This is a genomic window from Janthinobacterium sp. ROICE36 (assembly GCF_002869965.1).
In the GTDB taxonomy this organism is placed as follows: Bacteria; Pseudomonadota; Gammaproteobacteria; order Burkholderiales; family Burkholderiaceae_D; genus Janthinobacterium.
Map to the genome: position 1 here is coordinate 1 of NZ_PEBS01000050.1, position 42,767 is coordinate 42,767.

Genomic DNA, 42,767 nt, shown 5'->3' on the forward strand with positions numbered 1-42,767 from the left:
AATACAGCGCCTGGAAATCATCGTTCATGTTGGCCAGGATGGCATCGACCAGTACTCGCAATTTGCGCAAGGGATGCGCATCCGGGATGCGTTCCTCCAACGAGCGGTAACTGTACAGAGAGTGCTGTGTGACGTCGGTCTTGCGCATGATGGCGGTGGGAAAGTGGGGCTGATGAAACAACGTTTACCGGCCCGTGATGGTTGACGGGCACGGCGATTAATTCAACACCCTGTTAGCGCTTGCCACTGTGCTGCTGGAATGCGGGACAGTCGACTTGCAGCAGCGAGCGGTCTTGCAGGCACACGGCGGACAGCTTCCCCCCCCAGACGCAGCCACTATCGAGGCCGATCAGGTGGGGTTGCAACTGCAGTCCCAGCGCCGACCAGTGTCCGAAGACGATGGTGTCGCCGGCGCTGCGCCGGCCCGGTACGTCGAACCAGGGCAGCAGGCCGGAGCCCGGCGGCGCGCTGCCGCTCTCCTTCATCTTGAAGTCCATCACGCCGCCCGGCGTGCAAAAGCGCAGCCGCGTCATGGCGTTGACGATGCAGCGCAGCCGGTCGGCGCCCTGCAGGTCGTCGTGCCAGGCGGCCGGCTCGTTGCCGTACATGTTGCGCAGGAACGCTACCCAGGCGTCGCTGCGTAGCATGGTGGACACTTCCTCGCCCAGGGACAGGGCCTGTGCCGCGCTCCATTGCGGCAGCAAGCCCGCATGCACGAGCACATGGCCCTGCTGCTGCAAGGCGAGCGGACGGTGGCGCAGCCAGGTGATCAACTCATCGCGATCAGGCGCGTCGAGGATCTCGGTCAGCGTATCGGACGCATGCTCCGGGCGGATGCCGTTGGCCACAGCCAGCAAGTGCAAGTCATGGTTGCCCAGGACGCTGTCGGCCAGTCCCTGCTGCGCCAGCGCATGCACATGGCGCAGGGTGGCCAGCGATGCCGGGCCACGATTGATCAGGTCGCCCGCGAACAGGAGCCGGTACGGGCCTTCTGCCGCCGTCTGGATCCGTTCGATCAGTTCGACGGTTTGTGCATGGCAGCCTTGCAGATCGCCGATAAAGTAAGTTTTCATAGGTGCCGAGGTGAAGTGAACTACGCGCTTGCATTATAAGCGTGGCTGCCCTTAATCGTCGGGTGCATTCCCGGCTGGTGCCTGATTGTGCGAATGGCCGGCTGGAAGGAAAAAACCGGGCGCGGCTTATTCTGTGTCGACATTTATTTTTTTCCAAATGTCCCGCTGTCTTATATCGATAATCATTTTCTGCTGCGCCGCTGGCATGGGCGGCTACACCAGGCAGTCTTTGCGAGCAAGATGCTCACCCATGCCGGAAGGCCAATCATCCATGTTTATTTATTTTCCACGCGCGGCTACGACATATTCTTCATTGAATCTTAATATTGAACAGGTAAATAAATTCAGGTCCGTGATTCCAGCGACGAGGGATTATGCACGGTGCGCAAATATTTATGCAATGTAGTATATTCCACGTGATTATATTAATTAACAATGCAAAGGATATACGGGATGGATCTGTCAACGATGAAGATGCTGGAATTGCGCAAGCTGGAAGATAATGTGAAGCTGGAATTGAACAGCCGCGAGCGTGAAGACTTGAACAAGGCGCGCGAACAAATCATGGCCATCGCGCAGCAAGCGGGCATTCCGCTGAAACAGCTGATACTCGACGGCTTGCATCCGCGCACGGGCAAAGTTGCGGTACGTTACCGCCATCCTGACAATGCCACTCTACAATGGACAGGCCGTGGCCGCCAGCCGCTGTGGGTCAAACAATGGGTGGAATCGGGCAAGTCCATCGATCTGCTGCGCGTATAATTCGGTATACTCTTGGCGCAGTGGCAAGCTGCCAGCCGCGCGCTGCACCTTGCCAGGCTCCCTATTGATACCCTTACTTATAGCGCCCATACCATGCTTCCATTGTCCAGAACGATCTTCAAAGCCTACGATATTCGCGGCATCATCGCTAAAACCCTCGATGCCAGCGTGGCCTATAAGATCGGTCAGGCATTTGGCCAGGCAGCCCTGGCCAAGGGTGATCAGCGGGTCGTGATCGGCCGCGATGGCCGCCTCTCGGGGCCTGAACTGACGGCGGCGCTGGCGCAGGGCTTGCAGGCCGCAGGCGTCGACGTGATCGACCTGGGCGTGGTTGCCACTCCGATGGTTTATTTCGGCACGAATGTGCTCGACACGCGCTCCGGCATCATGGTCACGGGCAGCCACAATCCACCCGATTACAACGGTTTCAAGATGGTGCTGGCGGGCGAAGCGATCCATGGTGTAGCGATCCAGGCTCTGTACCACAGCATCGTCGCCCACGACGGCAGCGCCAGCGCTAAGCCGGGAGCATATGCCACGCACGATATTCGTGCCGCCTACCTGGAGCGCATCCTGGGCGACGTCAAGCTGGCGCGCCCGATCAAGATTGCCGTCGACTGCGGCAATGGCGTGGCCGGCGCATTTGCCGGCGACCTGTTCCGCGGCATGGGCTGCGAGGTCATCGAATTGTTCTGCGACGTCGATGGCAATTTCCCTAACCACCATCCGGACCCGGCGCATCCGGAAAACCTGCAAGACCTGATCCGCTGCCTGGCCGAGACGGATGCGGAAATCGGCATCGCCTTCGACGGTGACGGCGACCGCCTGGGCGTGGTCACCAAGGATGGCCAGATCATCTACCCTGACCGCCAGATGATGTTGTTTGCTGCCGACGTGCTGACCCGCCATCCGGGCGCGCAGATTTTGTATGACGTCAAATGCACGCGCCACCTGGCACCGTGGATCAGCAAGCATGGCGGCGTGCCGCTGATGTACAAGACGGGCCACTCGCTGGTGAAAGCCAAGCTGCGTGAAACGGGTGCGCCGCTGGGCGGCGAAATGAGCGGCCATATCTTCTTCAAGGACCGCTGGTACGGTTTCGACGACGGCCTGTATTCGGCCGCGCGCCTGCTGGAAATCCTCACCCGCGAAGCCGATCCTTCGGCCCTGTTGAACTCTCTGCCGCAGTCCGACAGCACGCCGGAACTGCATCTGGAACTGAAGGAAGGCGAGAATGTCGCGTTGATGGACATGCTGCGCCGCGATGCCGTCTTCCCCGGCAATGAACAGATCATCACCATCGACGGCTTGCGCGTGGAATACGCGGACGGCTTTGGCCTGGCCCGCTCGTCGAACACCACGCCGGTGATCGTCATGCGCTTCGAAGCGGAAACGCCGCAAGCCCTGGCGCGCATCCAGGGACAGTTCAAGAGCGTGATATTGGCCGCCAAGCCTGACGCCGTTCTGCCCTTCTGACAGCATGGCCGGTCAATCTGGCGCACAGGCGCCCTTGAAAATCCTGCTGGTGCGGGTATCTTCGCTGGGCGACGTGCTGCATAACCTGCCGATGGTGGCAGACATCGCCCGCTATTATCCGGATGCGACCATCGACTGGGTGGTCGAGGAAGGCTACACCAGCCTGGTGCGCCTGAACCCCCGTGTGAATACCATCTTCCCGTTTGCACTGCGGCGCTGGCGCAAAAGCCTGGGCAAGAAGGAGACGCGCGCGGAAATCGCCGCCTTCTTCCGCAGCCTGCGCCAGACGCGCTACGATTATGTGTTCGATACCCAAGGCTTGCTCAAGACGGGCATCATCATGGGCGCAGCGCGCCTGGCGCCTGGCGGACAGAAGGTCGGCCTGGCGAACGGCAGCGAAGGTTCCGGCTACGAGGGCATTTCGCGCCTGTTTCATACCAAAAGCATTCCGCTCGACCCGCGTACGCATGCGGTAGCGCGTGGCCGCCTGGTGGCCGCCGCCGCACTCGGCTACACGGTCGATACGCCGGCCGATTTCGGCTTGCCGTCAGTGTCAGGCAGCGAGCCGCGCCCGGACTGGATGGGCGCTGCGCCGTTTTGCGTGTATTTCCACGGCACCGCGCGCGACGCCAAGAAATGGGCGCCGCAGAACTGGATCGCCCTCGGACACGCGCTCGCGCCCATGCCGATTTTGCTGCCCTGGGGTTCGTCCAAGGAAAAGGCGGAAGCCGAACAATTGGCGGCCAGCCTGCCGAACGCGCGCGTGCTGCCGAAACTGTCGATGGGCGACGCCACCTTGCTGGCACGCCATGCGGCGCTGGTGATCGGCGTCGATACGGGCCTGACGCATATCGCCGCCGCCTTCCTGCGTCCGACGGTGGAAATCTATGCCGATTCGCCGCTGTGGAAAACGGAAGGAAACTGGTCGCCGAACATCATCAACCTGGGCGACAAAGGCGCGCCGCCCGGCGTGCCGGAAGTGCTGGCCGCGGCGCAGCGCCTGCTGGCCGAGCATCCTCCCGCCTGACGTCAACGTTAAACAATCATGCGACTTCTTTATACACTTGCCTGGTGGCTGGCCTTGCCCCTGGTGCTGGCGCGGCTGTGGCTGCGCGGACGCCGGGAGCCCGGCTACCGCCAGCACTGGGGCGAGCGCCTGGGCTGCTACGGCCGCCAGGCAAAACCACTGATTCCCACGCTCTGGCTGCATGCCGTGTCCGTCGGCGAGACGCGCGCGGCCGAGCCGCTGATCGATGCGCTGCTGGCCGCATGGCCCGCATGCCGCATCGTCCTCACGCACATGACGCCGACGGGACGTGCGACCGGTAAAACCCTGTTCGCCAAGCACGGTGCGCGCCTGGTACAAAGCTACCTGCCATACGACACGGGCGCCATGCCGGCCAGTTTCATCCGCCATTTCGCGCCGCGCATCTGCATCCTGATGGAGACGGAAGTGTGGCCGAATTTGATCTACCAATGCAATCGCCACGGCGTGCCCGTGGTGCTGGCCAATGCGCGATTGTCGCAGCGTTCGCTGGGCAAGGCGCAGCGGCTGGGCAAGCTCATTACCGATGCGGCGCGCGGCATCACTCTGGTGGCGGCGCAGACGCAGGACGACGCCGATCGCGTGCGCCAGCTGGGCGTGCAGGACGTGGTCGTCACGGGCAGCATCAAGTTCGACGTCGTCGTGCCCGAGGCGGCCCTGGCGACGGGCGCCTGGCTGCTCGGTGCGATAGGTGCACGCGCCGTGCTGCTGTGCGCCAGCACGCGTGAAGGCGAAGAGCCATTGATTCTTGATGCCTTTGCCCGCGCCAGCCTGCCCGCCAACGTGCTGCTGCTGATCGTGCCGCGCCATCCGCAGCGCTTCGATGAGGTGGAAAAACTGGTGCTGGCGCACGGCCTGGCCGTGCAGCGCAGGTCCGCCCTGGCGCAGGATGATTTTGTGGCGGCGGACACGCAGGTGCTGCTGGGTGACTCGATGGGCGAGATGTTTGCGTATTACGCGGCCTGCGATTGCGCTTTTGTGGGCGGCAGCCTGCTGCCGCTGGGCGGGCAAAACCTGATCGAGCCGGCGGCCCTAGGCAAACCTGTGCTGATCGGCCCCCACACCTTCAATTTTGCGCTGGTGACCGAGCAAGCGATTGCCGCTGGCGGCGCCGCCCGGGTGGCCGATACCGACGCGTTGATGGCGCAGGCGTCAGTCTTGCTGCAAAACCCCGCGCAGCTGGCGTCGATGGGACAAAAGGCGCTGGCCTTCGCGGCGCAGCATCGGGGCGCCACGCCGCGCACGATTGCGGCCATCAAGACCCTGCTGCCCGTTTAATTGAACAAAACGGGGAGTTCCTGCGAGCGTTTTCTCAGCGCCTGCTTGGCGCCATCGTAATCGGGATAGATCGATTCCACGGTGGCCCAGAAGCGGGCGCTGTGGTTCATTTCCAGCAAGTGCGACAGTTCGTGCGCCACCACGTAGTCGATCAGCGGCAGGGCGAAGTGGATCAGGCGCCAGTTCAGGCGGATCTTGCGCTCGATGGTGCAGCTGCCCCAGCGCGTGCCGGCCGAGGATAGCGATAATGCATCGTAGCGCACGCCCAGCTTGTCCGCATACAGGTCCAGGCGCGCTTCGAACAGCTGGCGCGCTTCATGCTGGAACCAGCCCTTCACTTTTTCCTTCAACTGCTGTTCGCTGCCCGTGGGCGTGACCCATACGTGCAATTCATTCGTCTCGCGCTGGAAGCTGGCGCGGTGGCGCGGTGCCTGATGCAATCGCAAGGTGATTTCGCCACCGAGGTAGGGCAGCACGGCACCATCGACCCATGCCACGGGCGGGCGCTGCTGGCGCTGCACCTTGCGCTCTCCCCGTTCCAGCAGCTTCGAGACGATCCAGCCTTGCTTGGCGCGGATAGCATTGTCGATTTCGGCCAGGGTGACGCGCTTGGGTGCGGTCACGCGCAAGCCGTTATCGTCGATCATGAAGCCGATGGAACGGCGCGTTGAGCGGCGCAGGGCGAATTCGACCAGGTGGCTGCCCAGCTGCAACTGACGCAGTGGTGGGCCATCGGCAGGGCGTGGCGGGGAAGGCAGGGGAGGGGATGAAGGAAGAGCGACGGGTGGCACGGGCGCTACCGGCCACGCTGGAACGTGAAGCGGCGGCGCCACGGGCGGCGCTGGCGGTGCCGTGGGGCGCACCGCCGGGGGCGTGCTGGTCGAGACGTCGTGCGCGAACAGGTCCAGTTGCTGGTCGCCGACCTTGATGGTCTTCATCTGCTGGCGCAGGGTCGGCTCCTGGATGACCGCGCTGATGCCGTCTAGCCAGCGTTGTAGGCGTGAGGCGAAATGACGCGCATTTCTGATTCTATCCAATTTTCCACCTGTTGCATCATGCTGTCCGGGGTTTGCCCTTCCGGCGAAATCGGTTTGCCTATCGAGACGGTGATCAGTCCCGGGCGTTTGAGGAATGATTGCTTGGGCCAGCACTCGCCTGAATTATGCGCAATCGGCACCACCACGGCGCCCGTGGCGATTGCCAGGCGCGTGCCGCCGCTCTTGTACTTGCCCGCCTGGCCCACCGGAATGCGGGTGCCTTCGGGGAACATGATAATCCATTGGCCGTCGGCCAGGCGGCGTTTGCCATGCGCGACCACGCTTTTGAACGCATGCTTGCCCTGTTTGCGGTCAATGGGGATCATGCGCAGCAGCGCCATGGCCCAGCCGAAGAAGGGGATGTACAGGATCTCCTTCTTGAACACATACACCAGCGGACGGGGCAGGCTGGGCAGCAAGAAGATGGTTTCCCATGCCGACTGGTGCTTTGACAGCACGATGGCCGGCGCATCCGGGAAGTTCTCGGCACCCTTGACTTCATAGCGGATGCCGCAAATGACCTTGGCGCACCACAGGATAAACACGTTCCAGCGAGAAGTGACCCAATAGCGCTTGTTGTAGCTCAATGGCGCGGCAAAAAAGCACACGCAGGCCCAGACGATGGTGGCCACGATCATGATGGTCATGAACAGCAGGGATCGCAGGAACAGGGAAATATTACGCAATGCGGTTCTCCGAAAATTAGATACTGAATGCCACGGTGGGCGCTGGCGCCGCTGGCGCCTTGAGCAGGTGGCTGACCACGGCGGCCAGGTCGGGGAAGACTTGGGTGCCAGGCGGCAGGCCACCCGTTTCGCTGGTTTTTTCGCCCTTGCCCGTCAGGACCAGGTAGGGCACGCAGCCGCTGATGAAACCTGCCTGCAGGTCGCGCAGCGAATCGCCAACGGTGGGCACGCCTTTCAGGCTGGTGTTGTAGCGCTTCGAGATTTCATGGAACATGCCCGGTTTCGGCTTGCGGCAGTCGCAATTGTCCGCCCCCGCGTGCGGGCAAAAGAAGATGGCGTCGATATCGGCGCCCACTTGCTGCGCCAGAGTGTGCATCTTCTGGTGGATCGCGTTCAGCACCGTCATGTCGAAGTATTCGCGCGCGATCCCCGACTGGTTCGAGGCGACGATGACGCGATAACCAGCCTGGTTCAGGCGGGCGATCGCTTCGAGCGAACCGGGAATCGGCAGCCATTCGGCCGGCGACTTGATGAAGTCCGGCGAGTCATGATTAATGACGCCGTCGCGGTCGAGAATAATCAGTTTCAGCGCCGGAGTGCCCATTATGCCGCCAGCTTGGAAATGTCGGCCACGCGGTTCATCATGCCGTGCAGCGACGACAGCAAGGCCAGGCGGTTGTTGCGCAGGGCGACCTCCTCGGCCATTACCATCACGTCGTTGAAGAAGCCATCGACGTCGTCGCGCAGCTGCGCCAGCGTTTGCAGGGTGCTGGTGAAGTCGCCCTTGGCGAAGGCCGCGTCGACTTCCGGCTGCACGCGCGAGACGGCGGCGGCGAGTTTTTTCTCCGCTTCGTCCTGCAGCAGCGCCACGTTCACGCCACCGGCGGCGACCTGGTTGACGGCTTCCTCGTTCTTTTTCAGGATGTTCGTGATGCGCTTGTTGGCTGCCGCCAGCGAGGCGCTTTCCGGCAGGGCGGCAAACGCCTGCACGGCTTCCAGGCGCTGCACGATGTCGTCCAGGCGGTCCGGATTTTGCGCCACGACGGCTTCGATTTCATTCGGCGAGAAACCGCGTTCGCGCAGGATGCCGCGCAGGCGGTCCAGCATGAAGGTGGTGACGTCCGCCACCGGGTCCTTGAAGCCGGGGATGGCGGCAAATTGCGCAGCCGCGTCGCCCAGCAAGCTCTGGATCGACAGGGGCAAACGCTTTTCCAGCAGCATGCGCAGCACGCCCAGCGCATGGCGGCGCAGCGCGAACGGGTCCTTGTCGCCCGTCGGCGCCAGGCCGATAGCCCAGATGCCGACCAGGGTTTCCAGCTTGTCGGCCAGGGCCACGGCGGTGCCGGTGGCGGTGGACGGCAGGGCGTCGCCGGCAAAGCGCGGCTGGTAGTGTTCGGAAGCGGCCAACGCCACTTCTTCCGGCTCGCCGTCATGGCGCGCGTAATACGTGCCCATGATGCCTTGCAGTTCGGGGAATTCGCCCACCATGTCGGTCAGCAAATCGGCCTTGGCCAGCAGGGCACCGCGTTCGGCCAGGGCCACGTCGTATTTCAGCTTGGCGGCGATGGCGCCGGCCAGTGACTTGACGCGCTCTGTGCGGGCCGCTTGCGTGCCCAGCTTGTTGTGGTAGACCACGTTGGCCAGCAGCGGCAAACGCGATGCCAATGTTTTTTTCTTGTCTTGCTCGAAGAAGAACTTGGCGTCGGACAGGCGCGGGCGCACGACGCGCTCGTTGCCGCCGATGATGTGCTCCGGCGTGCTGGTTTCGATGTTGGAGACGATCAGGAAGCGCGAGCGCAGCTTGCCTTCGCTGTCGGTCAGCGCAAAATACTTCTGGTTCGTCTGCATGGTGAGGATCAGGCATTCCTGCGGCACGGCCAGGAACTCTTCCTCGAAGTGGCATTCATATACGACTGGCCATTCGACCAGGGCCGTCACTTCGTCGAGCAGCGCTTCGGGCATCAGCACCTGGTCGGCCCCGGCCTTGTCCAGCAACTGGGCGCGGATGCGCTCCTTGCGCTCCTCGTTGCTGGCGATGACGCTGGCGTTGAGGATCAGGGAGGCCGCATAGTTTTCCGCGTGCGCGATGGTGATCGGCGCGCCGTCGGTCAGGAAGCGGTGGCCCAGGGTCGTGCGGCCGGCGGTGAGTCCCAGCAAAGTCAAAGGCAGGATATTGATGCCATGCAGGGCGATCAGGCTGTGGGCCGGGCGCACGAATTGCACGGTCGTGCCGTCCGGACGCTGATAGCTCATCAGTTTTGGAATCGGCAGCTTGGCGGCCGATTCGCTCAGGGCAGCCTGCGCGCCGGTGGTGAGCTGGCTGCCTGGCGCCGTGTAGGTGTAGAAGAAGCTTTCGGCCTTGCCGTCGACGGCGCGTTCCAGCTCGGCCACCGTCAGTTCGGGGAAGCCCAGCGCGGCCAGTTTCTTGGCCAGCGGCGGCGTGCCGTTGCCGTTCGCGTCCAGCGCCACGGAGACGGGCAAGACTTTTTCACGGATGGATTTGTCGGGCGAGACTTCACGTACGTTGGTGATGGAGACGGCCAGGCGGCGCGGCGAGGCGTAGCTGGTGGCGACGCTGTCGGCTTCCAGGAAGTCGCGCGCTTTCAGGCCATTGACGATGCCGGCCGTGAAGGCGGCGCCCAGTTTGGCCAGCGCTTTCGGCGGCAGTTCTTCGGTCAGCAGTTCGATGAGCAGTGTTTGGTTCATGGTGTTCTTGTCTGGTACGGCGGTGTAGAGGCTCGAATGATGGAGGCTCGAATTAAGCGGCGGCGGCTTGGTCTGCGGCGGGCAGCATGGGGAAACCGAGGCGCTCGCGCGAGTCGTAATACGCTTGCGCCACCAGGCGCGACAGGGTGCGCACGCGGCCGATATAGGCGGCGCGTTCCGTCACCGAGATGGCGCCACGCGCGTCCAGCATATTGAAGCTGTGCGAAGCCTTCATGATTTTTTCGTAGGCAGGCAGGGTCAGTTGCAGCTCGATCAGGCGCTTCGCCTCCGCTTCGTAGTTGCTGAACTGTTCGAACAGCAGGTCCGTATTCGCGTGCTCGAAGTTGTAGGTCGATTGCTCCACTTCGTTCTGGTGGAAGACGTCGCCGTACGTCAGCTTCTTCGTCACACCGTTTTCTTCCCACTCGGTCCAGACCAGGTCATACACGTTTTCCACGCCTTGCAGATACATGGCCAGGCGTTCGATGCCGTAGGTGATCTCGCCCAGCACGGGCTTGCAATCGAGGCCGCCCACTTGCTGGAAGTAGGTAAATTGGGTCACTTCCATGCCGTTCAGCCAGACTTCCCAGCCCAGGCCCCAGGCGCCCAGGGTCGGACTTTCCCAGTCGTCTTCGACGAAGCGCACGTCATTCTGTTGCAGGTCCAGGCCCAGCGCGGCCAGCGAACCCAGATACAGGTCGAGGATGTTTTCCGGCGCCGGCTTCAAGACCACCTGGTACTGGTAGTAGTGCTGCATGCGGTTCGGGTTTTCGCCATAGCGGCCATCTTTCGGGCGGCGCGACGGCTGCACATACGCGGCGCGCCAGGGTTCCGGGCCAATCGCACGCAGGAAGGTGCCGGTGTGGAAGGTGCCGGCGCCGACTTCCATGTCGTAAGGCTGGAGCAGGGCGCAACCTTGCTTGTCCCAATAGGTTTGCAAGGTCAGGATAATTTGTTGAAATGTGAGCATCGTATGAGTTCGCCGCGCGGGAGGCTGCGCTTTGTTAAGGTTTGCTTGAAACCCGCACGCTGCTAACAAGCGCGTCCGGGCCGGAGTTTTGCTAATTTTAGCGGTTTTTACGGGCCCACTGTGACTCTTCGGGCGATATCGGCCGCTTATTGCTGCGCGATGCTGCCACGGCGGGCGGCGCGCGACAGCAGGAAGGCGGTCAGCAGGGCCAGCGCGGCCAGGGCCAGCACCAGTTTATTGCCATACAGAATGTATGGCGTCATGCCGCCCATGCCTTGCACCTTGGCTGCCAGCGTGGCTTGCTGTTCCGGCGGCAGCAGGCTTTGCACCACGCCTTTGCCGTCGATGACGGCGGTGGCGCCCGTGTTCGTCGAGCGCAGCATGGGGCGGCCCGTTTCCAGGCTGCGCATCTGCGAAATCTGCAGATGTTGCGGGATGGCGATCGAATCGCCAAACCAGGCCAGGTTCGAGATATTCAGCAGCACCGAGGCCGACTGCTTGCCATTGCGGTGGGCGCTGGCCAGCTGGCCGGCGATTTCCTCGCCAAACAGGTCTTCGTAGCAGATATTCGGCAGCACCAGCTGGTCGCGCACCTGCAGCGGCGCCTGCACGTCGGCGCCGCGGCCCATGTCGCCCAGCGGGATGGCCATCATGGCGACAAACCAGTGCAGGCCGGGCGGCACGAATTCGCCGAACGGCACCAAATGGTGCTTGCGGTACTGGTAGTAGGGGCCTGGCGCGCCTTGTGGCGTGATCCCCAGCGCCGCATTGTAAAAGCGTTGCTGTTCGTCGAGCACGGGCATGCCGACCAGGATCGTGCTGCCCGTCTGTTGCGAATAAGTCGCCAAGCTATCCAGATAGCCGGGCGGCAGCTGGTGCGGCAGCACGGTGACGGCCGTTTCCGGCGTGGCGATCAGATCGGCCGGCGCGCTGGTGATGGCGTTCTGGTACATCTGCAAGGCGCCCAGCACGAAGCCGGGATCGAATTTCTGCTGCTGCGGCACATTGCCCTGCAACAGGCGCACCGTGATCGGGCGTCCGACAGGATGGGTCCAGTTCACGTACTGTAAGCCGATGCCGGCCGCGTACAGCGCGATGACGCCGCCCAGTGCTGTCCAGCGCGTGCGGTGGGTCAGCAACAGCAGGGCGCCGGCGGACAGCGCCGCCAGCCAGCCCAGGCCGTACGCGCCGACGATGGGGGCATAGCCGGCCAGCGGGCCGACATTGTGGGCATAGCCCGTGGCCAGCCACGGAAAACCCGTAAACAGCCAGCCGCGCGTCCATTCGAACAGGGTCCACGTCGCAGGCAGCACCAGCAGGGTCATGGCGGGCAGGGACAGCACCCAGCGCTGGCGCAGCCAGGCGGCCGCCCCCATGGCCAGGGCCACGTAAATGGCCATCAAGAGGGCCAGCAGCGCCACGGCGATGGCCGCGAAAGGTACGGCCATGTCGCCATGGCGGTGCATGGAGATGTACAGCCAGTGCGTGCCGGCCGCGCACCAGCCGAAGCCATAGGCCCAGCCGATGAGCGCACCGTGCTTGACGTTCGCCGCGCGCAGTACCTGGTAGAACAGTACGCCCAGGCTGAGGATTTGCAGGGGCCAGTAGCCGAATGGGGCGAACGCCAGCACCGCAACGGCACCGGCAACGGCAGCCGTCAGCATGCGCGCCCAGGTGCTGCGGGGCGGTTTGGCGGGGGCGTTGGGATCTAAGCGTCTGAAACGCATTTACAGCACGCGCATGTCAGAGTTCCAGTTCCGGCACGTTGGGCAGGCGCTCGACGAGCAGCACGTGCACCTGGCGCGCGTCGGCGCGCAGCACCTCGAAGCGCAGATTGCCCAGGTCGAAAATATCGCCCTTGTGCGCCATGCGGCCCAAGTACTTGGAAACCAGGCCGCCGATGGTGTCGACGTCGTCGTCGACCAGGTGGCTGCCCACTTCTTCGTTGAACTGTTCGATCTCGGTCAGCGCCTTGACGCGCCAGCGGGGGCCGAACTGGCCTTCCTTGAGCGAGAGGATGTTGTCCTCGGCTTCGTCGAAGTCGTATTCGTCCTCGATATCGCCGACGATCTGTTCCAGCACGTCTTCGATGGTGATCAGGCCGGCGACGCCGCTGTATTCATCGACGACGATGGCCATGTGATTGTGGTTGGCGCGAAAATCGCGCAGCAGCACATTCAGGCGTTTCGATTCCGGGATGAAGATGGCGGGGCGCAGCATGTCGCGCACGTCGAAAGTTTCTTCTGCGTAATAACGCAGCAAGTCTTTCGCCAGCAGGATGCCGATGACCTTGTCGCGCTCGCCTTCGATCGCGGGGAAGCGCGAGTGGGCGGTCGACAGGACTTCCGGCATCCATTCCTCGATCGGCTTGCTGATGTCGATGACATCCATTTGCGAGCGGGGAATCATGATGTCGCGCGCGCAGAGATCCGATACCTGGAACACGCCTTCGATCATCGACAGGGCGTCGGCGTCGATCAGCTTGCGTTCATGCGCATCGTGTAGAACATCGAGCAATTCTGCACGGTTCTCTGGCTCGGGGGATATGAGTGCGGTCAGGCGTTCAAACAGTGACCGGTGGGGCTTGACGTCAGTTCTGACGCCACTAGGATGCTCGGGCATAGGAGGCGTGAGCCGTTGTTGCGAAGGGATATAGGATACACCAAAAGTGGGGCAATACCGGATTTCCCCGCTTTTGATGCAAATTTAATACGCTGAAGTGCGCCGTTGCCCGATGTTTCAGGCGTTCTGGCCCAGCACGCGTGTGCGCAAGTGCGCCACGTCCGCCAGCCAGTCGGCGCAATGCTCGCTGTCCTGCCACAGCTGGCGCAGTTCCGACGTTTCCGCCACGATCTTGTCCAGCGCCAGGCGCGCTTTTTCCAGCAGCGGCGGCGTGACTTTCTTCTTGCAGGCGGCCACCCATTCGTCCACTTCCGCCGTGGCCGGGTCATCCTCGCCCGGCTTGCCTTGCAGGCGCGCGATCACTTCCAGTGCGGCCAGCGCTTCGGCGGCGAACGGCGCTTCCAGCGCCGCCTCCGTGCTGTCGATGACGTTGTCGAGCGTCGTCTCGACCAGTTCCAGGGTTTTGTATTCGTGCAAATCCTGCGCCCAATCCATGGCGTAGTCGTTGCCGAAGGCGTGCAGTGCCCAGGTGCCCATAGTTGTCCTTGCGTAGTTGTGCGATGGTGCTATTGTGGCATGCCCTGGCTGCTGGCCACCACCTGTTCGCGCAGCCAGCGCAAACCCGCATCGTGCTCGCTGCGCGGATGCCAGGCCAGCGACAGATCCAGCGCCGGCACGCTCAATGGCAAATCAAACGTGTCGAGCTGGCCTTCAAAGCGCTCCAGGAAGCGTGACGGCAGCGTACAGACCAGGTCCGTGGCCACCAGCATCGGCGGCACCAGGTTGTACTGGGCCACGGCGATCGGTACGCTGCGCGTGCGGCCTTGCTGCGCCAGTTGTTCATCCATGAAGGCATGGAAGCTGCCATTGGTCGAGACGACGATATGGCGCAGCGCGCAATAGCTGTCCAGGTCCAGCGGCCCGGTGCCGCGCGGATGGCCCTTGCGCTGCGCCATGCGGTGTTCGACCAGCAGTACCGGGCTCTTGTCCAGGGTGGCGGGGACAAAGCGGCTGCCACCGACCAGCAGGTCGATCTCGCCGCGTTCCATCTGCCCGGCCAGCTGTGCCGGTTCGGGCGTGCGGAACGCCAGCTTCAAGCCTGGCCCGCCGAACGCCGCCACCTGCTGCACCACCGGCAGCATCAGCATCAGCACGGCGTTGTCGTTGCCGGCGATATGAAAGGTACGCTGGGCCGTGCGCGGATCGAACGGCGGCGCATCGCGGCGCACGGCTTGCCCCAACATCGCCAGCGCCGTACGTAGCGGCGCCTGCAATTGAAGCGCGCGCGGCGTGGCCAGCATGCCGCGCCCGGAATCGGCCGGCACCAGCAGGGCGTCGTCGAACAGTGCGCGCAGCCGGGCCAGCTGGGCCGACATGGCGGGCTGGCTCAGGTGCAGCCGGGCGGCCGCGCGCGTCACGTGTTTTTCTTCCAGCAGCACGTCGAGCGATACCAGCAGGGGCAGGTCGACACCGCGAATATCCAGCATTTGGATGGCTCCAATTCAAATAATCAATTTCATTTATGTGTCGGGAAGGAGTCTACTGCCGTATCACCATTTTTGAAAGAGATTCCATGTTTGCCATCAAACCCCTGGCCGCGCTGCTTGCCGGCCTGACGTTATCCCATGCGGCGCTGGCCGCCGCCCCAGTTGACCAGACGCCGGCACCCGGCATCTACCGCATGATGCTGGGCCAGTTCCAGGTCACGGCGCTGTCCGACGGCACCGTCACCATCCCGCTCGACAAGCTGCTGACCGAGATCAAGCCCGCCGCGCTGGCCGCCAGCCTGCGCGCGGCACATTTGCAGCCGATGACGGAAACCTCGATCAATGCCTTTCTGATCAATACCGGCAAGCAGCTGGTGCTGGTCGATACGGGCGCGGGCGACCTGTTTGGCCTGCCGATGGGCGCGCAGGCGGGCCGCTTGCAGCGCAGCCTGCGCAATGCCGGTTACGCACCCGAACAGATCGATGCGGTGCTGCTCACGCATATCCATGCCGACCATTCGGGCGGCCTGTCGCACGATGGCCAGCGGCTGTTCCCGAACGCGCAAGTGTATGTGGACCGTCAGGACAGCGACTTCTGGCTGAACCGGGCCAACCAGGCCAGTGTCGCCGAAGGCCAGCGCCACGGTTTTGACGAAGCACAGGCCATGCTGGCGCCGTATGTGGCGGCCGGCAAGCTGACCCCGTTCCAGGGCGGCGCCGAGATCGTGCCCGGCATCCGCGCGGTGGTCGCCCATGGCCACACGCCTGGCCACAGTTACTATGCGGTGGAAAGCGGCGGGCAAAAACTGCTGCTGCTGGGCGACATGCTGCATGCGGGCGCGGTGCAGTTTGCGCACCCGGGCACCACCATCCGTTTCGATGTCGATGCGGCCATGGCGAAAGCGCAGCGCGCCGGCGAGATGGCCGATGCGGCGAAAAACGGTTACTGGGTCGGCGCGGCGCATCTGAGTTTCCCCGGCATCGGCCATATCGCCAGGGATGAGAAGGGCGATGGCTACCGCTGGCTGCCTGCCAATTACAGCGCCTGGTGATGCCGTAAAAAAGCCGGCGCGTGCCGGCTTTGCGATTACTTCTGGTCCGCGTACGGGTCGCTGATGCCCAGCGTCGCCAGGATCTCGGTCTCCAGGCCTTCCATCTCGGTCGCTTCCTCGTCATCCATGTGATCGTAGCCTTGCGCATGCAGCACGCCGTGCACGATCAGGTGGGCGGTGTGCTCTTCCACGCTTTTCTGCTGCTCGGCCGCTTCCTTTTCCAGCACGTCCGTGCACAGGATGATGTCGGCGCGCGTCGGCTCGTCGTCGCCCAACTCTTCGCCTTCGTTGTAGGCGAACGTCAGCACGTTGGTGGCGTAATCCTTTTCGCGGTAGTCGTGGTTCAGGGTACGGCCTTCCTCGGCATCGACGAAGCGGATGGTCAATTCGGCCGGTGCGAACAGGGCCGCCTTGACCCAGCGGCGCACTTTCGGCCGCGTGATCAGGGTTTCCAGGCGAGTATCCGGATATTGCACGGACAGCGAGAGTTTATTTTTTTCGGACATTTTTGGCGGCAGCTGGTTTGATCAAGGGGGCGAGCAGGGCGGCATCGGTGCCGGCCGCTTGCGCCGTTTCATACGCATCGACGATGCGGGCGACAAGCGGATGGCGCACCACGTCGCTGCTGTTAAATTGCGTAAAGCCTATGCCGCGCACGTCTTTCAGCACGTGTACGGCGTCGATGAGGCCACTCTTCTGGCTCTTTTGCAGGTCGACCTGGGTCACGTCGCCCGTCACCACGGCCTTGCTGCCAAAGCCGATGCGCGTCAAAAACATCTTCATCTGTTCGACGGTGGTGTTTTGCGCCTCGTCGAGGATGACAAACGCATGATTCAGGGTGCGTCCGCGCATGTAGGCCAGCGGAGCGACCTCGATCACCTGTTTTTCAAACAGTTTTTGCGTGCGGTCAAAGCCCAGCAAATCGTACAGCGCATCGTACAGGGGACGCAGGTAAGGGTCGACCTTTTGCGCCAGGTCGCCCGGCAGGAAGCCCAGGCGTTCGCCCGCTTCGACGGCGGGGCGCGTGAGGATGATGCGCTTGACGGCGTCGCGTTCGAGCGCGTCGACGGCGCAGGCGACGGCCAAATAGGTCTTGCCCGTGCCGGCCGGACCCACGCCGAAGCTGATATCGTGTTCGAGGATGTCGCGCAGGTAGGCGATCTGGTGCGGCGTGCGCCCGCGCAGGTCGCTGCGCCGGGTTTTCAGCACGGGACTGGCGATATCCGGTTCCACGAAGGTGCTGACGGGTGCGTTGGCGTGGTGTTCCGAGGCGGCGGACAGGCCCGCGCGTTGTTCCACCAGGGCCAGTTGCACTTCTTCCAGCGGCACGACCTTGTTGGCGATGGCGTAGAACTGTTCGAGGATTTCCACGGCCCGTTCGGCATTGCTGCCGCCGACGATGAATTTCTCGCCGCGGCGGAAGATCGTCACGTCGAGGGCGGCGGAAATCTGGCGCAGGTTTTCATCGAGCGGCCCGCACAAATGCGCCAGGCGCGTGTTGTCCAGCGGCTCGGGGATGAAGTAATGCGGCTGTATCGGGGCTTTGGTTTTCAACTGGCTCTTTTCAATGCGGGTGCGCTGGCGACGAGTTCGCCGCGCAGGGTGTAGGAATGGCTTTCGGTGATGCGCACGTCGACCAGCTGGCCGACCAGTTGCAGCGCGTCCAGGCCGGCGTCGAAATTGACCACGCGGTTGTTTTCGGTGCGGCCTTGAAGTTCACTATCGTCCGTGTCCTTCTTCGAGCGGCCTTCGACGAGGATGGTTTGCACCGTGCCCACCATGGCCAGGCTGTACTTGCGCGTGTTGGCGTCGATGGCTGCCTGCAACTGCTGCAAACGGGCCAGTTTGACTGCATGCGGCGTGTCGTCTTCCAGGCTGGCGGCCGGCGTGCCGGGGCGCTTGCTGAAGATGAAGCTGTAGCTGTTGTCGAAGCCCACGTCCGCGATCAGCTTCATCATGGCGTCGAAATCGGCCTGGGTCTCGCCGGGGAAGCCCACGATGAAGTCAGACGAAATGGCCATGTTCGGGCGCACGGCGCGGATGCGGCGGATGATGGACTTGTATTCGAGGCCCGTGTAGCCGCGCTTCATGGCGCCGAGGATCTTGTCGGAACCGTGCTGCGCCGGCAGGTACAAATGGTCGACCAGCTGCGGGATCTTGGCGTAGGCGTCGATCAGGCGCTGCGTAAATTCCTTCGGGTGGCTGGTGACGAAGCGCATGCGGGCGATGCCGGGAATGTCGGCCACGTATTCGAGCAGCAGGGCGAAGTCGGCAATCTCACCCCCTTCCATCGCGCCGCGGTAGGCATTCACGTTCTGCCCCAGCAGGGTGATTTCCTTGACGCCCTGGGCGGCCAGCCCCGCCACTTCCGTCAGCACGTCCTCGAAGCGGCGCGACACTTCCTCGCCGCGCGTGTAGGGCACGACGCAGTAGCTGCAATATTTGCTGCAGCCTTCCATGATGGAGACAAACGCCGAGGCGCCGTCAACCTTGGCCGGCGGCATGTGGTCGAACTTTTCGATTTCCGGGAAGCTGATGTCGACCTGCGAGGCGCCGCTGGCGCGGCGCAGGGCTATCATTTGCGGCAGGCGGTGCAAGGTTTGCGGGCCGAAGACCATGTCGACGTACGGCGCGCGCTTGACGATGGCGTCGCCTTCCTGCGAGGCCACGCAGCCGCCCACGCCGATCAAGAGGTGCGGCTTGGCCAGTTTCAGCTCGCGCAGACGGCCCAGGTCGGAAAACACTTTTTCCTGTGCCTTTTCGCGCACGGAGCAGGTGTTGAGCAGGATCACATCGGCATCTTCCGGCGTGTCGGTACGCACCAGGCCGTCGGAAGCGCCCAGCACGTCGGCCATCTTGTCCGAGTCGTACTCGTTCATCTGGCAACCGAAGGTTTTAATGAATACTTTTTTCTGCATGGCGTCGGGTGCTTATCGGTAAATGTGGCGGCAAAATAAATGGGGCAAATAAGTGTGGCGGCAAGGGGGGCTTGCGCCGTGCGCCGCTCAGGGCGGGGACGGTGGATGACCGGCCGGGCGCTGCTGGCTGCCCGGTGGCAGGCCCGCTGCAAGTTCAGGCCATAGTTTAGCGTAAATCGCCGGGACGGGCCATGTCGTGCTGATCTTGCCGACAAGATTGCGGCCTGAATACGGCGCACGGCATGACGATGCTGAAAAGCATTTATTGCCGTGCGACACCATTGATTTGTAACAAGTTGCTGCAAAGCCTTGTGTGCGCCCGCTGGCATCCTAATGTGTTGAAATAGCATCGTTTCCAGGCCAAACAGCAGCTTGATTGATATTTAACAATCAGGAAGTTTGCGCGAGGCGCAGATGCGGCCTGTTTGGGCTAGTATATTGCCTTATATGCAATTCATTTTAGTGAGTTGCACGTGCTTTTACTCAGGCGGCAGATTGCATACGTTGGCTGGGCGTGGCTGTGCGAGTCCTGTGCAGGCAGTGCGAAAGGAGAGAGGGCTGAATCCGATGAAAAGACGTTTATTTGAACACTCTAAGCCAGCCTTAAGTTCGTATCGGCATTATTTTCTACATTCACCAGACGAGGAAAAATCATGGCACATCATGCATTAGCATCGCAAGAGAGTTACAACCCGAATCACCTGCTGGATATTCTGCTGAGCAAGATGCAGCTGAAAAACGACGCAGCTCTGTCGCGCTTACTTGAAGTGGCGCCACCCGTCATCAGCAAGATCCGCCACCACCGCTTGCCGGTCGGCGCCTCGCTGCTGATCCGCATGCACGAAGTGACGGGCATGAGCATCCGTGACCTGCGAGACTTGATGGGCGACCGCCGCACCAAGTATCGTCTGTCCGACGCCCAAGGCCGTCCAAAAGCGGAAGACCGCGGCGATGCGCAAGAATCGAATTACGCGCACTGATGTGCTTGCGCCCTGACTGTGCCGCTTGCGTAGCTGCTGGCGGCAACAGGCTGGCGTGGACCGGGCAGCATGGACACACCGCAGTCCCCATAACGGCTTTCGCTTCGCGGCGAGAGCCGTTGGCATTTGGTGCGGCGTTTAGCTCAGCAGTGCTGAAGTGATTTCGTCGTAGCGCAGCTCCGTTTCGCGGAACAGTTGCAGATACGTGTCTGCGCCCAGGCCCAGTGCATCCCAGGCCACCGGCGAGACGCGCGGCACCATGTCGTCGCCCGCCTGCGCCAGGTCGAGCGCGCAGACGATGGCATTGGCCACGTGGATCAGTCCTGCCAGGAAGCCGGCCCCCGGCGTTTCCGGCTGCAAATAGTTGGCCAGCGCCAGGCGCATGGTGTCGGAAAAATTCCAGTGCTCGGCCAATGCCACGCCTGCCTGCACGTGGTCCACGCCCAGCACCGCCTGCTCCGCTGCGAGCAGGCTGCAATCGTGCGCCGCCTGGTGCGCGATGACTTGCGCGTACTGCACTGGAAAGCTGCTGACCAGCACCAGGCGGCCTATGTTATGCAGCAAGCCGGCCGTGAAGGCGTAATCCTGGTTGAAACGGATCTGCCGCGCCAGGGCCTTGGCGCAGGCGGCCGTCGCCACCGAATGGCGCCAGAAGGCCTTGTCGTCGAAGCCGGGGCAGCGTCCTTCCGGGAAGCAGCCCGTGATGGCGGCCGAGGTGATCAGACTGCGCGTGGTCTGGAAGCCCAGATAGGTAATCGCCTGCTGGATGGTGGTGGCCTTCACTTGCAGGCCATATTGGGAAGAGTTGGCCAGGCGCAGGGTTTTTGCCGTCAGCGCCTGGTCGTATGACACTTTTTTCGCCAGCACGGAAATATCCACGTCGTCCTGGTCGATGCTGTTCAACAGTTCCATCACGACGGCGGGCAGCGAGGGCAGGTCATCGAGGTGGGCGACGATATCGTCGAGCGTCAGCTGGGTGCTCATGCCGCGCCTCCCGTACCCAGGCGGTAAGCCGTGACATAGTTGCGCAGCAAGGTGGTGGCCACGTCTTCGGGATCGTCCGGATCATGTTTGCGGAACAGGTAGGCCAGCCGTTCGCTATCGGCCGCTTGTTGCGCGGCCACTTCCTCGGGCGGCGGCGGCGGCGCCTGGATCGGCAGCATGTCGATGCCGTGGCGCGGCATCAGGGACAGCATGTTTGCCGTCAGTACCGCGCCTTGCGGCAACAGCACTTGTCCATGCGCGTCGAGCAAGACATCCGACAAGACCATGCCAGGATGCACTTGTTCAAGGGGGAGATGTTGATGCGTGACCGTCATGACGACTCCTTAGAGGGTTGCGCGATATTACCATTGCCATGACGCAATGTCTCAAGCTGTATCAATACCTTTGTGGAAAACGCCATTGCTGTAAATCTTGCCAATAAGCATGTCATACCGTACATTTGCTTCAGGCTGTTGTCCGCCGACGTATCTGCGCCCGCGCCGCGGGCCGGCGACTGGCCTGGCCCGGGGAGTGTTGAGCGATGGTGAGTATCCAAGTCCGGCTGACCTTGCTTTTTGTCGTGATCGTCACGTTGGTGCTGGGCATTTCCGGCAGCTATACCCAATATACCCTGAGCCAGGAACTCGAATCGGGCAGCGCGCGCCTGCGCAGCGGCGTGCTCACGCGCTTGCAGACCAGCTTGCCTTCTGCCCTGTGGGACCTCGATAAGTCCAAGGTCGACAGCATCGTCGCGGCCGAAATGTTGCCGCCGGAACTGGTCGGCATCCGCGTCTACGACGCTTCCGTGGGCCTGTTCGCGGGCGAAGTGCGCGAGGCGGCCGGCACCCTGGTGCCTTTGACCTCCGATGTGGCCATGGGCGGCACGCCCGTCGAGGCGCCACTGGTGTTCCGCGACGCCGTGGCGGCCACCACGGGTGGCAAGCCGGTGATCGTCGGCAAGGTCATCGTCAATTTCAGCCGCGCGCAGATCGATGCGGCCCTGCGCAGCGAAGTGCGGCGCAAGGTGCTGGAAGTGTTGCTGCTTGACATCATCCTGGTGGGGGCCCTGGCGCTGAGCCTGCGCATCGTCTTCGGGCCCTTGAAACAGTTGCGCGACGGCTTGATCGACCTGGCCACGCGCGGCAGCGAAGAGGTCGAGGAACTGCCGGAAAACCGGCGCGACGAACTGGGCGACGTGATCCGCGGCTTCAATGCCGTGCAGCGCAAGCTCAAGTCCATCATCGAGGGCAGCCGCGAGGCGGAAGACATGGCGCGCCGTTCGCAGCAGGAGACGGCGCAGGCCATGGACGAGCTGCGCCGCGCGCAGGAATCGTTGCTGCAGTCGGAACGCCTGGCCTCGCTGGGCAGCCTGGTGGCTGGCGTGGCGCATGAAATCAATACCCCGGTCGGCATCGCGCTGACCAGCGCCTCGGTGCTGAAGGAAGCCACCGATCACATCAGCGCAGCGGTGGCTGGCGGCAGCGTGAAGAAAACCGATATCCTGCGCTACCTGGAAACGGCCGGCGAAAGTGCGCGGCTGATCATGAACAATGCCTACCGCGCCGCGCATCTGATCCACAGCTTCAAGCAGATCGCCGTCGACCAGGTCAGCGAGGCGCGCCGTTTGTTCGAATTGCGCGACTATATCGGGGAAGTGATCTCGAGCCTGCAGCCGACCCTGAAAAAGACGCGCATCAGCATCGATATCGATTGCCCGCCTGACATCATGCTCGACAGCTATCCGGGCGCGCTGGCGCAGGTGCTGACCAACCTGGTCTTGAACTGTGTCGAGCACGCCTTCGATGCGGACACGGCTGGCAACATCCATATCGGTGTGCGCCGCGACGGCGAGTGGATCGCCATGCAGGTGCGCGACAATGGCCGCGGCATCGCGCCCGACATGCTCGACCGCGTGTTTGACCCGTTTGTCACCACGCGGCGCGGACAGGGCGGCACGGGCCTGGGCTTGAATATCGTGTTCAACTTGATTGCCAAACAGTTTGGCGGCACCATCACGGTCAGCAGCACGCTGGGGCAGGGCGCGACATTCCTGCTGCGCCTGCCCACGGTGACGCCGTTACCTGAAAGCACCAGCAGCCAGGCATAGGCAAGGAGAAGAGACATGGCACAGCTAGAAAATAGTCAGCATGTGGCGCTTTTGCGCGGGATCAATGTGGGCCGCGCCAAGCGCGTGGCCATGGCCGACCTGCGCAAGTTGTTGGGCGACCTGGGTTTTGCGCAGGTGCGCACCGTACTCAACAGCGGTAACGTCGTGTATGACGGGGGCACCGTGGCACCGGCCGAGGCCGCTGTCCGCATCGAAGAAGCGCTGGTACTGAAACTGGGCGTGGCGGCCAGGGTGACGGTGCTGTCGGCCAGCCAGTTTGCCGAACTGATCGAACAAAACAGCCTGGTGCCGACGGCCGATGCAGCTCGTCTGCTGACCTTGGTGTTGAACAAGCCGGCCGACGTGCAGCGCCTGGCGCCGTTATTGCAGCGGCCGTGGCAGCCGGAAGCGCTGGCGCTGGGGCGATGGGCCGCGTATGCCTGGTGTCACGATGGCGTGCTGGCCAGCAAGGTGGTGGCGGCACTCGGCGTACTGCTGGGCGATGGCGTCACCTCGCGCAACTGGGCCACCATGCAAAAATTACATGCGCTGCTGAACGGGCCCGATGCGGCAGCCACATCCTCATTTTCCAAGGAGCACTGATGCCTGCCATTGCAGGCGCATTCGACGTCACCATCGCCCCGGAAACCTTGTCGGACACGGCCGCGCAGTCGGGGCTGGGACGCTTGTCGCTAGCCAAGCGCTACCACGGCGCCCTCGACGCCAGCGCACAAGGCGAGATGCTCAGCGTGCGCCCTGAAGTCAGGCATCCCTGTGGGTAATTAGTGACAAGGGAAGAGGCCAAAAAAATTCCGCGCAAGACGGAATTTTTTTATGGCAGCGGTATGGGCCGCCGGAGTGGGGTCAGCTATCGAATTTTTCCTGTTTTTCACCATGCATGCTAAAGGCCAGCAAACCCAGTCCCACCAGTAACATCGAGACCATGCTCGCTTCAGGCACGGGAGGCGGCACGTTCGTTTGCTGCACGGCGTGGGCCGTGGCGGCTGCGGGCAGTGCGCCGTTGCGTGCACCGGCGCTGCGCCAGCGCGGGGCGGCATTCAGCGTCGGGGCCTGCGTCAGCAGGCGCGCATACGACAAGTCCCGTGTTTCCCCGCCAAGATTGTTGCTGATGTTGTTGAAATCGAGACTCTCCTCGCTCACGACCTGATCGCGTGCAGCGTGCGGGTTGCCCGGCATGCCAGCGCCCGTTGCCGCCGCATTGCCTGCAGTGGCCGACAGCGCCAGCATGGCTACGCATAGCGGCTGAAATATCTTCATCTTTGACTCCCTGGTTCACCGCGCGGTGCTGCCGAAACCGGCCTGCGCCTGGACGGACAATGCGCCTGTACGGAGGCGTATCACGATTTTTCTGATGAGGTGCTATTACAGCACAAATCGTGTCAATTTTGCTACATATATTTGCATTAAATTACGAATATTTATCATTTTGATAGCGCGAACACTATCGCTGCCGCACACTTGGGATGAGCACGCTATCGCTGAAAAACACTGTTGTTTTTTTGTGCGAATCACCAGCAGGAAAACAATATATTGATTAGTATATTGTTTATCGCACGATGTACAACATGACCGCCTGTGGGAGGGCAAGATGGAGACAGTTGCAACACAAGACGCCGAATACAAGCTCGATGTCATGCGCGGCTCGGCCTACAAAGCCAGCTCGCTGCTCAAGGCCATGGGCAATGCCGACCGCCTGATGCTGCTGTGCCAGCTTTCGCAGGGCGAGCATTGCGTCAGCGACCTCGAGCAAAAAGTGGGCATCGGCCAGCCGACCCTGTCGCAGCAACTGGGCGTGCTGCGCGAAGAAATGCTGGTGGCCACGCGGCGCGACGGCAAGCAGATCTATTACCGCGTCGCCAGCGCACCCGTGCTGGCCGTGCTGCAAGTGCTGTACGCGCAATTTTGCGCGCCGCACCCCCCGTTCAACGACGAAGCCGACTGAGGCCGATCATGACTATTGCTTGGCAGCACTTCACGCCGTGGGCCTCGCTGGCCGGCGGCATGCTGATCGGCCTGGCTGCTGCCCTGCTGATCTTGTTCAATGGCCGCATCGCCGGCATCAGCGGCATCCTCGGCGGCCTGCTGCGCCCGCGTCAGGGCGACCTGGGCTGGCGCATGGCCTTTCTTGCGGGCCTGATCGGCACGCCCCTGCTGTATTCGCTGTGGCAAGCTTTGCCGCCCGTACAGATCGAGGCGGGCACGTTGGCCCTGACTGTGGCGGGCTTGCTGGTGGGCGTGGGCGTGCGCTATGGCGCCGGCTGCACCAGCGGCCACGGCGTGTGCGGCCTGTCGCGCCTGTCACCGCGTTCGCTGGCGGCCACCATGGCCTTCATGGCGGCCGGTTTCCTCACCGTGTATCTGTTGCGCCACCTATGAGCAAGCTATTTCTTTCCCTGTTGAGCGGCCTCGTCTTTGGCCTGGGCCTGATCGTCTCCGGCATGGGCAACCCGGCCAAGGTACTCGGTTTCCTCGACCTGGCCGGCGCCTGGGACCCGTCGCTGGCGCTGGTGATGGGCGGCGCCATCGCCGTGGCCCTGCCTGCCTTCTGGCTGGCAGGACGGCGCAGCACGGCGCTGCTGGGCGAACCCATGCAATTGCCGGCGGCGCGGCGCATCGACCGGCGCTTGCTGCTGGGCAGCCTGGCCTTTGGCGTGGGCTGGGGCATCGCCGGTTTCTGTCCCGGTCCCGCCCTCGTCTCCCTGCTGGCGGGCCAGCCGAAGGCGTGGATTTTTGTCGGCGCGATGCTGGCCGGCATGGTCCTGTTTGAAGTGCTGGAGCGCCGAAAACTACCGGCACCTGCCTGAGACGGTACAATCTGGCGCATCGTTACTGAGGATAGCCATTGACATGAAGACCGTGATTTTCCGCGCCGGCGCGCGCGCCGCCCTGCTGTGCAGCGTGCTGGCGTTGGCCGCCTGCGGCAGCTTGCTGAAGAAGACAGCGCCACCCGCTCCCGCACCCGTGACCGACACCTTGCCCAATCCGCAAGTATTGCTGCTGGGTGAAGTGCATGACAATGCGCAAGGCCAGCGCCTGCGCGTCGAGGAGTTGCAGCGCCGCCTGGCGGCCGGCTGGCGTCCCGTGATTATCATGGAGCAGTTCGACCGCGAAAACCAGGCCTTGCTGACGCGCGCCGCGCGCGATTGCGCCGACCCCGACTGCATCATCCGCGTGATGGAACAGCCGCGCTGGGACTGGAGCTTGTACCGTCCCGTGCTGGACCTGGTGATCAGCTACCAACTGACGGTGGTGGCTGGCAATTTGTCGCCGGCCGATGCCTCGCGCATCGTGCGCGACGGTATCCAATGGGCCATGCCGCCCGCCATGCTGGCCACTTACCTGGCCGCGCCCGTGCCGGCCGACATCCTGGAAGGGCAACAGAAGGAAGTCCAGGCGGCCCGCTGCAATATGCTGCCCGACATGATGATCAAAGGTATCGTCAATGCCCAGGTGGCGCGCGATATCTGGATGGCCAAGCTGATCCGCGACCAGGCGCCGCGCGATGTGGTGCTGATCGCCGGCAATGAGCATGTACGCAAGGATATCGGCGTGCCGCGCTGGCTGAAACTGGCCGACCCGCAACTGAACGTGCGCAGCATCGGCTACCTGGAGCAGGGTAGCACTGGCTACAAGGGCACGTTTGACCTGACGCAAACGATGCCGGCGCAGCCGCGCCCGGACCCGTGCGCCAAGTTTAAGAAATAAGGTTCAAGAAATAAGCCTACTGCTGCACCCGCACCAGGGCGCTGACCCGGCTTGCCGTATCGAGCAGTTTCGGCAGGCTGTGTTCCAGCAAATGCGCCACGGACGGTCCCGCCGTCTGGCCGCTGACATTGATCGCCGCCACCACCTTGCCAGCCCGGTCGAACACGGGCGCGGCCAGGGCGATCAAGCCCTGTTCCAGCTCTTCCTGCACCAGGCACCAGCCCTGGCGCCGCACTTGCGCAATCTCTTCCATCAAGACCTCGATATCGACCTTGGTCGCCGGCGTGATTTTCAGCAGCGCCATCTTCGACAGCCGTTCGCGCAGCATGTCGGGCGTCAGGCCCGACAGCAAGACTCTGCCCATCGAAGTGCAATACGCGGGCAGGCGGCTGCCGATGCCCAGGTTGATCGACATGGTGCGGTGGGCGGACAGGCGCACGACATACACGATGTCGTCGCCGTCGAGCACAGTGGCCGAGCACGACTGGCGCAAGGTCTGCATCAGCTCTTCCAGCAGCGGCTGGGCCTGCGTCCACACGGGCAAGGATGACAGGTAGGCGTAACCGAGGTCGAGCACCTTGGGCGTCAGACGGAACAGCCGTCCGTCCGCTTCCACATAACCGAGATGCAGCAAGGTGAGCAGGATGCGCCGCGCGCCCGCGCGCGTCAGCTGCGCCCGCTCCGCCACTTCGCTCAGGGTCTGTTGCGGCGCCTCGGCGCCAAAGCTGCGCAAGACGGCCAGGCCGCGCGCGAACGATTGCACATAGCTGTCGCCGGGACGGGGCGCGCCATCGGCATCAGGGAGTTCTTCGGCGGAAACGGGCGTGCTGCGGCGGTCGGTCATGGCGATTCCAATGGGTCAAGATGGCAATTATAGCCATGGCGGTGGTGAAAACGGCAAATTGACAAGCGCCCCGATCCGGCATATTCTCACGATTAAGTTCTAAATACGAATATTTGTTCTAATTACGAACAAATGAACGATGGGTTTGATTTGGAGGAGGCAGGCAATGATCGACAAACTGCGTACCAGCGTTATTGATGCGCTGGCCGATATCCACGATGGCGCCACCGTCATGATTGGCGGCTTTGGCGGCGCGGGCCAGCCGGGTGAGCTGATCGACGGCTTGATCGCTCTGGGCGCGCGCGACCTCGTCATCGTCAATAACAATGCGGGCAATGGCGATACGGGCCTGGCCGCCTTGCTGAAAAACGGGCAAGTGCGCAAGATCATCTGCTCGTTCCCGCGTCAGGCCGATTCCCACGTCTTTGACGCGCTGTACCGCGCGGGCAAGCTGGAACTGGAACTGGTGCCGCAGGGCAATCTGGCCGAGCGCATTCGCGCCGCCGGCGCCGGCATCGGTGGCTTTTTCACGCCCACCGGCTATGGCACGGACTTGGCCAAGGGCAAGGAAACGCGCGAGATCGATGGCCGCATGCATGTGTTCGAGTCGCCCATCCACGCCGATTTCGCCCTGATCAAGGCGGAGCAAGGCGACCGCTGGGGCAACCTGACCTACCGCAAGACGGCACGCAACTTCGGTCCCATCATGGCCATGGCCGCGACAGTCAGCATTGCTTCCGTGCACGAGGTGCTTGACTTGGGCAGCATCGATCCCGAACACGTCATCACGCCGGGCCTGTTCGTGCAGCGCATCGTGCAAGTGCCGCGCACGGCCACCGGCCCCGCCGGCTTCAAAGCTGTTTGAGGAGTATCAAGTGAACAAATGGAATCGAGATCAGATGGCGGCGCGCGTGGCGGCCGACATCCATGAAGGCAGTGTCGTGAACTTGGGCATCGGCTTGCCGACCCTGGTGGCGAATCACTTGCCGGCTGGCGCAGAGATCATCCTGCACAGCGAAAACGGCGTCATCGGCATGGGTCCCGCACCGGCGCCCGGCGAGGAAGACTACGACCTGATCAACGCGGGCAAGCAGCCCGTCACCTTGCTGGCGGGCGGCAGCTATTTTCACCACGCCGACAGCTTCGCCATGATGCGCGGCGGCCACCTGGACATCTGCGTGCTGGGCGCGTTTCAAGTGTCCGCCACGGGCGACCTGGCCAACTGGCACACGGGCGCGCCCGACGCTATCCCTGCCGTGGGCGGGGCCATGGACCTGGCCATCGGCGCGAAAAAAACCTGGGTCATGATGGAATTGCTGACCAAGACGGGTGAAAGCAAGCTGGTGCAGGCTTGCACGTATCCGCTCACGGGCATCGCTTGCGTCAGCCGCATCTACAGTGACCTGGCCGTGCTCGACCTGTCACCCGCCGGCGCCACCGTCGTCGAACTGGTCGAAGGCGTGAGTTTTGAGCAACTGCAAGCGTTGACGGCCGTGCCGCTGACGGACGGACGTTAATTAAAACTACTTTCTTGGAGGAAAGAATATGAGCCACGCGTATATCTGCGACGGCCAGCGCACGCCCTTTGGCCGCTATGGCGGCAGCCTGTCCGGCGTGCGCGCCGACGACCTGGGCGCCGTGCCCATCCGTGCCTTGATGGCGCGCAATCCCGATGTGGATTGGAACGCCGTCACGGATGTGCTGTACGGCTGCGCCAACCAGGCGGGCGAAGACAACCGCAACGTGGCGCGCATGGCCGCCTTGCTGGCCGGCTTGCCCGACAGCGTGCCCGGCGCCACCCTGAACCGTTTGTGCGGCTCCGGCCTGGACGCCATCGGCAGCGCCGCGCGCTTCATCAAGAGCGGCGAAGCGGGCTTGCTGATCGCTGGCGGCGTGGAAAGCATGAGCCGCGCACCGTTTGTCATGGGCAAGGCCGATAGCGCCTTTGCGCGCGGCATGAAAATGCAAGACACGACCATCGGCTGGCGCTTCATCAACCCCCTCATGAAGGCGCAGTACGGCGTCGATTCGATGCCGGAAACGGCGGAAAACGTGGCCGCCGACTTCGGCATCAGCCGCGCGGACCAGGATGCGTTCGCCCTGGCCAGCCAGGTAAAAGCGCTGGCGGCGCAGCAGGCGGGCGTGTTCGACAGCGAAATCTGCCCCGTCAGCATCGCGCAGCGTGAACCCCTCGTCGTCAGTCGTGACGAGCATCCGCGCGCCACCACCCTGGAAACCTTGACGAAACTCAAGCCCGTCGTGCGCGCGGATGGCACGATTACCGCCGGCAACGCGTCCGGCGTCAACGATGGTGCGGCAGCCCTGCTGCTGGCCGACGAGGCGAACGCGGCCCGTTTTGGCCTGACGCCCCGCGCGCGCGTCGTGGCCATGGCGACGGCCGGCGTGGCGCCCCGCATCATGGGCATCGGCCCCGCGCCCGCCACCCTGAAAGTGCTGGCCATGACGGGTTTGAGCCTGGCCGACTTTGACGTCATCGAACTCAACGAAGCGTTTGCCGCGCAAGGGCTGGCCGTGCTGCGCCAACTGGGCTTGTCCGATGACGACCCGCGCGTCAACCCGAACGGCGGCGCGATTGCCCTCGGTCATCCGCTGGGCGCCTCGGGTGCACGCCTGGCCATGACGGCCGTCAACCAGCTGCACCGCACGGGCGGGCGCTATGCGCTCTGCACCATGTGCATCGGCGTGGGGCAGGGTATTGCGCTGGTGCTGGAACGGGTCTGATGCTGCGCCCGCAGGCGAAAAAAGTTGCCGGCGATACGTATTAACGCGTATGTCGGTCGCCTTTTTTGACCCTGATCAAGGGCGTATGATGTAAAACCAGCCCGGGCAACGGGGCTGGTGTTGGCTTTTTTACACGAACAAGAAGATTGATATGACATCCCACGCTACTCCGCATGACATTGCGCAGCTGACTTCCCAGCAGCGCATCAAGGCCATCATTGGCGCTTCCTCCGGTAACCTGGTCGAATGGTTCGACTTCTATATTTATTCCTTCTGCGCGCTGTATTTCTCGCACGCCTTTTTCCCTTCCGGTAACCCCACCACGCAGCTGCTGCAGACGGCCGGCATCTTTGCCGCCGGCTTCCTCATGCGTCCGGTGGGCGGCTGGCTGTTCGGCCGCATCGCCGACAAATACGGCCGCCGCCAGTCGATGATGATTTCCGTGCTGATGATGTGCGGCGGCTCGCTGATGATCGCCGTCATGCCGACCTATGACACCATCGGCGCTTTCGCCCCGTTCCTGCTGCTGGTGGCGCGTTTGTTCCAGGGACTGTCCGTGGGCGGTGAATACGGCACCAGCGCCACCTACATGAGCGAAGTGTCGGAATCGGGCAGGCGCGGCTTCTTTGCCTCGTTCCAGTACGTGACCCTGATCGGCGGCCAGCTGCTGGCATTGCTGGTGTTGGTGGTCTTGCAGCAACTCTTGACACTGGAAGAGTTGCGTGCCTGGGGCTGGCGCATTCCGTTTGTATTCGGCGCCCTGGCCGCATTGGTATCGCTGAACCTGCGTAAATCCCTGACGGAAACAACCACCGCCAGCGAGCGCAAGGATAAGGACGCGGGCAGCCTGCGCGGCTTGCTCAAGCACAAGCGCGCCTTCATCACCGTGCTGGGCTTTACGGCCGGCGGCTCGCTGGTGTTCTACACCTTCACCACCTACATGCAGAAATACCTGGTCAACACGGCCGGCATGGATACCAAGACGGCCAGCGCCGTCATGACCTGCGCCTTGCTGGTATATATGGTGCTGCAGCCCGTGTTCGGCGCGCTGTCCGACCGCATCGGCCGCCGTACCTCGATGCTGTTCTTCGGCGGCCTGGCCACGCTGTGCGTGCTGCCGATCATGCATACCTTGAAGGATATTTCCAGCCCGTACGCAGCGTTTGGCCTGATCATCATCGCGCTGGCCATCATCAGCTTCTACACGTCGATCAGCGGCTTGATCAAGGCGGAAATGTTCCCCGTCGAAGTGCGCGCGCTGGGCGTGGGCCTGTCGTATGCCTTGGCCAACGCCATGTTCGGCGGTTCGGCCGAATACGTGGCGCTGCAGTTCAAGGCCTGGCACGTGGAAGAGTATTTTTATTGGTACGTGAGCGTCATGTGCCTGATTTCCTTCATCGTTGCCATCCGCATGCCGGACCCGAGCCGCTCGGGCCTGCTGAAGTAACGTTGACGTAAAATGGGGGACACTGCGGTGTCCTTTTTTTATCGCCGCTTTTTCCATCGTGCCGATCAGGAGTCTTCATGTCGTATGTTATTCCCGCGCCCTTGCAAGCCAGCGTTCCCGTCACCGGCAGCGTTGATACTTTCCCTGTCCACCGCATTTATTGCGTGGGCCGCAACTATGTCGACCACGCCAAGGAAATGGGCCACACGGGCCGCGAGGCGCCGTTTTTCTTCATGAAACCAAACGATGCCGTGCTGCCCGTGCCAGGCGGCACGACGGGCGAGTTGCCGTACCCGGCGCAAACGCAGAATTTCCAGCACGAGATGGAGCTGGTGGTGGCCATCGGCAAGGGCGGCAGCGATATCGGCGTGGCCGATGCGCTGAGCCACGTGTGGGGTTATGCAATCGGCCTGGACATGACGCGCCGCGATGTGCAGGGCGCAGCGAAAAAGCAGGGTCGTCCGTGGGAAACAGGCAAGGCCTTCGAGTCCTCGGCGCCCATCGGCCCCATCACTCCGGCCGCGCTGGCGGGCGATGTCAGCCATGCCGCCATCACCCTGCACGTGAATGGTGAACTGCGTCAGGGCAGCAGCATCGACATGCTGATCTGGAACGTGGCGGAAACCATCGCCGACTTGTCGACTTATTTCACCTTGCAGCCGGGCGACCTGATTTACACGGGCACGCCGGCCGGCGTGGCGGCCGTGCAGCGCGGCGACGAGCTGCTGGGCGCCATCGATGGCCTGGGCACCTTGCGCATGAAAGTGGTCTAAGCTGTCAAGGAGACTGGCATGATGAACGACACCTATTCTGTAGCGCAAGCCACACGCGCCGAGATCGACGCCCTGGCGGGGCCGGCCCTGCTGGAATTTGGCACGGGCTGGTGCGGCCACTGCCGTGCCAGCCAGGCGCCGCTGGCCGCCGCGTTTGCGCAGTACCCCGGGGTGCCGCACCTGCGCGTGGAAGACGGCCCCGGCCGTGCTCTGGGGCGTCACTTCCGGGTGAAACTGTGGCCCACCTTGATCTTTCTCAAGGATGGCCAGGAAGTGGCGCGCCTCGTGCGCCCGCTCGACAGCGCGGAGATCGCCAGGGCGTTTGCGCTGATCGAGGCCTAACTGGCTTGCATTATCTTGCCGCAGTGCAGCACTGCGCGTATGATAAGCCGCTTACAGCAAGATCAACCGCATCCTTAGTGATGCAGCGCGATGATCGCCGGCCCGCTCCACCCGGAGGGGCCGCAGGCAAGGATTCACCACAAATGACCGATGCCGCGATGCCGACGCGCGGGTCTGGTAAGGAATGCCTGGCGATACGCCGGGCCTGATACACGTCGCCCATCCCCTGACGACCTTCCTGCCGTGCCCCGGGTAACCGGATGGCGCACGACCGTTGTTTCTCTAAATCAGCACTGATCACAGCGCGATAGCGCGCGTTGCTACTGCGTTGTCTGCCGTTAACAACGGCGTGTTGCGGCGTGGAATTTGTTTGCGAATTGAATAGCAAATTCGCAGCAAATACGTTTGCGCACAGCTATGATATGTGAACCGCGCGCCTAGACAACGTGCTGTGCTGCTGCCTGAAAAAACATCCAGAGAATGGCCTTTAGACACCCTCCCCAAGGAGCGCAGTAAATGAGTAAGCCCCGGAGCACCCCCCCCAAGAAAAATTCCCCCGGCACGGTGCTGTTCGCCAGCCTGATCGGCACCACCATCGAGTTCTTTGACTTTTACATCTACGCCACGGCCGCCGTGCTGGTGTTCCCGAAACTGTTTTTCCCCGCCGGCGATCCGTCGGCCGCCGTGCTGCAGTCGCTGGCCACGTTCGCCATCGCCTTCTTCGCTCGCCCCATCGGCTCGGCCGTGTTCGGCCACTTCGGCGACCGCGTCGGCCGCAAGGCCACCCTGGTAGCCGCCTTGCTGACCATGGGTATTTCCACCGTCATCATCGGCTTGCTGCCCACGTATGCTTCCATCGGTACCCTGGCGCCGTTGCTGCTGGCGCTGTGCCGTTTCGGCCAGGGCCTGGGCTTGGGCGGCGAGTGGGGCGGCGCGGTGCTGCTGGCCACGGAAAACGCGCCACCGGGCAAGCGCGCCTGGTACGGCATGTTCCCGCAACTGGGGGCACCGATCGGCTTCTTCCTGTCCGGCGGCATCTTCCTGCTGCTCAGCGAAACCCTGACCGATGCGCAATTCTTCAGCTATGGCTGGCGCATCCCCTTCCTGGCCAGCGCGCTGCTGGTCATCGTCGGCCTGTATGTGCGTCTGAAGATCACGGAAACGCCGGACTTCCAGAAAGTCATCGACAAGAACGAAGTCGTCAAACTGCCTGTCGCCACCGTGTTCCGCCAACATGGCCGCATGCTGTTCCTGGGCACCATCATCGCCCTGGCCACCTTCGTGCTGTTCTACCTGATGACGGTGTTTGCCTTGAGCTGGGGTACGACCAAACTGGGCTTCACGCGCAAGGAATTCCTCGTCGTGCAGCTGTTTGCCGTGCTGTTCTTTGCCCTGACGATTCCGTTTTCGGCCGTGCTGGCCGACCGCCGCGGTCGCCGCGCCACCCTGATCTGGGTTTCCGCCGCCATCGCCATCTTCGGCCTGGTGCTGGCGCCGATGTTCGGCTCCGGCGTGACCTGGGAAGTGACGCTCTTCATGGCGGTCGGCCTGGGCCTGATGGGCATGACTTACGGTCCGCTGGGCACCATGTTGTCCGAACTGTTCCCGCCCGAAGTGCGTTACACGGGCGCGTCGCTGACCTTCAACCTGGCGGGCATTCTGGGCGCCTCGCTGGCGCCGTACATCGCCACCTGGCTGGCCACCAACCATGGCTTGCAATACGTGGGCTATTACCTGTCGCTGGCAGCCGTGCTGACCCTGGGCGCGCTGTTGATGGTGGGCAAGCCACGCGCGGGCAAGGAAGCCTGGGAATAACCGCCCGCACTCGCTGCATCCCCCGAAAGCCGCCAGCTGCAACGCTGGCGGCTTTTTTTGTCGGTTAAACACCACGCCGCACGCCTGCCGAGATTCTTGTTGACAGTCAAAATCGGCTGGTGGTAAGGTATGCACACGTGTGCAATGCAGTGCAAGCCCATAAAAAGCACATCCCTGGACAGTGACACCGCAAGATAGCGGTGCGGTCTGAAGTACCACAACGACAACAAACTTGGAGTGAGACGATGAAGATGCGCAATGTTGCGATTGCTATAAGCCTGGCCCTGCCGATGACGGCCATGGCCGCCGAGGAACGCCTGTCCGTGCTGTGCTCGGCCGACATGGAATGGTGCCAGTTGATGAAGAACCGCTTCGAGGCGGAAAGCAAGATCAAGGTATCGATGATCAGGAAGAGCGCCGGCGAGGCATATGCGAAGATCCGCGCCGAAGCGTCGAACCCGAAATCGGACATCTGGTGGGGCGGCACGGGCGACCCGCACCTGCAAGCCGCCGCCGAAGGCTATACGGAAGAATACAAGTCGCCCACTTTGCCCAAGCTGCAGCCGTGGGCGCTGAAGCAGGCCGAGACGGCCAAGTACCGCACCGTCGGCATCTACATCGGCATCCTGGGCCTGGCCTACAACGAAAACGTGCTGAAGAAGAAAAACCTGCCGCCGCCGCAATGCTGGAAAGACCTCGTCAAGCCTGCCTACAAGGGCGAGATCGAGATGGCCAACCCGAATTCCTCGGGCGCTGCCTACAATGCGCTGGCCACCGTGGTGCAGCTGATGGGCGAAGACGAAGCCTTTGATTTCCTGGCGAAAATGGGCCAGAACGTCAGCAAATATCCGAACGCAGGCGTGGCGCCCGGCGAGGACGTGGGCCGCGGTGAAGCGGGCGTCGCCATCGGCTTCATGCATGACCTGATGAAACTCACCGTGGCCGGCTTTCCCGTGAAAGTCTTGCCGCCTTGCGAAGGCACGGGCTACGAGATCGGCTCCATGAGCATCGTCAAGGGCGCGAAAAACATGGAGCAGGCGAAGAAATTTTATGAATTCGCCCTGCGTCCAGACGTGCAGAGCGAGGCCGTGAAAGCGCTGGCCTTCCAGATTCCGTCCAACGTGGCCGCCACCATTCCTGCCGCCTCGCCGCGCCTGGAAAACATCAAGACCATCAACTACGACTTCGCCAAATATGGCGCGTCGGACACGCGCAAGCGCCTGCTGCAACGCTGGACCACGCAAATTTACTCTGCCGGAAATTAAGGCGTAAAGACTGTCATCGTACCGCGCCCGGCAGCACATGCCGCACAGGCCATGCTGGCGGGCGCCTTTAGCTGGATAGAGACCTCATGAAAAAGATATTTTACGGCTGGCTGCTGGCCGCCCTGGCAGCGTTGTGTCTGTTGCCCTGGCAGCAGCAGGAAGCTGGCCTGTTCGCCGGCGAATGGCTGCGCGACGGCCAGTTCTTCAGTGACCGTGGCGCACCGGCCTTGCTGCACCTGCTGTCGTTCGGCGCCTGGCCGCTGGGCGTGTTCTTCGCCCTGATCGCTGCCAGCGCCGCGCTGGTGGCCGGCAATCCCCACCGCAAGACCCTGGGCCTGGGCCAGATCTTCATCGGCGCCACCGGCTTGCTGTGGCTGGCATGGCTGGGCTGGGGGCCGCTGGCCGCCAGCACCGGCCTGGGCTTTGGCGCGCTGCTGCTGGCGCTGTGCCTGCTGTTCCTCCTCACCTCGGGTGCGGCCGCTTGCGGCGTGTGCCGTGGCGACGCCTTCGTGGCGGGTGCTATCGGCCTCATCATTTGTCTGATTTCCCTGTTCGTGCTGTTCCCCGTCGCGCTGATCCTGGTCAGCGCCGGCCAGCCCATGGAGGATGGCGGTACGGGCGCCGCCGCCCTGGCGCGACGCCTGGCGGACCCCGGCATCTGGAGCCTCAATTGCGTGGCTGGTCCCGGCCGCTGCGGCGTGGCCTGGAATACCCTGGCGCTGGCCTTGCTGACGGGCGTGTCGGCCACCTTCCTCGGGCTGGTGTTCGCCCTGCTGGTGACGCGCACCAACGGCCGCTGGGTACGCCCCATGCGCGCCATCACCATCTTGCCGATCGTCACGCCGCCCTTCGTGCTGGGCCTGGCCCTGATCCTGCTGTTCGGCCGTAACGGCGCCATCACGAGCATGGTCGGCGACCTGTTCGGCATCGAACAAAGCCGCTGGCTGTACGGCATGACGGGCGTGTGGCTGTCGCAGATGCTGGCTTTTGCGCCAATCGCCTTCATGACATTAATTGGTGTGGTGGAAGGCGTCAGTCCCTCGCTGGAAGAAGCCTCGGGCACCCTGGGCGCCAGCAGTTGGCAAACCTTCGTCAAGGTTTCCTTGCCACTGATGCGTCCCGGCATCGCCAACGCCTTCCTGCTGTGCTTTATCGAAAGCATGGCCGACTTCGGCAACCCGATGGTGCTGGGTGGCAATTTCCACGTGTTGTCGACGGAAATCTTCTTTTCCGTGGTGGGCGCCTCCAACGACCAAGGGCGCGCCGCCACCCTGGCCATCGTCCTGCTGACCTTTGCCGTGGGCGCCTTCTTCATCCAGAACCTGTGGCTGGGCAAGAAATCGTATGTGACGGTGACGGGCAAGGCCGACCATGGCGGTCACGCCTCGCTCAACCCGCGCCTGAAAACTACCTTGTGGAGCATCGCCCTGCCATGGTTCGCCTTCACGGCCCTGATCTACGGCACGGTGGTGGCGGGCGGCTTCGTGAACAACTGGGGCCAGGACAATGCTTTTACCTTGCGCCACTACATCGACGCCTTCGGCATCACGACGGGCGCTTCGGGCTGGCACTGGACGGGCCAGGCTTGGCCGTCGCTGTTTACTACGCTGACGATTTCGGCCATCGCCGCGCCCTTGACGGCCTTTGTCGGCATCCTCTCGGCCTGGCTGCTGGTGCGCCAGCAATTCGCCCTGAAAAGCGCGTTCGAGTTCGGCACCATGCTCAGCTTTGCCATTCCCGGCACCGTCATCGGCATCAGCTACATCCTGGCGTTCAACTCGGCGCCGATCGAGTTGACGGGCACGGCCACGATTTTGATCCTGTGCTTTGTCTTTCGCAACATGCCGATGGGTTTGCGCACGGGGATTGCCGCCATGCGCCAGCTCGACGGCAGCCTGGATGAAGCGTCGATCACCCTGGGCGCCAGTAGCTGGACCACCATGCGCAAGGTCATCTTGCCGCTGCTGCGCCCCGCCATTGCCTCGGCCCTCGTGTATGGCTTCGTGCGTTCGATCACCTCGATTTCGGCCGTCGTCTTCCTCGTCAGCGCCGATTACGACATGGCCACGTCCTACATCATTGGTCTGGTGTCGAACGGCAACTATGGCACGGCCATCGCCTACGCCACAGTGTTGATCGTCGTCATCCTGCTGTGCATCCAATTGATCCATTTGCTGGTCGGCAAGCGCCGTCTTCGCCGCGTCAGCGCCGAAAAAACGCTGCCGGCCGCCGTTCCCAACCTGGAAAAGAGCTACGCATGAACCACTTTACTACCCACGCAACAGAGATTGCCGCGCTGGAATTCGATGGCGTTACCAAGCGCTACGGCAAGGCGCTGGCCGTGAACGATGTGTCGTTCACGATCGCGCCCCGCACCATGGTCACCTTGCTGGGCCCCAGCGGCTGCGGCAAGACGTCCACCTTGCGCCTGATCGCCGGCCTGGAACGCGTCAGCGCCGGGTGCATCCTGCTGGCCGGCGAAGACGTCACATTGACCTCGGCTGCCGAGCGCGACGTCAGCATGGTGTTCCAGTCTTACGCGCTGTTTCCGCACATGACGGTGCTCGACAACGTGTGCTACGGCCTCATCGTGTCAGGCGAGACCAAGCCGCGCGCCGTGGAACGGGCGCAGGAAAGCCTGCGCCTGGTGGGCCTGGCCGACTTTGCCGCGCGCTTCCCGAACGAGTTGTCGGGTGGCCAGCAGCAGCGGGTGGCCGTGGCCCGTTCGCTGGTGCTGCAGCCCAAGGTGCTGCTGCTGGACGAGCCGCTGTCCAACCTCGATACGAAGTTGCGGCGCCGCGTGCGCGACGAGATCCGCGATATCCAGGTCAAGCTGGGCTTGACAGCCGTGTATGTCACGCATGACCAGGAAGAGGCGCTGGCCATTTCCGACCAGATCATCGTGATGAACCGGCAAGTAATCGCGCAAAAAGGCACGCCGCACGAGCTGTTCGAATCGCCGGCCGACAAGTTCGTCGCCGACTTCATCTGTAACGCGAATATCGTCGATGGCGTGATTGAATCGGTGGCTGACGGCAAGGCCGTCTGCGTCATGGGCCAGCTGCGCCTGCGCCTGCCATGCCGCAGCCAGCGCAGCGGCGAAGCGAGCTTTGCCGTGCGCCCGGAAGCCATCCTGCTGTCGCCCGCGCAGCCCGACAGCGCCATGGTGGTGCGCGTGGCGCGCGCCACCTACCTGGGACGCGAAATGCAATACACGCTAGCCACGCCGGTCGGCGAACTGTTTGCTGTCTCGCACGACTTGAGTCAGGTTTTCACGCAAGGCACATCGGTCGCCATGACCGTACACGAACATGGCGCAGCCATCATTGGAGGACAAGCATGACAGATATGACACAGGCAGCGGTACTGGCCGACGCGGCCACCCTGGAACGCTATGCCTACGCCCGGCACATCATCGGCCAGGCGGGCGAGATTGCGCTGGGCATGTTCCAGCGCCGCACGGAACTGGTGATCGAGGAAAAGGGCTTGCAGGACATGGTCAGCATCGCCGACCGCATGGTGGAGGATTTTCTGCGCGCGCAGATTGCCGAACGCTTCCCCGAAGACGCCGTGGTGGGCGAGGAGCGCGGCGGCGGCGCGTCCGATGCGCGCTGCGTGTGGGTCATCGATCCCATTGACGGCACGGCCTGTTTTGTCAACGGCATGCTGGCCTGGTGCGTATCGATAGGCGTGCTGGTCGATGGCCAGCCTGCCATCGGTGCCGTGTACGACCCGAATGCGGACGAGCTGTTCCACGCCTGCCTGGGGCAGGGAGCATACGTGGCGGGGAAGGCGGGCGAAACGCGGCTGCGCGTCAACGACGTGGCCAGCCTGCAGGGCGGCGTGCTGGGCGTGGGCTTTTCGCACCGCGTGGGCACCGATACCTTCTTGCCCTTCCTGCTCGACGTGCTGGAAGAGGGCGGCATGTTCATCCGCAACGGTTCCGGCGCCTTGATGATCGCCTACGTGGCGGCGGGACGCCTGATCGGCTATTTCGAGCCACACATCAATTCCTGGGATTGCCTGGCCGGCATCGTGCTCGTCAACGAGGCGGGCGGGCGCTGCAATGATTTCCTGGCCAATAACGGCCTGGAAAAGGGCAACCCCATCCTGGTAGGCGGTCCCCGTTTGTATCCGCAACTGGAAGCACTGGCATTGCCGCGCTGCCAATAAATCATCTTCTTTGAAAGGGAGGGCAAGGGCGGCCTGCGGTGGGCGCGCGTAGGGCAACACACTGTTGAGCATCATGAGTAATCCACCACCATAAAAACAAGCAGGAGACGGGATGAAAAACGAGATGAAAAACGAAATGCACACCAAGCAGTTGAACAAAATCGCCATGGCATTGTTGCTGGCCGCGCCAGGCTGCGTCCTGGCCGAATCGAGCGTCGTCGTGTACGGCCGCATTCATGCGGGCTTCGATCGTATCGAAACGTCGAGCTCGGCCACGGCGCCGAACGGCGAGTCGGTATCGCGCGTGTCGGACAATTCTTCGAAGATCGGTTTCCGGGGAAGAGAAGACTTGGGCAATGGCAACACGGCCTTCTTCCAGATCGAGGGCAATGCCAGGCTCGACGATGGCACGGGCGCCATCAATAGCAAGGATACCTTTGTCGGGCTGGAAAACCCCGCCTATGGCAGCATCACGCTGGGTCGCTTTTCAACACCGATTCGCCAGATCAACGGCTACACCAACCGTTTCGTGGGCCAAGGCATCCAGGACGACGCCAATATTTCGCAACTGGGCGGCGAAGGCTTCAACCGCCGCGCCTCGAACGCCGTCAGCTACCGTACGCCCGTAGTGCAGGGTTTCAGCGCCACGATTTACCGCGCCAGCGAAAACGAGGCGTCGAACGGCGATCGCCTCTATTCGGGTATCGTGCAATACGCGAACGGCCCCATCAAAGGGGCCATCGGCTACGAAAAGCACAAGGACTTGCGTCCCGGCTTCAGCGAAAAGATGTTTCGCGCCGTGGGCAATTACAACTTCGGTGGCGGCGACGTGGGCGTGGCCTGGAACCGCATGGTGTATGACGTGGCCGGCGGCGACTTGCAGCGCGACTACTTCACCATCACGGGCGCCTACAAGGCGGGCGGCGGTTCCTTCATCGGCCGTTTCGGCGTGGCAGGCGATGTGTCGGGCAGTGCGCCCAATGGCAGCAGCGTGACCATCAAGGCGACCAGCCTGGTGCGTGGCGACGACAGTGGCGCCAAGCAGGCGACCCTGGGCTACGAGTATTACCTGTCCAAGCGCAGCACCGTGTACGCCTACTACACACAAACCAATAACGACAAGAATGCCAACTACACGTTTGGCGGCAATGCTTTCGCCACCACCAAGAAGGGTGCCAAGCTCAGCGGTGTGATGCTGGGCGTCATCCACCTGTTTTAACCATTTTTTGCCCGGAATTGCACACGTGTGCATTCCGGGCAGCGTACTAGCGACTACCAAGGAGATGGAAATGATACAAGTGGCATTGTTCGGCGCCGGGCGCATCGGCCGCATTCACGCCGGCAATCTGGTGCGCCAGCCTGGCGTGCGCCTGAAATACGTGGTTGACGTGCATGCGGGCGCGGCGGCGGAAGTGGCGGCCCTGCATGGTGCCAGCGTCGCCAGCGTGGAGGCGGTGCTGGCCGACCCTGACGTCAAAGCCGTGCTGATCGCGTCGAGTACGGATACGCATGCGGACCTGATCGTGCGCGCGGCCGCTGCCGGCAAGGCCATTTTTTGCGAAAAACCCGTCGATCTGACCCTGGAGCGCGCGCGCGCCGCAGCGGTTGCCGTCAAGGATGCTGGCGTGCTATGCATGATCGGCTTCCAGCGCCGCTACGACCCCACGTTTGCCGCCGTCAAACAGCGCATCGCAGCGGGCGAGATCGGCACGCCGGAAGTACTTATCGTCACCAGCCGCGATCCGGGCCCGCCACCCGTCAGCTACATCAAGGTGTCGGGCGGCATCTTCAAGGATATGCTGATTCACGACTTCGACATCTTCCGCTGGATACTCGACGATGAGGCCGTCAGCGTGCACGCCACGGGCAGCTGCCTCGTCGACCCCGCCATCGGCGCGGCGGGCGACCTCGATTGCACGGCCGTGACCATCCGCACGGCAAAAGGCCGCTTGTGCCAGATCAACACGACGCGCCGCGCCGCTTACGGCTACGACCAGCGTTTCGAAGTGCTGGGCAGCGCCGGCATGCTACAGGCGGGCAATCACAAGCCGACGGAAGTGACGGCTTATGGCGCCATCAACGTCAGCGTGGACAAGCCGGAAGACTTTTTCCTGGAACGCTACCGCGCCGCCTACGCCAGCGAAATGGCGCACTTTTTCGAGGCCTTTGCCCACGGCGCGCCCCTGCGCACCACCGTCCATGATGGTTTGAAAGCCCTGGAAATGGCCGAAGCGGCCACCGTGTCGTGGCGCGAGCAGCGCATCGTGCAACTGTCTTAAGGAACGCATGTGATGAAGAATACGACTGAATTTGCGCAGGATCGCGCGTTGGACGTGATCTGCCTGGGCCGCCTGGCGGTGGACCTGTACGCGCAGCAAATCGGCAGCATCCTGGAAGACGCGACGAGTTTCGCCAAGTACCTGGGCGGCTCGTCGGCGAATATCGCCTTCGGCACGG

General features: G+C 62.9%; 44 protein-coding genes and 1 pseudogene. 27 read left to right on the forward strand and 18 right to left on the reverse strand.

Features of this window, described 5'->3' with window-relative positions:
• Together CSZ94_RS28810 and CSZ94_RS18990 are read right to left on the reverse strand one after the other, a co-directional pair.
• A pseudogene (locus tag CSZ94_RS28810) lies at window positions 1-148 on the reverse strand (IS5/IS1182 family transposase); the annotation flags it as partial.
• An 85-nt stretch (window positions 149-233) separates the two neighbouring features.
• Window positions 234-1,073 (reverse strand): symmetrical bis(5'-nucleosyl)-tetraphosphatase, encoded by an 840-nt coding sequence (locus tag CSZ94_RS18990; RefSeq protein WP_102122949.1) that lies wholly within the window; start codon window positions 1,071-1,073, stop codon window positions 234-236.
• Window positions 1,074-1,166: 93 nt separating this feature from the next.
• Between CSZ94_RS18990 and CSZ94_RS18995 the strand changes: the two genes are divergently transcribed.
• The 5 genes from CSZ94_RS18995 to waaA all read left to right on the forward strand — a co-directional run bounded on the left by CSZ94_RS18995 (window position 1,167) and on the right by waaA (window position 5,634).
• The gene (locus CSZ94_RS18995) at window positions 1,167-1,397 is read left to right on the forward strand and encodes a hypothetical protein (RefSeq protein WP_102122950.1); all 231 of its coding nucleotides are present in this window, start codon (window positions 1,167-1,169) and stop codon (window positions 1,395-1,397) included.
• Between the two features lie 129 nt (window positions 1,398-1,526).
• On the forward strand, window positions 1,527-1,835 hold the full coding sequence (locus tag CSZ94_RS19000) for an H-NS histone family protein (RefSeq protein ID WP_102122951.1): 309 nt from the start codon (window positions 1,527-1,529) through the stop codon (window positions 1,833-1,835).
• A gap of 93 nt (window positions 1,836-1,928) precedes the next feature.
• Entirely contained in the window at window positions 1,929-3,311 is a 1,383-nt protein-coding gene (locus tag CSZ94_RS19005) for a phosphomannomutase/phosphoglucomutase (RefSeq protein ID WP_102122952.1), read from the forward strand.
• Window positions 3,312-3,315: 4 nt separating this feature from the next.
• Window positions 3,316-4,338, forward strand: a complete 1,023-nt coding sequence (gene waaC, locus CSZ94_RS19010) for a lipopolysaccharide heptosyltransferase I (RefSeq protein ID WP_102122953.1) — start codon at window positions 3,316-3,318, stop codon at window positions 4,336-4,338.
• A gap of 18 nt (window positions 4,339-4,356) precedes the next feature.
• A complete protein-coding gene (gene waaA, locus CSZ94_RS19015) occupies window positions 4,357-5,634 on the forward strand; it encodes a lipid IV(A) 3-deoxy-D-manno-octulosonic acid transferase (RefSeq protein ID WP_102122954.1) in 1,278 nt (425 codons plus the stop codon).
• On the opposite strand, the gene CSZ94_RS19020 is transcribed toward waaA, so the two are convergent.
• The 9 genes from CSZ94_RS19020 to CSZ94_RS19060 form a co-directional block, all read right to left on the reverse strand.
• Window positions 5,631-6,572 (reverse strand): M48 family metallopeptidase, encoded by a 942-nt coding sequence (locus tag CSZ94_RS19020; protein ID WP_102122955.1) that lies wholly within the window; start codon window positions 6,570-6,572, stop codon window positions 5,631-5,633. The genes waaA and CSZ94_RS19020 overlap by 4 nt on opposite strands.
• A 44-nt stretch (window positions 6,573-6,616) precedes the next feature.
• On the reverse strand, window positions 6,617-7,357 hold the full coding sequence (locus CSZ94_RS19025) for a lysophospholipid acyltransferase family protein (protein ID WP_100874414.1): 741 nt from the start codon (window positions 7,355-7,357) through the stop codon (window positions 6,617-6,619).
• 16 nt (window positions 7,358-7,373) lie between these two features.
• On the reverse strand, window positions 7,374-7,961 hold the full coding sequence (gene gmhB, locus CSZ94_RS19030; RefSeq protein ID WP_102122956.1) for a D-glycero-beta-D-manno-heptose 1,7-bisphosphate 7-phosphatase: 588 nt from the start codon (window positions 7,959-7,961) through the stop codon (window positions 7,374-7,376).
• Window positions 7,961-10,063, reverse strand: a complete 2,103-nt coding sequence (glyS, locus tag CSZ94_RS19035) for a glycine--tRNA ligase subunit beta (RefSeq protein ID WP_102122957.1) — start codon at window positions 10,061-10,063, stop codon at window positions 7,961-7,963. The genes gmhB and glyS overlap by 1 nt, the downstream gene beginning before the upstream one ends.
• 52 nt (window positions 10,064-10,115) lie before the next feature.
• Window positions 10,116-11,033: a glycine--tRNA ligase subunit alpha gene (glyQ, locus tag CSZ94_RS19040; protein WP_102122958.1), complete on the reverse strand. Its 918-nt coding sequence runs from the start codon at window positions 11,031-11,033 to the stop codon at window positions 10,116-10,118.
• A 146-nt stretch (window positions 11,034-11,179) separates the two neighbouring features.
• Window positions 11,180-12,760: an apolipoprotein N-acyltransferase gene (gene lnt / locus CSZ94_RS19045; protein WP_258001086.1), complete on the reverse strand. Its 1,581-nt coding sequence runs from the start codon at window positions 12,758-12,760 to the stop codon at window positions 11,180-11,182.
• 16 nt (window positions 12,761-12,776) lie between these two features.
• Entirely contained in the window at window positions 12,777-13,655 is an 879-nt protein-coding gene (locus tag CSZ94_RS19050) for an HlyC/CorC family transporter (RefSeq protein WP_071075558.1), read from the reverse strand.
• A 117-nt stretch (window positions 13,656-13,772) separates the two neighbouring features.
• Window positions 13,773-14,192, reverse strand: a complete 420-nt coding sequence (locus CSZ94_RS19055) for a DUF4259 domain-containing protein (protein ID WP_102122959.1) — start codon at window positions 14,190-14,192, stop codon at window positions 13,773-13,775.
• A 29-nt stretch (window positions 14,193-14,221) separates the two neighbouring features.
• Window positions 14,222-15,142 (reverse strand): LysR family transcriptional regulator, encoded by a 921-nt coding sequence (locus CSZ94_RS19060; RefSeq protein WP_102122960.1) that lies wholly within the window; start codon window positions 15,140-15,142, stop codon window positions 14,222-14,224.
• Between the two features lie 86 nt (window positions 15,143-15,228).
• Between CSZ94_RS19060 and CSZ94_RS19065 the strand changes: the two genes are divergently transcribed.
• Window positions 15,229-16,194 (forward strand): MBL fold metallo-hydrolase, encoded by a 966-nt coding sequence (locus tag CSZ94_RS19065; protein ID WP_102122961.1) that lies wholly within the window; start codon window positions 15,229-15,231, stop codon window positions 16,192-16,194.
• A gap of 35 nt (window positions 16,195-16,229) precedes the next feature.
• Here the strand turns inward: CSZ94_RS19065 and ybeY are convergent, their stop codons facing one another.
• From ybeY to miaB, 3 genes are read right to left on the reverse strand one after another with little or no spacing between them, the layout of a single operon-like run.
• A complete protein-coding gene (gene ybeY / locus CSZ94_RS19070) occupies window positions 16,230-16,700 on the reverse strand; it encodes an rRNA maturation RNase YbeY (protein ID WP_102122962.1) in 471 nt (156 codons plus the stop codon).
• Window positions 16,684-17,748: a PhoH family protein gene (locus CSZ94_RS19075; protein WP_102122963.1), complete on the reverse strand. Its 1,065-nt coding sequence runs from the start codon at window positions 17,746-17,748 to the stop codon at window positions 16,684-16,686. Before CSZ94_RS19075 ends, ybeY begins: the two co-directional genes overlap by 17 nt.
• Window positions 17,745-19,112 carry a tRNA (N6-isopentenyl adenosine(37)-C2)-methylthiotransferase MiaB gene (gene miaB, locus CSZ94_RS19080; protein ID WP_102122964.1) on the reverse strand — a complete coding sequence of 456 codons (1,368 nt, stop codon included), beginning with the start codon at window positions 19,110-19,112 and terminating at the stop codon, window positions 17,745-17,747. The genes CSZ94_RS19075 and miaB overlap by 4 nt, the downstream gene beginning before the upstream one ends.
• 653 nt (window positions 19,113-19,765) lie before the next feature.
• On the opposite strand from miaB, the gene CSZ94_RS19085 reads away from it, so the two are divergent.
• Window positions 19,766-20,092, forward strand: coding sequence for a hypothetical protein (locus CSZ94_RS19085; RefSeq protein WP_034746769.1), 327 nt, complete (start codon window positions 19,766-19,768; stop codon window positions 20,090-20,092).
• A 138-nt stretch (window positions 20,093-20,230) separates the two neighbouring features.
• On the opposite strand, the gene CSZ94_RS19090 is transcribed toward CSZ94_RS19085, so the two are convergent.
• Together CSZ94_RS19090 and CSZ94_RS19095 are read right to left on the reverse strand one after the other, a co-directional pair.
• Window positions 20,231-21,076, reverse strand: a complete 846-nt coding sequence (locus CSZ94_RS19090) for an HDOD domain-containing protein (protein WP_102122965.1) — start codon at window positions 21,074-21,076, stop codon at window positions 20,231-20,233.
• Window positions 21,073-21,411: a hypothetical protein gene (locus CSZ94_RS19095; RefSeq protein WP_258001087.1), complete on the reverse strand. Its 339-nt coding sequence runs from the start codon at window positions 21,409-21,411 to the stop codon at window positions 21,073-21,075. The genes CSZ94_RS19090 and CSZ94_RS19095 overlap by 4 nt, the downstream gene beginning before the upstream one ends.
• Window positions 21,412-21,617: 206 nt before the next feature.
• Here CSZ94_RS19095 and CSZ94_RS19100 point away from each other — a divergent pair, with 206 nt between their 5' ends.
• Genes CSZ94_RS19100 through CSZ94_RS19110 form a run of 3 tightly spaced genes read left to right on the forward strand, consistent with a single transcriptional unit; the run spans window position 21,618 to window position 23,965 of the window.
• A complete protein-coding gene (locus CSZ94_RS19100) occupies window positions 21,618-23,183 on the forward strand; it encodes a sensor histidine kinase (RefSeq protein ID WP_102122967.1) in 1,566 nt (521 codons plus the stop codon).
• A gap of 15 nt (window positions 23,184-23,198) precedes the next feature.
• On the forward strand, window positions 23,199-23,786 hold the full coding sequence (locus CSZ94_RS19105; RefSeq protein WP_102122968.1) for a DUF1697 domain-containing protein: 588 nt from the start codon (window positions 23,199-23,201) through the stop codon (window positions 23,784-23,786).
• Window positions 23,786-23,965, forward strand: a complete 180-nt coding sequence (locus CSZ94_RS19110) for a DUF3224 domain-containing protein (RefSeq protein WP_102122969.1) — start codon at window positions 23,786-23,788, stop codon at window positions 23,963-23,965. Before CSZ94_RS19105 ends, CSZ94_RS19110 begins: the two co-directional genes overlap by 1 nt.
• 82 nt (window positions 23,966-24,047) lie before the next feature.
• Here CSZ94_RS19110 and CSZ94_RS19115 read toward each other — a convergent pair whose 3' ends face one another.
• Window positions 24,048-24,461: a hypothetical protein gene (locus CSZ94_RS19115; protein ID WP_146009852.1), complete on the reverse strand. Its 414-nt coding sequence runs from the start codon at window positions 24,459-24,461 to the stop codon at window positions 24,048-24,050.
• Window positions 24,462-24,792: 331 nt separating this feature from the next.
• On the opposite strand from CSZ94_RS19115, the gene CSZ94_RS19120 reads away from it, so the two are divergent.
• The 4 genes from CSZ94_RS19120 to CSZ94_RS19135 are packed head-to-tail and all read left to right on the forward strand — an operon-like array spanning window position 24,793 to window position 26,909.
• Window positions 24,793-25,146 carry an ArsR/SmtB family transcription factor gene (locus tag CSZ94_RS19120; RefSeq protein ID WP_102122971.1) on the forward strand — a complete coding sequence of 118 codons (354 nt, stop codon included), beginning with the start codon at window positions 24,793-24,795 and terminating at the stop codon, window positions 25,144-25,146.
• An 8-nt stretch (window positions 25,147-25,154) separates the two neighbouring features.
• Window positions 25,155-25,580 carry a YeeE/YedE family protein gene (locus CSZ94_RS19125; protein ID WP_102122972.1) on the forward strand — a complete coding sequence of 142 codons (426 nt, stop codon included), beginning with the start codon at window positions 25,155-25,157 and terminating at the stop codon, window positions 25,578-25,580.
• Window positions 25,577-26,008, forward strand: a complete 432-nt coding sequence (locus tag CSZ94_RS19130; RefSeq protein WP_102122973.1) for a YeeE/YedE family protein — start codon at window positions 25,577-25,579, stop codon at window positions 26,006-26,008. The genes CSZ94_RS19125 and CSZ94_RS19130 overlap by 4 nt, the downstream gene beginning before the upstream one ends.
• 43 nt (window positions 26,009-26,051) lie before the next feature.
• Window positions 26,052-26,909, forward strand: coding sequence for a ChaN family lipoprotein (locus tag CSZ94_RS19135; RefSeq protein ID WP_102122974.1), 858 nt, complete (start codon window positions 26,052-26,054; stop codon window positions 26,907-26,909).
• Window positions 26,910-26,925: 16 nt separating this feature from the next.
• On the opposite strand, the gene CSZ94_RS19140 is transcribed toward CSZ94_RS19135, so the two are convergent.
• Entirely contained in the window at window positions 26,926-27,753 is an 828-nt protein-coding gene (locus tag CSZ94_RS19140) for an IclR family transcriptional regulator domain-containing protein (protein WP_102122975.1), read from the reverse strand.
• A 166-nt stretch (window positions 27,754-27,919) separates the two neighbouring features.
• Here CSZ94_RS19140 and CSZ94_RS19145 point away from each other — a divergent pair, with 166 nt between their 5' ends.
• From CSZ94_RS19145 to iolG, 13 genes are all read left to right on the forward strand, one after another.
• A complete protein-coding gene (locus tag CSZ94_RS19145) occupies window positions 27,920-28,618 on the forward strand; it encodes a 3-oxoacid CoA-transferase subunit A (RefSeq protein ID WP_102122976.1) in 699 nt (232 codons plus the stop codon).
• A gap of 10 nt (window positions 28,619-28,628) precedes the next feature.
• Entirely contained in the window at window positions 28,629-29,270 is a 642-nt protein-coding gene (locus tag CSZ94_RS19150; protein ID WP_102122977.1) for a 3-oxoacid CoA-transferase subunit B, read from the forward strand.
• A gap of 28 nt (window positions 29,271-29,298) precedes the next feature.
• Window positions 29,299-30,495, forward strand: a complete 1,197-nt coding sequence (gene pcaF / locus CSZ94_RS19155; protein WP_102122978.1) for a 3-oxoadipyl-CoA thiolase — start codon at window positions 29,299-29,301, stop codon at window positions 30,493-30,495.
• A 151-nt stretch (window positions 30,496-30,646) separates the two neighbouring features.
• Window positions 30,647-31,942 carry an MFS family transporter gene (locus CSZ94_RS19160; RefSeq protein ID WP_102122979.1) on the forward strand — a complete coding sequence of 432 codons (1,296 nt, stop codon included), beginning with the start codon at window positions 30,647-30,649 and terminating at the stop codon, window positions 31,940-31,942.
• 77 nt (window positions 31,943-32,019) lie between these two features.
• Entirely contained in the window at window positions 32,020-32,715 is a 696-nt protein-coding gene (locus CSZ94_RS19165) for a fumarylacetoacetate hydrolase family protein (protein ID WP_102122980.1), read from the forward strand.
• 18 nt (window positions 32,716-32,733) lie between these two features.
• Window positions 32,734-33,057 (forward strand): thioredoxin family protein, encoded by a 324-nt coding sequence (locus CSZ94_RS19170; RefSeq protein ID WP_102122981.1) that lies wholly within the window; start codon window positions 32,734-32,736, stop codon window positions 33,055-33,057.
• Between the two features lie 516 nt (window positions 33,058-33,573).
• The gene (locus CSZ94_RS19175; RefSeq protein ID WP_102122982.1) at window positions 33,574-34,872 is read left to right on the forward strand and encodes an MFS transporter; all 1,299 of its coding nucleotides are present in this window, start codon (window positions 33,574-33,576) and stop codon (window positions 34,870-34,872) included.
• 245 nt (window positions 34,873-35,117) lie between these two features.
• Window positions 35,118-36,137: an ABC transporter substrate-binding protein gene (locus tag CSZ94_RS19180; protein ID WP_102122983.1), complete on the forward strand. Its 1,020-nt coding sequence runs from the start codon at window positions 35,118-35,120 to the stop codon at window positions 36,135-36,137.
• An 86-nt stretch (window positions 36,138-36,223) separates the two neighbouring features.
• Entirely contained in the window at window positions 36,224-38,398 is a 2,175-nt protein-coding gene (locus CSZ94_RS19185; protein WP_102122984.1) for an ABC transporter permease, read from the forward strand.
• A complete protein-coding gene (locus CSZ94_RS19190; protein WP_102122985.1) occupies window positions 38,395-39,480 on the forward strand; it encodes an ABC transporter ATP-binding protein in 1,086 nt (361 codons plus the stop codon). Before CSZ94_RS19185 ends, CSZ94_RS19190 begins: the two co-directional genes overlap by 4 nt.
• A complete protein-coding gene (locus CSZ94_RS19195) occupies window positions 39,477-40,310 on the forward strand; it encodes an inositol monophosphatase family protein (protein WP_102122986.1) in 834 nt (277 codons plus the stop codon). Before CSZ94_RS19190 ends, CSZ94_RS19195 begins: the two co-directional genes overlap by 4 nt.
• Before the next feature lie 112 nt (window positions 40,311-40,422).
• Window positions 40,423-41,529 carry a porin gene (locus tag CSZ94_RS19200; RefSeq protein ID WP_102122987.1) on the forward strand — a complete coding sequence of 369 codons (1,107 nt, stop codon included), beginning with the start codon at window positions 40,423-40,425 and terminating at the stop codon, window positions 41,527-41,529.
• A 70-nt stretch (window positions 41,530-41,599) separates the two neighbouring features.
• Entirely contained in the window at window positions 41,600-42,589 is a 990-nt protein-coding gene (iolG, locus tag CSZ94_RS19205; protein ID WP_102122989.1) for an inositol 2-dehydrogenase, read from the forward strand.
• Window positions 42,590-42,767 lie beyond the last annotated feature (178 nt).

Bases quoted from the DNA above. Each gene is read 5' to 3' on its own strand.
- CSZ94_RS18990 (WP_102122949.1), bottom strand. From the start codon at position 1,073: ATGAAAACTTACTTTATCGGCGATCTGCAAGGCTGCCATGCACAAACC.
- CSZ94_RS18995 (WP_102122950.1), top strand. From the start codon at position 1,167: ATGGCCGGCTGGAAGGAAAAAACCGGGCGCGGCTTATTCTGTGTCGAC.
- CSZ94_RS19000 (WP_102122951.1), top strand. From the start codon at position 1,527: ATGGATCTGTCAACGATGAAGATGCTGGAATTGCGCAAGCTGGAAGAT.
- CSZ94_RS19005 (WP_102122952.1), top strand. From the start codon at position 1,929: ATGCTTCCATTGTCCAGAACGATCTTCAAAGCCTACGATATTCGCGGC.
- waaC (WP_102122953.1), top strand. From the start codon at position 3,316: ATGGCCGGTCAATCTGGCGCACAGGCGCCCTTGAAAATCCTGCTGGTG.
- waaA (WP_102122954.1), top strand. From the start codon at position 4,357: ATGCGACTTCTTTATACACTTGCCTGGTGGCTGGCCTTGCCCCTGGTG.
- CSZ94_RS19020 (WP_102122955.1), bottom strand. From the start codon at position 6,572: ATGAAGACCATCAAGGTCGGCGACCAGCAACTGGACCTGTTCGCGCAC.
- gmhB (WP_102122956.1), bottom strand. From the start codon at position 7,961: ATGGGCACTCCGGCGCTGAAACTGATTATTCTCGACCGCGACGGCGTC.
- glyS (WP_102122957.1), bottom strand. From the start codon at position 10,063: ATGAACCAAACACTGCTCATCGAACTGCTGACCGAAGAACTGCCGCCG.
- glyQ (WP_102122958.1), bottom strand. From the start codon at position 11,033: ATGCTCACATTTCAACAAATTATCCTGACCTTGCAAACCTATTGGGAC.
- lnt (WP_258001086.1), bottom strand. From the start codon at position 12,760: ATGCGTTTCAGACGCTTAGATCCCAACGCCCCCGCCAAACCGCCCCGC.
- CSZ94_RS19050 (WP_071075558.1), bottom strand. From the start codon at position 13,655: ATGCCCGAGCATCCTAGTGGCGTCAGAACTGACGTCAAGCCCCACCGG.
- CSZ94_RS19055 (WP_102122959.1), bottom strand. From the start codon at position 14,192: ATGGGCACCTGGGCACTGCACGCCTTCGGCAACGACTACGCCATGGAT.
- CSZ94_RS19060 (WP_102122960.1), bottom strand. From the start codon at position 15,142: ATGCTGGATATTCGCGGTGTCGACCTGCCCCTGCTGGTATCGCTCGAC.
- CSZ94_RS19065 (WP_102122961.1), top strand. From the start codon at position 15,229: ATGTTTGCCATCAAACCCCTGGCCGCGCTGCTTGCCGGCCTGACGTTA.
- ybeY (WP_102122962.1), bottom strand. From the start codon at position 16,700: ATGTCCGAAAAAAATAAACTCTCGCTGTCCGTGCAATATCCGGATACT.
- miaB (WP_102122964.1), bottom strand. From the start codon at position 19,112: ATGCAGAAAAAAGTATTCATTAAAACCTTCGGTTGCCAGATGAACGAG.
- CSZ94_RS19085 (WP_034746769.1), top strand. From the start codon at position 19,766: ATGGCACATCATGCATTAGCATCGCAAGAGAGTTACAACCCGAATCAC.
- CSZ94_RS19090 (WP_102122965.1), bottom strand. From the start codon at position 21,076: ATGAGCACCCAGCTGACGCTCGACGATATCGTCGCCCACCTCGATGAC.
- CSZ94_RS19095 (WP_258001087.1), bottom strand. From the start codon at position 21,411: ATGACGGTCACGCATCAACATCTCCCCCTTGAACAAGTGCATCCTGGC.
- CSZ94_RS19100 (WP_102122967.1), top strand. From the start codon at position 21,618: ATGGTGAGTATCCAAGTCCGGCTGACCTTGCTTTTTGTCGTGATCGTC.
- CSZ94_RS19105 (WP_102122968.1), top strand. From the start codon at position 23,199: ATGGCACAGCTAGAAAATAGTCAGCATGTGGCGCTTTTGCGCGGGATC.
- CSZ94_RS19110 (WP_102122969.1), top strand. From the start codon at position 23,786: ATGCCTGCCATTGCAGGCGCATTCGACGTCACCATCGCCCCGGAAACC.
- CSZ94_RS19115 (WP_146009852.1), bottom strand. From the start codon at position 24,461: ATGAAGATATTTCAGCCGCTATGCGTAGCCATGCTGGCGCTGTCGGCC.
- CSZ94_RS19120 (WP_102122971.1), top strand. From the start codon at position 24,793: ATGGAGACAGTTGCAACACAAGACGCCGAATACAAGCTCGATGTCATG.
- CSZ94_RS19125 (WP_102122972.1), top strand. From the start codon at position 25,155: ATGACTATTGCTTGGCAGCACTTCACGCCGTGGGCCTCGCTGGCCGGC.
- CSZ94_RS19130 (WP_102122973.1), top strand. From the start codon at position 25,577: ATGAGCAAGCTATTTCTTTCCCTGTTGAGCGGCCTCGTCTTTGGCCTG.
- CSZ94_RS19135 (WP_102122974.1), top strand. From the start codon at position 26,052: ATGAAGACCGTGATTTTCCGCGCCGGCGCGCGCGCCGCCCTGCTGTGC.
- CSZ94_RS19140 (WP_102122975.1), bottom strand. From the start codon at position 27,753: ATGACCGACCGCCGCAGCACGCCCGTTTCCGCCGAAGAACTCCCTGAT.
- CSZ94_RS19145 (WP_102122976.1), top strand. From the start codon at position 27,920: ATGATCGACAAACTGCGTACCAGCGTTATTGATGCGCTGGCCGATATC.
- pcaF (WP_102122978.1), top strand. From the start codon at position 29,299: ATGAGCCACGCGTATATCTGCGACGGCCAGCGCACGCCCTTTGGCCGC.
- CSZ94_RS19160 (WP_102122979.1), top strand. From the start codon at position 30,647: ATGACATCCCACGCTACTCCGCATGACATTGCGCAGCTGACTTCCCAG.
- CSZ94_RS19165 (WP_102122980.1), top strand. From the start codon at position 32,020: ATGTCGTATGTTATTCCCGCGCCCTTGCAAGCCAGCGTTCCCGTCACC.
- CSZ94_RS19170 (WP_102122981.1), top strand. From the start codon at position 32,734: ATGATGAACGACACCTATTCTGTAGCGCAAGCCACACGCGCCGAGATC.
- CSZ94_RS19175 (WP_102122982.1), top strand. From the start codon at position 33,574: ATGAGTAAGCCCCGGAGCACCCCCCCCAAGAAAAATTCCCCCGGCACG.
- CSZ94_RS19180 (WP_102122983.1), top strand. From the start codon at position 35,118: ATGAAGATGCGCAATGTTGCGATTGCTATAAGCCTGGCCCTGCCGATG.
- CSZ94_RS19185 (WP_102122984.1), top strand. From the start codon at position 36,224: ATGAAAAAGATATTTTACGGCTGGCTGCTGGCCGCCCTGGCAGCGTTG.
- CSZ94_RS19190 (WP_102122985.1), top strand. From the start codon at position 38,395: ATGAACCACTTTACTACCCACGCAACAGAGATTGCCGCGCTGGAATTC.
- CSZ94_RS19195 (WP_102122986.1), top strand. From the start codon at position 39,477: ATGACAGATATGACACAGGCAGCGGTACTGGCCGACGCGGCCACCCTG.
- CSZ94_RS19200 (WP_102122987.1), top strand. From the start codon at position 40,423: ATGAAAAACGAGATGAAAAACGAAATGCACACCAAGCAGTTGAACAAA.
- iolG (WP_102122989.1), top strand. From the start codon at position 41,600: ATGATACAAGTGGCATTGTTCGGCGCCGGGCGCATCGGCCGCATTCAC.